Origin of the sequence: Streptosporangium sp. NPDC005286 (assembly GCF_040607515.1) — a bacterium.
GTDB lineage: Bacteria > Actinomycetota > Actinomycetes > Streptosporangiales > Streptosporangiaceae > Streptosporangium.
Genome location: NZ_JBEXGU010000074.1, coordinates 1 through 42,283, shown reverse-complemented (window position 1 = coordinate 42,283; position 42,283 = coordinate 1). Strand labels below are relative to the sequence as shown.

Annotated in this window: 40 protein-coding genes and 2 pseudogenes; 10 read left to right on the top strand and 32 right to left on the bottom strand. The window is 69.7% G+C overall.

What is annotated here, in order from left to right; all coding sequences use genetic code 11:
* Window positions 1-453 precede the first annotated feature (453 nt).
* The 14 genes from ABZU75_RS25315 to ABZU75_RS25250 form a co-directional block, all read right to left on the bottom strand.
* A complete protein-coding gene (locus ABZU75_RS25315) occupies window positions 454-1,233 on the bottom strand; it encodes a Cof-type HAD-IIB family hydrolase (RefSeq protein ID WP_355558856.1) in 780 nt (259 codons plus the stop codon).
* Window positions 1,230-2,033, bottom strand: coding sequence for an inositol monophosphatase (locus ABZU75_RS25310; protein ID WP_355558853.1), 804 nt, complete (start codon window positions 2,031-2,033; stop codon window positions 1,230-1,232). Before ABZU75_RS25310 ends, ABZU75_RS25315 begins: the two co-directional genes overlap by 4 nt.
* Window positions 2,024-2,788, bottom strand: a complete 765-nt coding sequence (locus ABZU75_RS25305; protein ID WP_355558850.1) for an HAD family hydrolase — start codon at window positions 2,786-2,788, stop codon at window positions 2,024-2,026. The genes ABZU75_RS25310 and ABZU75_RS25305 overlap by 10 nt, the downstream gene beginning before the upstream one ends.
* Complete coding sequence (locus ABZU75_RS25300; protein ID WP_355558847.1) at window positions 2,785-3,885, bottom strand: ABC transporter ATP-binding protein; 1,101 nt, start codon at window positions 3,883-3,885, stop codon at window positions 2,785-2,787. Before ABZU75_RS25300 ends, ABZU75_RS25305 begins: the two co-directional genes overlap by 4 nt.
* The gene (locus ABZU75_RS25295; RefSeq protein WP_355558844.1) at window positions 3,886-5,712 is read right to left on the bottom strand and encodes an iron ABC transporter permease; all 1,827 of its coding nucleotides are present in this window, start codon (window positions 5,710-5,712) and stop codon (window positions 3,886-3,888) included.
* 59 nt (window positions 5,713-5,771) lie between these two features.
* A complete protein-coding gene (locus ABZU75_RS25290) occupies window positions 5,772-6,422 on the bottom strand; it encodes a DUF47 family protein (RefSeq protein WP_355558841.1) in 651 nt (216 codons plus the stop codon).
* Between the two features lie 5 nt (window positions 6,423-6,427).
* Window positions 6,428-7,408 (bottom strand): inorganic phosphate transporter, encoded by a 981-nt coding sequence (locus ABZU75_RS25285; protein ID WP_355558838.1) that lies wholly within the window; start codon window positions 7,406-7,408, stop codon window positions 6,428-6,430.
* Window positions 7,408-9,246 (bottom strand): 3D-(3,5/4)-trihydroxycyclohexane-1,2-dione acylhydrolase (decyclizing), encoded by a 1,839-nt coding sequence (gene iolD / locus ABZU75_RS25280; RefSeq protein ID WP_355558835.1) that lies wholly within the window; start codon window positions 9,244-9,246, stop codon window positions 7,408-7,410. The genes ABZU75_RS25285 and iolD overlap by 1 nt, the downstream gene beginning before the upstream one ends.
* Window positions 9,243-10,091, bottom strand: a complete 849-nt coding sequence (iolB, locus tag ABZU75_RS25275; RefSeq protein WP_355558833.1) for a 5-deoxy-glucuronate isomerase — start codon at window positions 10,089-10,091, stop codon at window positions 9,243-9,245. The genes iolD and iolB overlap by 4 nt, the downstream gene beginning before the upstream one ends.
* Entirely contained in the window at window positions 10,088-10,969 is an 882-nt protein-coding gene (locus ABZU75_RS25270; RefSeq protein WP_355558830.1) for a deoxyribose-phosphate aldolase, read from the bottom strand. Before ABZU75_RS25270 ends, iolB begins: the two co-directional genes overlap by 4 nt.
* Entirely contained in the window at window positions 10,962-11,933 is a 972-nt protein-coding gene (iolC, locus tag ABZU75_RS25265) for a 5-dehydro-2-deoxygluconokinase (RefSeq protein WP_355558827.1), read from the bottom strand. The genes ABZU75_RS25270 and iolC overlap by 8 nt, the downstream gene beginning before the upstream one ends.
* Complete coding sequence (locus ABZU75_RS25260; RefSeq protein WP_355558824.1) at window positions 11,930-12,766, bottom strand: TIM barrel protein; 837 nt, start codon at window positions 12,764-12,766, stop codon at window positions 11,930-11,932. The genes iolC and ABZU75_RS25260 overlap by 4 nt, the downstream gene beginning before the upstream one ends.
* The gene (locus tag ABZU75_RS25255; protein ID WP_355558822.1) at window positions 12,763-13,734 is read right to left on the bottom strand and encodes a Gfo/Idh/MocA family oxidoreductase; all 972 of its coding nucleotides are present in this window, start codon (window positions 13,732-13,734) and stop codon (window positions 12,763-12,765) included. The genes ABZU75_RS25260 and ABZU75_RS25255 overlap by 4 nt, the downstream gene beginning before the upstream one ends.
* Window positions 13,735-13,855: 121 nt before the next feature.
* Complete coding sequence (locus ABZU75_RS25250; protein ID WP_355558819.1) at window positions 13,856-14,599, bottom strand: GntR family transcriptional regulator; 744 nt, start codon at window positions 14,597-14,599, stop codon at window positions 13,856-13,858.
* A gap of 221 nt (window positions 14,600-14,820) precedes the next feature.
* On the opposite strand from ABZU75_RS25250, the gene ABZU75_RS25245 reads away from it, so the two are divergent.
* Window positions 14,821-15,990, top strand: a complete 1,170-nt coding sequence (locus ABZU75_RS25245; protein WP_355558816.1) for an ABC transporter substrate-binding protein — start codon at window positions 14,821-14,823, stop codon at window positions 15,988-15,990.
* 621 nt (window positions 15,991-16,611) lie between these two features.
* Here ABZU75_RS25245 and ABZU75_RS25240 read toward each other — a convergent pair.
* Both ABZU75_RS25240 and ABZU75_RS25235 read right to left on the bottom strand, forming a co-directional pair.
* Entirely contained in the window at window positions 16,612-17,247 is a 636-nt protein-coding gene (locus ABZU75_RS25240; protein WP_355558813.1) for a response regulator transcription factor, read from the bottom strand.
* Entirely contained in the window at window positions 17,244-18,425 is a 1,182-nt protein-coding gene (locus ABZU75_RS25235) for a histidine kinase (protein WP_355558810.1), read from the bottom strand. Before ABZU75_RS25235 ends, ABZU75_RS25240 begins: the two co-directional genes overlap by 4 nt.
* A 110-nt stretch (window positions 18,426-18,535) precedes the next feature.
* Here ABZU75_RS25235 and ABZU75_RS25230 point away from each other — a divergent pair.
* Both ABZU75_RS25230 and ABZU75_RS25225 read left to right on the top strand, forming a co-directional pair.
* Window positions 18,536-19,195, top strand: a pseudogene (locus ABZU75_RS25230) (ATP-binding cassette domain-containing protein); the annotation flags it as partial.
* A 35-nt stretch (window positions 19,196-19,230) separates the two neighbouring features.
* Entirely contained in the window at window positions 19,231-20,019 is a 789-nt protein-coding gene (locus ABZU75_RS25225) for a hypothetical protein (RefSeq protein WP_355558807.1), read from the top strand.
* Between the two features lie 863 nt (window positions 20,020-20,882).
* Here ABZU75_RS25225 and ABZU75_RS25220 read toward each other — a convergent pair.
* The 5 genes from ABZU75_RS25220 to ABZU75_RS25200 form a co-directional block, all read right to left on the bottom strand.
* Entirely contained in the window at window positions 20,883-21,416 is a 534-nt protein-coding gene (locus ABZU75_RS25220; RefSeq protein ID WP_355558804.1) for an SET domain-containing protein-lysine N-methyltransferase, read from the bottom strand.
* Between the two features lie 60 nt (window positions 21,417-21,476).
* Window positions 21,477-22,004 (bottom strand): YetF domain-containing protein, encoded by a 528-nt coding sequence (locus tag ABZU75_RS25215; RefSeq protein ID WP_355558801.1) that lies wholly within the window; start codon window positions 22,002-22,004, stop codon window positions 21,477-21,479.
* A gap of 9 nt (window positions 22,005-22,013) precedes the next feature.
* A complete protein-coding gene (locus ABZU75_RS25210; protein WP_355558798.1) occupies window positions 22,014-22,268 on the bottom strand; it encodes a hypothetical protein in 255 nt (84 codons plus the stop codon).
* 418 nt (window positions 22,269-22,686) lie between these two features.
* Complete coding sequence (locus ABZU75_RS25205) at window positions 22,687-23,304, bottom strand: hypothetical protein (RefSeq protein ID WP_355558796.1); 618 nt, start codon at window positions 23,302-23,304, stop codon at window positions 22,687-22,689.
* Complete coding sequence (locus ABZU75_RS25200) at window positions 23,301-24,575, bottom strand: molybdopterin-dependent oxidoreductase (RefSeq protein ID WP_355558793.1); 1,275 nt, start codon at window positions 24,573-24,575, stop codon at window positions 23,301-23,303. The genes ABZU75_RS25205 and ABZU75_RS25200 overlap by 4 nt, the downstream gene beginning before the upstream one ends.
* Before the next feature lie 468 nt (window positions 24,576-25,043).
* Between ABZU75_RS25200 and ABZU75_RS25195 the strand changes: the two genes are divergently transcribed.
* The gene (locus ABZU75_RS25195; RefSeq protein WP_355558791.1) at window positions 25,044-26,048 is read left to right on the top strand and encodes an NAD-dependent epimerase/dehydratase family protein; all 1,005 of its coding nucleotides are present in this window, start codon (window positions 25,044-25,046) and stop codon (window positions 26,046-26,048) included.
* Window positions 26,049-26,163: 115 nt separating this feature from the next.
* Here the strand turns inward: ABZU75_RS25195 and ABZU75_RS25190 are convergent, their stop codons facing one another.
* Complete coding sequence (locus tag ABZU75_RS25190) at window positions 26,164-27,519, bottom strand: hypothetical protein (RefSeq protein ID WP_355558788.1); 1,356 nt, start codon at window positions 27,517-27,519, stop codon at window positions 26,164-26,166.
* Between the two features lie 91 nt (window positions 27,520-27,610).
* On the opposite strand from ABZU75_RS25190, the gene ABZU75_RS25185 reads away from it, so the two are divergent.
* Window positions 27,611-28,276, top strand: coding sequence for a glycosyltransferase family 2 protein (locus ABZU75_RS25185; RefSeq protein ID WP_355558785.1), 666 nt, complete (start codon window positions 27,611-27,613; stop codon window positions 28,274-28,276).
* Window positions 28,273-29,043: a TIGR04282 family arsenosugar biosynthesis glycosyltransferase gene (locus ABZU75_RS25180; protein ID WP_355558783.1), complete on the top strand. Its 771-nt coding sequence runs from the start codon at window positions 28,273-28,275 to the stop codon at window positions 29,041-29,043. The genes ABZU75_RS25185 and ABZU75_RS25180 overlap by 4 nt, the downstream gene beginning before the upstream one ends.
* 382 nt (window positions 29,044-29,425) lie before the next feature.
* Here the strand turns inward: ABZU75_RS25180 and ABZU75_RS25175 are convergent, their stop codons facing one another.
* A complete protein-coding gene (locus tag ABZU75_RS25175; RefSeq protein ID WP_355558780.1) occupies window positions 29,426-30,934 on the bottom strand; it encodes a mercuric reductase in 1,509 nt (502 codons plus the stop codon).
* 67 nt (window positions 30,935-31,001) lie between these two features.
* Between ABZU75_RS25175 and ABZU75_RS25170 the strand changes: the two are divergent.
* Window positions 31,002-31,322 (top strand): annotated as a pseudogene (locus ABZU75_RS25170) (hypothetical protein); the annotation flags it as partial.
* On the opposite strand, the gene ABZU75_RS25165 reads toward ABZU75_RS25170, so the two are convergent.
* From ABZU75_RS25165 to ABZU75_RS25155, 3 genes are read right to left on the bottom strand one after another with little or no spacing between them, the layout of a single operon-like run.
* Entirely contained in the window at window positions 31,259-31,873 is a 615-nt protein-coding gene (locus ABZU75_RS25165) for a DUF4865 family protein (protein WP_355558778.1), read from the bottom strand. The pseudogene ABZU75_RS25170 and the gene ABZU75_RS25165 sit on opposite strands and share 64 nt — an antisense overlap.
* 28 nt (window positions 31,874-31,901) lie before the next feature.
* The gene (locus ABZU75_RS25160) at window positions 31,902-32,312 is read right to left on the bottom strand and encodes a cupin domain-containing protein (RefSeq protein WP_355558777.1); all 411 of its coding nucleotides are present in this window, start codon (window positions 32,310-32,312) and stop codon (window positions 31,902-31,904) included.
* A gap of 16 nt (window positions 32,313-32,328) precedes the next feature.
* Complete coding sequence (locus tag ABZU75_RS25155) at window positions 32,329-32,904, bottom strand: TetR/AcrR family transcriptional regulator (protein WP_355558775.1); 576 nt, start codon at window positions 32,902-32,904, stop codon at window positions 32,329-32,331.
* A 146-nt stretch (window positions 32,905-33,050) separates the two neighbouring features.
* Here ABZU75_RS25155 and ABZU75_RS25150 point away from each other — a divergent pair, with 146 nt between their 5' ends.
* Complete coding sequence (locus tag ABZU75_RS25150; RefSeq protein ID WP_355558772.1) at window positions 33,051-33,188, top strand: hypothetical protein; 138 nt, start codon at window positions 33,051-33,053, stop codon at window positions 33,186-33,188.
* Between the two features lie 6 nt (window positions 33,189-33,194).
* Here ABZU75_RS25150 and ABZU75_RS25145 read toward each other — a convergent pair whose 3' ends face one another.
* Window positions 33,195-33,764, bottom strand: coding sequence for a hypothetical protein (locus ABZU75_RS25145; RefSeq protein ID WP_355558769.1), 570 nt, complete (start codon window positions 33,762-33,764; stop codon window positions 33,195-33,197).
* 85 nt (window positions 33,765-33,849) lie between these two features.
* On the opposite strand from ABZU75_RS25145, the gene ABZU75_RS25140 reads away from it, so the two are divergent.
* Window positions 33,850-35,139, top strand: a complete 1,290-nt coding sequence (locus ABZU75_RS25140; protein ID WP_355558766.1) for a leucine-rich repeat domain-containing protein — start codon at window positions 33,850-33,852, stop codon at window positions 35,137-35,139.
* A gap of 519 nt (window positions 35,140-35,658) precedes the next feature.
* On the opposite strand, the gene ABZU75_RS25135 is transcribed toward ABZU75_RS25140, so the two are convergent.
* Window positions 35,659-35,838: a hypothetical protein gene (locus tag ABZU75_RS25135; RefSeq protein ID WP_355394884.1), complete on the bottom strand. Its 180-nt coding sequence runs from the start codon at window positions 35,836-35,838 to the stop codon at window positions 35,659-35,661.
* Between the two features lie 388 nt (window positions 35,839-36,226).
* Here ABZU75_RS25135 and ABZU75_RS25130 point away from each other — a divergent pair, with 388 nt between their 5' ends.
* Window positions 36,227-36,796 (top strand): dihydrofolate reductase family protein, encoded by a 570-nt coding sequence (locus ABZU75_RS25130; protein ID WP_355558762.1) that lies wholly within the window; start codon window positions 36,227-36,229, stop codon window positions 36,794-36,796.
* A gap of 193 nt (window positions 36,797-36,989) precedes the next feature.
* Here ABZU75_RS25130 and ABZU75_RS25125 read toward each other — a convergent pair whose 3' ends face one another.
* From ABZU75_RS25125 to ABZU75_RS25110, 4 genes are all read right to left on the bottom strand, one after another.
* On the bottom strand, window positions 36,990-37,892 hold the full coding sequence (locus ABZU75_RS25125; RefSeq protein ID WP_355558759.1) for a recombinase family protein: 903 nt from the start codon (window positions 37,890-37,892) through the stop codon (window positions 36,990-36,992).
* A complete protein-coding gene (locus ABZU75_RS25120) occupies window positions 37,885-38,238 on the bottom strand; it encodes a hypothetical protein (RefSeq protein ID WP_355558756.1) in 354 nt (117 codons plus the stop codon). Before ABZU75_RS25120 ends, ABZU75_RS25125 begins: the two co-directional genes overlap by 8 nt.
* Before the next feature lie 202 nt (window positions 38,239-38,440).
* Window positions 38,441-41,491, bottom strand: a complete 3,051-nt coding sequence (locus ABZU75_RS25115; protein WP_355558753.1) for a Tn3 family transposase — start codon at window positions 41,489-41,491, stop codon at window positions 38,441-38,443.
* Between the two features lie 588 nt (window positions 41,492-42,079).
* The coding region (locus ABZU75_RS25110; protein ID WP_355558750.1) for a cytochrome P450 at window positions 42,080-42,283 on the bottom strand (204 nt) is incomplete at its 5' end.

The window sequence follows — 42,283 nt, the reverse complement described above, 5'->3', positions numbered from 1 at the left end:
CCCGGTGACCTCTCCGGTCGCCGGGTTGAAGATCTCGGAGGTACGGCCGGAGCCCTCGACGAGGGCTCCGTTGATCCAGTGAGTGACGTTCTTCATGTTCTGGTGCTCCTTCCGCGCCCACGGCGCGACGACTTCGGCATTGACGCTTCGGGCGCTGGTTCCAGACCTGCCGGGGTGAGTTGCCGGGCCGCGCCTTGATCTGGAACCGACGTCACCTCTCGCATGCTCCGCACGGGTTCGACACCTTCTACGGCGAACACCGGCCATATCGGGTCTTCGGCAGGTCGCCCCGCTCGATCCACCACCGGCGCCGAGCACCGAGCAGGCCCGGGTCACCTGGCTCGGCATCGACGGCATGATCGGCTGGGCGGCATCCTGGAGGGGGATCGGCATGGGGCTCGGCCAGGACGGGTGACCAATCGGCACCCGCGGTTCGAGACTCGATTTCACAACCTACGCATAAGAGCTGAGGGCCAGTTTCACCACGTCGGCGACGGCTCCGTCCGCGCAGGCTCCGACCACGATGTCAGCCACCGCCCGGACCTGCGGGTGGCCGTCGCCGACCGCGGCCCCGAGTCCGGCTGTCGTGATCATGTCGATGTCGTTGGGGTTGTCGCCGACGGCCGCGATCTGCTCCAGCGGTACGCCCCGGGAGGCGGCCAGCTCGCGGAGCGCGGCGCCCTTGGTGGCGCCCTCGGGCAGCACTTCCAGATAGGTGGCCTCGGAGCGGACGGTGATCGTCCCCGGGATGTCCAGATCAGGCAGCGGGTCACCGATCAGCATGCACTTGATGACCTCGCCGGGGGGCAGCGCGGACCAGTCACCCGGGTCGCGCAGCGTGATCCCGTCCCGGCGGGCGTAGTCCCGCAGTTCGGGCACGTCGTGGACCGCCAGCGCCTCGCCGCCGGAGAACGCCACCGGATAGACGCCCTCCGGCAGCCTGCCGAACAGGTCGAGCAGCGCCTTCCACGCGTCCGGCGGCAGGTGGCGGGAGCGCAGCACGGTTCCCGTGCCGAGGTCCACGGTCCGGGCGCCGTTGTAGAGGATCGCCGCCCCGGTGAGGCCCAGTTCCTCGTAGTAGCGGAGGGCCGACTGTTCCATCCGCCCGGTCGCGATGACCACCTCTCCGCCTGCGGCGAGGAAACGGCGCAGCGCGTCCCGGCCGGCGGGCACCATGGCCAGGTCCCGTCCGACGAGGGTCCCGTCCAGATCGGTGACGATCCAGCGGATCACAGGGCCTCCCTCACCGTGGAGACCTCGGCCATGACCGAGCCCGCGAGGTCGAAGCCGCCCACGCAGGCGAGGTAGCCGCCAGGTGTGAAGATACTGCCGGACAGCGGGATGTAGACGCCCCCGGCCTGCTCCACCAGGAGCGAGCCGGCCGCCACGTCCCAGGCGTTGACGTACGTGCCGTACGCGACGTCGGACCACCCGGCGGCGATGTGCGCCAGCTTCAGCGCCGCGCTTCCCGGGCGGCGCGTGGTGGCGAAGGCGTTGACCATCCGGGCGAAGCGGTGCAGCGCCACCTCTCCCTCCGCGGCCAGGTCGCGTGGGGAGGGGTAGCTCGACAGCAGCACCGCCTCCCGGTCCGTACCGGCTCCGGCGCTGCGGATCGGCGCGCCGTTGTAGAAGGCCCCGCCGAGTGAGGCGGTGAACTCGTCGTCGCGGACGGGGTCGTAGATGACGCCCGCCACCACCTCGCCGTCCACGACCGCCCCGATGGAGGTGCAGAAGAACGGCAGGCCGGCGGCGAAGTTCGCGGTGCCGTCGATGGGGTCGACGTACCAGCTGATGTCGCCTTCACCTCGGACGCCGTCCTCCTCTCCCACCACGACGCTGCCCGGGCACAGCCGGTCCAGGACCTCGCGGATACGCTCCTCGGCCGCCTTGTCGTGCTCGGTCACCGGGTCGTGGAAGTCGCGCTTGGTCTTCACCTCGGGCCGGGAGCGGAATGCCTCCCTGAGCCGGTCGCCGACCGCTCTGGCCGCCTCGACCGCGATGGCGGCCAAATCACGCGAGGTGTTCAGGTCCATGTCTCCTCCAGGAGGTTCAGAAGGCCGTTCGGGTCCTCGACAGTCGCCTGAGGGCTCTGGCGCACCTTGTAGGGGATCTCGTCGGTGCTCCGGGAGACCATCAGGACGGTGGCCCCCACCCCGGCGCGGGCCCCGCAGACCACGTCGCGGTCGTAGTTGTCGCCGACGTACCAGGCCTCCGCGGGGTCAACGCCCAGTGCCCGGCAGGCGATCCAGATCATCTCCGGATTGGGTTTGCGGACGCCGACCTCGTCGCTGTAGACCTGCACCGCCACCTGGCGGTCGAGGCCGCTGAGGGCCATGTAGTCGCGATGGACGGCTCCGCACAGCGCGTTGCTGACGACCGCGGGCGTGACACCGTGCGCCCAGCAGGCGGCCAGGAGCTCCCGCAGCGCGGGCCGGGTCTTGCGGTCGCTGCGCAGCTCGCCCATCCGCCTGCAGAGCGGTGTCGCCTCGGCGATCACCAGCGAGCGGGCCTGCTCCGGCCAGTCGCCCGCGACGAAGTCGGCCCAGAACCCGCGGTGCGTCATCTCCGCCGGGGCGAACTGACGGGAGGTGGAGTCCTTCCAGTACTTGTCGGCGCGCGCGCCGGCCCGGATGTCGCTCTCCACATCGTCGAGGCTGAGACTGTCGAAGCCCGCCCTGGTGAGGAGGCCGTGCACCTCCGCGGCGAGTTCGGCCGCCCATGACGGGCGCCGGGAGGTCTCCACGATCACCCCGCCGAAGTCCAGCAGCAACGCCTTGGGCCGGATCACGCGCCGACCTCCACCCTGTCCCAGGAGGAGATCCGGACACCGTCCGCACCGAACAGGTGCATCTGGTCGGTCCAGCAGGTCAGCACCTCGCCGGCGGCGGCCTCGACCGGCGTGTAGGAGAGCGCGTACAGCTCGGTGTCCAGGACGCGCAGCCGTACGGTCCAGGAGGAACCGGCCGGCAGCACGGCTTCGACCGTGGCCTCCTCGCACCAGGCGGAGTCGGGTGGCGAGCCGAGGCGCAGTGCCTCGGGGCGGATGCCGACGGCGGCGGGGGCGGTGCCCTGCCCGGCGCGGGACTCGACGAAGCGCGTCAGCGATCCGGCCAGGCCGGTGGGAGAGGGGCCGACCTCGACGATCGCCATCGGCGGGCTGCCGACGAACTCGGCGACGAACCGGTTGGCGGGCCTGGCGTACATCTCCATCGGGGCGGCCAGCTGCTGCAGCTCGCCGTCGTTCATGACCGCGACGTCGGTGGCCATCGTGAGTGCCTCCAGCTGGTCGTGGGTGACGAAGACGATCGTCGCGCCGGACTCCTCGTGGATGCGTTTGAGCTCGGCGCGCATCTCCAGGCGGAGCCGGGCGTCGAGGTTGGACAGCGGCTCGTCGAGCAGCAACACCGTGGGGTTGATCGCCAGCATCCTGGCCAGCGCGACGCGCTGCTGCTGGCCGCCGGACAGCTGGGAGGGGTAGCGGTCCATGGCGGCGTCGACGTGGACCATCTTCAGCGCCGCCTCCGCCTTTGCCCGCCGCTCGGGACCGGGCACCTTCCGCATGCGCAGGCCGAACTCGACGTTCTCGCGCACCGACAGATGGGGCCAGAGCGCGTAGTTCTGGAAGACCAGCCCCATGCCGCGCTTCTCCGGCGGGACGTAGAGTCCCTGCTCGACGGAGTCGAGGACCCTGTCACCGACGGCGATGGTGCCCGCGCTCGGCTGCTCAAGTCCGGCGATCATCCGCAGCGTGGTCGTCTTGCCGCAGCCGGAGGGGCCCAGCAGGCACATGAACGCGCCATCGGGGACGGTCAGGTCGAGGTTCTTCACGGCGTAGTCGCCACCGCCGTAGCTCTTGGCGATTCCGCTCAGGGTGATGTTCGGCATCTATCCTCCTAGGCCGGACGCCAGGCTGCTCTTGGTCAGGCGCTGGGTCAGGTAGGTCATGGTGAAGGAGACCAAGGCGATCACGAGCACGACCGCGTTGGCGAGCTGGGTGTATCCGTAGTCCACGAGGCCGATCGACAGGGTCGTGAGGAGCTGCGTCCCGGTGGTGGTCAGCATGATGACGATGCTCAGCTCCTTGAGCCCGGAGATGAACGGCAGCACGATTCCGGTGACGAGGGCGCCCTTCTGGATCGGGAAGATGATCCGCCGCATCCGCTGCCACCAGGAGGCGCCGGCGATCTGCGCGGCCTCCTCCGGTTCGCGGCCGAGTTGCATCATCGCCGCGATGCCCGAGCGTGAGCTGTACGGCAGGTGCGTCACGGCCATCACCAGGATCAGCAGGAACGTCGTCCCGTACAGCGCGGGAATCGGCCCCCTGGCGACGGCGAACAGCGACAGCGAGGCGGCCGCGAACGCGATGCCGGGGATGAGGTAGGGCAGGAAGGAGACCTGGCGGAGGAACGCGGCGACGCGTGGAGCCGTCCCGCGCACCACCACGTACCCGATCAGCAGGCCGGCGACCGCGCAGATCAGCGAGGCCAGGCCGACGATGCGCAGCGAGTTCCACGCCGCCTCCCACAGCTCGGAACCGCGGAAGACGCCGTGTGGGAAGCCGACCGCTCCGGGCAGCCGTTCGGCGAACCAGTAGTCAAGGGTGAAGGTCGACAGGTCCAGGGGCGTCCGGGTGACCGTGGAGACCAGAAGCGTCAGGACCGGGACGAGAACGCTCACCGCGAAGACCACCAAGCCGAGCGCGAAGGCGGGCCAGCGCCAGCGGCGCAGATCGCCCAGCCGGTCCATCGCCCCCTTGCCGCCCACGGTGACGAACCGGCGGTGCTCGCGCATCATCCGGGTGTCGACGAGAACGATCAGCACCCCGATGATCACGATGACGGTGGCGAGTACGGAGGCCACGCCGGTGCTGCGGTCGCGGATCGACTGGAACAGCCCGGTGGACAGCACCCGGTAGTCGGCCGGCAGGCCGAGCACGTAGGGCGTGCCGAACGTGCCGAGCACCCGGCCGACCACCAGCAGCACGGCCGAGGACAGCGCCGGGAGCATCAGCGGCACCACGATCCGCCGGATGACGGTCCGCTGCGGGGCGCCGAGGATCCGCGCGGAGTCCTCCAGCTGCGCGTCGATGCGGCGCAGCGCGTTCCCGACCAGGAGCAGCACGAACGGGTAGTAGTGCAGCCCCAGAGTGATGATGATCGGTACCGCGCCGTAGGCGAGCCAGTCGGGTGTCCGGATGCCCTGGGCCTGCAGGAACCCGACCTGCCCGGCGGCGCGCTCGTTCTTGAACAGCGACAGCCAGGCCAGGGAGAAGGTCCACGACGGCAGCATGTAGGGGACCACCAGGGCGCCGGCGAGCCACCTGCGCCCCGGCACGTTGGTCCTGGTCACCAACCACGCCATGCCGCCCCCGAGGACCAGCGCGAACAGCGTGGTGCCCACCGCGATCACCAGCGTGTTGAGCAGCGGCTCCCAGAACAGCAGGCCGCTGATCTGGGAGCGGAACACCCGCCACAGGTAGTAGCCGGTCCATTCGCCCGGCTGCTGCCCGGCGTGCACGTCGTCGCCGTACTGCAGGCGGAAGGCGTCCGACAGCACCGCGATCAGCGGCGCCACGACGAGGTAGGCGAGCAGGATGACGAGGATCAGCCCGAGCGCGGCGGTCGGATCGTGGCGCAGCACGCGGAGCCGGTACACCAGCCTGCGCCGCCTCGGGGGAGGTGGCGGCGTTTCCGCCTTGGTGAGAAGAGCCATGGGTACTTCCTTCAGGGGGGTTCACAAGGACCGGCGCGGTGCGTGGTCCGTCAGCTTCCTCAGTGGCTTCGCTTGAGCATCGCGTCGGCGAGGGCGTCGGCGGCCTCGCCCAGCCGCCGACCCACAGCGTCCAGGCGCGACAGCAGCTCGCGTCCGCGCAGGGTGTCCATCTCCAGCGGCCCGGCGAACAGCTCGGTGAGCCGGGTCTGGTAGAGCTGGCGGACCCGGCTGCAGGCCTTGCGCGTGGCCAGCACGGCCACGGTGACCGAGCCCGGGTCGTCGATCATCTTCAGCACGGCGTCCTCCAGCTCGTCGAGACCATCGATCACCGCCTGCAGTGGCTCGACCGCGAACACCAGGTCCTCCGGTCCGAACAGGTCGGCCTCGCGCACGTAGTCACGCAGATGGTCCAGCACGTCGTCGACCGAGCGGGAGAGCCGGAACAGGTCCTCCCGGTCGATGGGAGTCGCGAGCATCCGCCGTAGAACCCGCACGAGTTCGGCCCGTGCCGCGTCGCCCTCGTGTTCCACCTGGGCCATCTGGGTGCGCGCGGCCGATCGCTCGATCGTGCCGGAGGCGGTCGAGCGGGCCAGTACGGCTCCCGCACGGGCGACGGCGACCTGGCCGCGGACCAGGTCGACGACCCGCCGTCCGGACCGGCCGCGAAGGTCGTCCCAGGCCCGCGCGAACCGCCGGGCGCGACCGCCCATGCCGCTCACAGCAGCCTCAGCGCGAGTCCGGCCAGGCAGCCCAGGGCCATCGAGGACGGCAGCGTGACCAGCCACGCTGTACCCATGTTCACGACGCTCTGCCATCGCACCCTCCTGGCTCCTTCGCTCGCCGCCACGCCGACGACCCCGGCCGTGATCGACTGGGTCATGCTCACCGGGCTTCCCAGGATCGAGCTGCCCAGGACGGCCCCGGTGGCCGCCGTCTCGGCCGAGACGATGTACAACGGCCGGGTGATGACCAGGCCGCGCCCCAGCCGCTCTCCCACGCGGGTGAGACTGGTCAGGGATCCGGCGAGGAACAGCGCCACCAGGACGGCCATCCACACCGGCGGGACCTCGACGGGGCCGACCCCGCCCAGCCCGTCGCGGCCCACGTCCACCGCGACGCTGACCACCGCGATCATCTTCTGGCCGTCGTTCACCGCATAGGCCACGCACTGGGCCGCGTAGGCCAGCAGATGGGCGGTGAGCACGAGGCGGGGCATCCGGCGGTAGGACGGCACCCGGTGTGACAGGGTTCCCAGCAGGTGGCCCAGGATCAGGCCGACCAGGGGGGCGCCGGCCCCGACGGCCAGGACCGCGCCCAGGCCCTGCCACGACACCGGCAGCCCCGTACCGAGCCCCGCACCGGCGATGCCGCCGATCACCGCGAGAGTCAGGCTGGTCGGCAGTCCCTTGCCGGTCAGCACCGCGACCACGATCACCGCGGTCACCACCCCCGCCAGGAACGCCGTCGCTCCGCCGCTCGTGCCGAGCCCCGCCAGCCCCTCGGTGAAGGTCCGCGCGACCGAGACCCCCAGCACGTACGGCCCGGCGAAGAGCGCCACCATGAGAAGCGCGGCGATCGCCCATCCCGGCGAGCGGGGGAATCTGAGCCCCAGCCCGATCAGGGTGGATCCGTCGTTGGCTCCGCTGATCAGCACAAAGAGGATCGCCACCACGGCGAATGCCAGCGTCCACCCCATCACAGGTAGGGCCGCTGATCGCGTTTGGCCTCGTCGTAGTGTTCACGCGCGGCCTGGGTCTGGGCCAGTTCCGACACCTCGGCGATCGGGACGTCCCACCAGGCCTGGGCGCCGGGTCCGCCGCCGGGGGCGGTCTCGACGTAGACGACCGTGGTGTGCGCGGACGCCACCGCCTTGACCAGCGCGGCCCGCAGCGCCTCCGGATCACCGGCGCGCAGCACGTCGGCGCCGAGGCTGGCCGCGTTGGCCGCCAGGTCCACAGGGAGCCGGTCGCCGTCCAGCCTCCCTCCCGAGCCGCGCATCCGGTAGGCGGTGCCCAGGCGAAGGGCCCCCACCGACTCGCTGAGGTCGCCGATCGAGGCGAAGCCGTGGTTGTCCACCAGGACGATCACGAGCTTGACGCCCTCCTGCACGGCGGTGGTGATCTCCTGGGCCATCATCAGGTAGGAGCCGTCGCCGACCAGCACGAACACCTCGCGCTCCGGGGCCGCGAGCTTCACCCCGAGCCCTCCGGCGATCTCATAACCCATGCAGGAGTAGCCGTACTCCACGTGGTAGCCCTTGGGGTCGCGGGCCCGCCACAGCCGGTGCAGGTCGCCCGGCATGGACCCGGCCGCGTTGACGACCACGCCGTCCTCGGCGATCTCGTTGAGAATGCCGAGCACGACCGGCTGGGTCAGCTCCGTCCCGGCGTAGGTCTGGCTGATCTCGGCCTGCCAGCCGACGGCCAGGGCGGCCGCCTGACGGGTCCACTCGGGGTCGGCCCGCCAGTCCGCCTGGTCAAGGGCGCTCAGGGCCTCGCGGGCATCGGCGACGAGCATCGCGCCGGAGTTCTTGGCCGCGTCGAAGGCGGTGACGTTGACGTTGAGGAACCGGGCCCGGCCGAAGAGGGTCCGGGAGGCGGTGGTGAAGTCGCTGTAGCGGGTCCCGACGCCGATGACCAGGTCCGCCTCCCTGGCCAGGGCGTTGGCGGCGGCGGTGCCGGTGTGGCCGACCGCGCCGACCGCGCACGGGTGGTCGTACGGCAGTGCGCCCTTACCCGCCTGGGTCTCGGCCACCGGCACGCCGTGGTTCTCGGCGAAGCGAGCCAGTTCCGTGCAGGCCCGGCTGTAGACGACCCCGCCTCCGGCGACGATCAGCGGTCTGCGCGAGCTGCGGATCAGTTCGAGCGCCCTGGCCAGCGCGGCGGGCTCAGGCACCGGCCGGGCCACGTGCCAGACCCGCCGGGCGAACAGCTCCTCGGGCCAGTCGCAGGCCTCGGCCTGCACGTCCTGGGGGAGTGCCAGGGTGACCGCGCCGGTCTCGGCCGGGTCGGTCAATACCCGCATCGCGGCCAGGAGGGCGGACGGCAGCTGCTCGGGCCGGTTGATCCGATCGAAGAAGCGGCAGACCGGACGCAACGCGTCGTTGACCGTCACGTCGTAGGAGCGCGGGTCCTCCAGCTCCTGCAGTACCGGGTTGGCGACCCGGGTGGCGAAGACGTCACCGGGCAACAGCAGCACCGGGAGGCGGTTGATCGTGGCCAGCGCCGCGCCGGTGACCAGGTTGGTGGCGCCGGGGCCGACGGAGGTGGTGCAGGCGAAGGTGGACAACCGGTCGCGCGTGCGGGCGTAACCGACGGCGGTGTGCACCATGGCCTGCTCGTTGCGGGCCAGGTAGTACGGCAGCGCGTCGCCGGTGCCCGCGCCCTGCTCGGCCAGGGCCTGGCCGACGCCCGCCACGTTACCGTGGCCGAAGATGCCGAAGACGCCCGCGATCAGCCGCTGCTCGACGCCGTCACGCTCCGCCCACTGGTTCGCCAGGAACCGCACCAGTGCCTGAGCCACCGTGAGCCTCATGAAGTACCTCCAGGTAATCCGCTCCCGGCGTCCGCGACGCGACACGACACGCGGGGGTCGACCGGCTGGTCCGCCCAGGAGGAGCGGATCCACGCGTGCCGGGGGTCGTCGCAGAAGGCCATGGACCGCTGCTCGGCGGGTCCGGCCAGCACGTTCAGGTAGTACAGGTCGTAGCCGGGGGCGGCCATCGAGGGGCCGTGGTAACCGTGCGGGACGAGCACCACGTCGCCGCCGCTCACCTCGGCCAGTGTGTCGTGCGTGCCGTATACCCGCTGGTAGCCGGGGCCGCCCTCGAAGTAGTAGATCTCCTCCAGTACGGCCTCGTGCGCGGAGGCCGTGTCGTGCTTGTGCGGCGGGTAGGACGACCAGTTCCCGCCGGGGGTGAGCACCTCGACCGCGACGAGCTTGTCGCAGTCGAAGGCGTCGGGGGCGCAGAAGTTGTTGACCTGGCGGCTGGCCTGCCCGGCGCCGCGCGCCTCCACCGGGACTCGGTCCGCCGGGCCGTAGCGGACGGGAAACCGGCGGGTCGCCCGGGCTGCGGGGAGCGCGATGCGGCCGTGGCCAGTGATCACCGCGGACGTCTTGATCGGCAGGTAGGCGAAGTCGGTGACCGCGGCGAAGACCGAGGTGCGCCCGGACAGCGACAGCCGCAGACCGTCCGCGGCGACCTCGCATGAGCCCGACAACGGCAGGACCAGCATCTCCTCCTGACCTGTGGAGAAGGACACCGGGTGGTCCGGTAGATCCACGATCCGCAGGCCGGCATACGTCCAGCCTGCCGACTCGGGAGTGATCTCCACCGCCCACGGGGGCGAGGCGGCGGTGCCGTAGGGAATGTGCGTCATGACGACTCCAGCAGTCTCGCCGCGGTGTCCACGGCCGCCACCACGTCGTCGCCGGGCGGGTAGAGCAGTGCCCGGCCGACGACCAGGCCACGCACGCCGGGCAGCCGCAGCGCCTTGCTCCAGGAGTTGAAGACCTGGTCGGGCGCCTTGTCGGGATCACCTCCGAGGAGCAGGGTCGGCAGCGTCGTGGCCTCCATGACCCGCTCCATCCCTTCGATCACCGGGACCTTCAGCCAGGTACGGGCGGAGGTCGCGCCGAGCCCCTGGCTGACGCTGATGGCATGGATCATCGCCTCCGGTGACAGGTCGTGCCTCACCACGCCGTCGATCCGCCTGGACCAGAACGGCTCGATCATCGCCATCAGCCCGTGCCTGGCCAGCCGGGTGACGGCGTGCCCGCAGCTCGCCAGTGTGGCGGCGGTCGCAGCGTCCTCCAGCGCGATTCTGCACAGCATCTTGCCGCCGTCGAAACCCATCGCCGCGATCGACTCGGCGTCGTAGGCGGTGAAGCGGTCGTCGAACTCGAACACCGAGCCCTGCACGCCGCCCCGGTTCATCGAACCGATCACGATCTTGTCGTCGAGCGCGCCGAGCAGCAACAGGTCCTCGACGATGTCGGGCGTGGCCAGCAGCCCGTCCACGCCTGGCCTGGCCAGGGCGGTCATGAGCCGATCCAGCAGACCGGCGCGGCTCTCCATGGCCATCGGCCGGCCGGCGACGCCGAGTGCGCCCCGCGCCGGGTGATCGGCCGCGATGATCAGCAACTGGTCGCGACCGGCCGGCAACGGCCTGCGCCTGCGCTTGGTGGCCGCCTCGGTCACCCGCTCCGGGTGCCAGGCCCGGTCGTCGAGCAACCGCCGGTAGTCCTCTTCACGCATGCGCGACGTCCCCCTTCGGAAATCCACCTGACAGGACGTTCTCGATCTCGTCCACGGTGGGCATGGCGGGGGCGCAGGCCAGTCGGCCGGCCACGATCGCCCCGGCCACGTTGGCGAACCTCAGTACCCGTTCCAGCGGCCAGCCCTCCAGCAGGCCGTGGCAGAGCGCCCCGCCGAAGGCGTCGCCCGCGCCGAGCCCGTTGACCACCTCGACCTTCACCGGCGGCACCTCCACTGTCTCTGTGGAGGTCATGCCGAGCACCCCGTCTGGGCCCTGCTTGATGATTGCCAGCTCGACCCCGGCCTCCAGCAGCGCCCGGCCCGCCTCATGCGGCTTGCGCGTGCCGGTGGCCACCTCGGCCTCCTCCAGGTTGCCGACCGCGACGGTGACCTGTCCGAGCGCCGCGCGCACCCGGTCGCGGGCCGTCTGCGCATCCGGCCAGAACATCGGCCGGTAGTCCAGGTCCAGCACCGTGTACGGCGCCCGTCCCCGGGCCCGCCAGGCGGCCAGGTGCGCGCCGCAGGACGGCTCCGCCGACAGCCCGGTCACGGTCGTCCAGAACACCCCCGCTGAGGCGATCGCCGCCAGGTCCAGCTCCTCGGGGAGGATCTCCAGGTCGGGGGCCTTGGGGTAGCGGTAGAAATACAGCGGGAAATCGTCCGGGGGCCGGATCTCGCAGAACGTCACCGGGGTCGGCAGGCCGGGCACCGCGGTGACGTGACGGTCGTCGACGCCGTATCCGCGCAGCGCGTCATGGACGAACGCGCCGAACGGGTCCGCGCCCGTCCGGGTGATCACCGCGCTGGAGCGGCCCAGCCGGGCGGCGGCCACGGCCACGTTGGTCGGGCTGCCGCCCAGGTACTTGCCGAAGGTCTCCACCTCCCGCAGCGACACCCCGACCTGCAGCGGGTAGACGTCCACCCCGACCCGACCCATCGTCAGCACCTCGGTGGACACGCTCACGTGAGGCCTCCGAGACAGGCCAGGCTCGCGCGGACGTTCTCCATCGGGTTCGCGTCCTCGGAGCCGAGGATGACGTCCTGCTCCAGCACGTACCAGCCGGGGTACCCGGCCACCGTCAGACCGGCGACGATGCCCGCGACGTCCACGTCACCTTGGCCGAGCGGACGGTAGATCCCCGCCTTCACGGCCTGGGTGTAGGTGAGAGCGCCCGCCCGGACCCGCTCGGCGAGGGCCGCCTCGACGTCCTTGAGGTGGACGTGGGCGATCCGTCCGGGAGCCCTGCGGACGACGTCCAGTGGGTCGGTGCCGCCGATGAGCAGGTGACCGGTGTCCAGGCAGAGCGCGACGCCGCAGCCGTCGAGGATCCGGTCCACCTCCTCCCTGGTCTCGATCATGGTTCCGACGTGCGGGTGCAGGGTGACCGGGCGGGCCGTCTCGCGGCGGATCCGCTCCAGGTTGGTAAGGAGCGTGCGCCAGCCCCCGGCGTCCAGCGTGGGGCGCGTGTCGTAGCCGTCCACGCCGGTGGCGGCGGCCAGGACGGCTACCGTCTCGTCCTCGAAGGAGGCCAGCGTGGCCCGCAGGCCCGGCAGCGGGTCGTGGGCGGGGTCGTGCAGGACCACGGGAGCGAAGCCGCCCACGGCGCGCAGGCCGTAGCGGTCGAGGAGGTGGGCGCGGCGCCCGGGGTCGGTGGGCAGGAAGCCGTCGGGGCCCAGTTCGGTGGCCGTCAGGCTCAGCTCGGCCATCTCGGCCAGCACCCGCTCGGCGGACAGCTGGTGTCCCCAGCCGGGTACCTCGCAGACCCCCCAGGAGATCGGTGCGGCGGCGATCCTCACTTCACCACCTCCAGGAGGTGGATCGGCCGTCCCTCGCGAAGTGACAGATCGGCCGCCTCGGCGAGGTAGAGCGCCGCCAGGGCGTCCTGGACCGTGCAGGGGCTCTCGCGCTCGCCTCGCGCCATCGCCAGGAACGCGTGCATCTCCGCGACGTACGCGGTGTCAAACCTGGCCTGGAAGTCCGGCCACGGTTGCCCGCTCGGATCGAAGCCCTCGGCCGAACGCAGCGGGGTCCGGTCACCGAGTCCCACCGCCCAGGTGGCCCGGGTTCCGGCCAGCTCCATCCGCACGTCGTACCCGGCGCCGTTGTAGCGGGAGCCCTGCAGGGTGACCAGCGTGCCGTCGTCCATGGTCATCAGGGCGGCACTGGTGTCGACGTCCCCGGCCTCGGTGAAGAACGTCTCGCCCCGGTTGGAGCCGGTCGCGTAGACGGTGTCCACCTCGCGGCCGGTGACCCAGCGCAGGACGTCGAAGTCGTGGATGTGACAGTCCCGGAAGATGCCGCCGGACAGCGCGACGTACTCGGCGGCCGGAGGCTTCGGATCGGCGGTCAGCAGGTGAACCCGGTGCAGTTCGCCGAGCTCGTCGCCGCGCAGCGCATCGCGTGCGGCGGTGTAACCGGCGTCGAAGCGCCGCTGGAAGCCAATGTGCACGGCGGTGCCGCTACGCTCGACCGCTTCGGCGACCCGCAGGGTCTCCGCCACGCTCGGGGCCGCGGGTTTCTCGCAAAACGCCGGAACCTCAAGATCACATGCCCGCAGCAGCGCCTCCGCATGGGTGGAGGTCGGGGTCGCGATCACCACCGCGTCCGCATCGAAGGGATCTCCGACCCGGGCCTTGAGGCGTCCCGCCACCTCCTCGGCTCTGGCGTGATCCATGTCGGAGACGACAAGGTCGTCGACGAGAGTCGAGAGGGTGGCGGCATGGAACACGCCTATACGGCCAAGACCTAACAAACCCACACGCATGGTGGCTCCTTGTCCAGGGGCCTCCAGTTCTAGATGAACGACAGGTAAACCGTCAATGGTTTGTCCTGACATTCTGACTATCTATCATCATCACCATGAGTAGCCGGAAGGGGTGACGCGCTCAGCGCTCCACAAGGGTGACCTCGAGGGAGTAGTGGGAGGCGCGGTAGACGTGTGAGCCGTGCTCCACGGCCCTGCCCTGGTCGTCGTAGGTCGTGCGGACCATGGTGAGCAGCGGGCAGGCGCGACGCTCGTTCAGCAGCCGCGCCTCGGCCGGGGTGGCGGCACGGGCGCTGATCCGCTGGTTCGCGACCCGCATCCGGACGCCGGCCGAGCGCAGCAGCTCATAAAGTCCGCGCTCCTCGAGCGCCTCGGCCGACAGGGGCGTCAATCCCAGCGGCAGCCAGTTGTGCAGCAGGGCGAGGGGCTCCCCGGATGCGTATCTGAGCCGCTCCAGCCGGAGCACCGCGGCGCCCGGCGCGACCCCGAGGGCGTCGGCAACGCTCTCCTCGGCGGCGACCGTGTCGATGGACAGCACCCGGGTCATCGGCTTCTGCCCTGCCCTGCGCAGGTCGTCGTAGAGACTGGTGAGCTCGACCGCCCGCTTGACCTGGCCGTGTACGACCTGGGTGCCGACGCCGCGCTTGCGGACCAGCAGCCCCTTGTCGACGAGGTACTGGATGGCCTGGCGGATGGTCGGGCGCGAAAGCCCCAGCTGGTCGGCGAGCTGAATCTCATTGTCGAGCCGGGATCCCGGTAGCAGTTCGCCTGTCTGGATCGCCTCCGCGATCCGCTCGGCCACCTGGAAGTACAGGGGGACAGGGCTCGACCGGTCGAGGTCGATGTCCAATCTCGTCGCAGTCACGGTCAAATGGTATCTGACGTCAGAATGTCCTGACCAATGGTCGGCTCAGGCCGGCTCGCCGGGCCGCCCGTCCGGTAACGAGAATGTGTCGGACATTCCATCAAGGTAAGAATGTCTTGACAAGCTATTCACGTGATGTTCATTGTTGAGCCCATCGCGGCGCCGAGTCGGGGCTCTGGGCGGCGCCTACGACCCCGATGGGCAAGAGGAGTGACGCTACCGTGAGGCGTACCAGGAAGATCATCTCTATGGCGCTGCTGGCGCTTGCCGCCGCGGCCTGCGCGCCTTCCACGGCCACCGGCGACGGGGCGCCGGTGACGACCGCCAAGCCGCTGCCCGGCCCCTCGCTCGACGCGAACCTCGACCTGGACGCGCTGGTCACCGCCGCCAAGAAGGAGGGCAGCGTGCTGGTCTACGACTCCAGCGGCGACATCGAGGAGGTGGCCAAGGCGTTCACCAAGAAGTACGGCATCACGATGGAAGGGGTGAAATCGGACACCCCGCAGACCGCCGAGAAGATGATCAGGGAGCACGCCGCCGACAACGTCACGATCGACGCGGCGATGTACGAGGACGGCGGGGTGCTGGTGGGCCAGCTGATCCCGCAGGGCGTGGCGCAGACGTGGGTGCCCGCCGACCTCACGGGCCAGATCCCGGCCGAGAACCAGAACCCGCTGCTCGCGCTGTCGAAGGCCACGGTCTTCGCCTACAACACCAAGCTGTCGCCGGAAGGGTGCCCGGTGAAGAACGTGTGGGACCTGACCGAGCCGGAGTGGGCCGGCAAGCTGGTGATGCAGGACCCACTGGGCAAGCCGACCGTGCTGTCCTTCTTCACCCAGTTGGACGCGCACGGCAACCAGGCGCTGGAGCAGGCGTACCAGACCAAGTACGGCAAGGCTCTGCAGACCGGGGAGAAGAGCGCCGCCTATGAGTGGATCAAGCGGATGGCGGGCAACAAGCCGGTGCTGACCGGCTCCGACGAGGACATCTCCGGCGCGGTGGGCGCGCCGAGCGCCACCGACAAGAAGATCGGGTTCATGTCGATCTCGAAGTTCCGCAACAACGAGGACAAGGGGTACACCCAGGCGACGTGCGAGGGGATGGCACCGTTCGTCGGCTTCAGCTACCCCAAGTACGTCGCGATCGCCGCCAAGAGCAAGCACCCCAACGCGGCCAAGCTGTACGTCCACTTCATCATGACCGAGGAGGGCGTCAAGCACGAGATCGGCGAGGGCGGCATCTCCGGCAACGACACGGTCAAGCCGCTGGTCACCCCACCCGGGCTGCCCGACTGGAAGGCGCAGCTCTTCCACACCGACCCCAAGGGACTCCTCGGGGACATGCAGAATCGCCAGACGGTCTCCGACTTCTGGCGGGTCAACCACGGCTGACCTGGTGAGTGGGGAAACCCCCGGCGTGAACTTGAGGTCCAGTGCCGCGTTTGTCGGAGACATGTAGACGAACCGGCGGTGCGGGCATCGGCCTGTCGTGTTGGGCCGGACCGGCTCGCCGGGCGGTTGCGCGCCCCCGCGTCACCGCCCCTGCGACAGCTCGCCCTCCCCGCGGCGCCTCGACGGCCGCCCCCATGCCCCGCGACTCGGCGACGGCAGCCGCCGCGCGCACCAGGGGTCCCAGTAATCCTGACGAAACTTTCGTCGGATATGCCCTTGACCTGCGGTGATGCAGGACCAATGTCGGGGCCTGAGATCGTTTACGGGTTGGCCATGAGTGACGACACATCTGACCGACCGGCGGAGGGGTGGCGTGTGGTGTCCACACGCGGGGGTCGGCTTGTTTCATGGGTGACGACTCATGAAACAAGGCTCACCGCCGGCCTCACCCAGCCCGGCCCGCCCTGCCACGCCGCAGACGATGTCGGCGATCCCCTGGTCCGACAGGCGGCCGCCGATGTGACCGGAGCGAAAGACCCGCCGAAACACCGCGCCGCAGGATCCCTGGGTCGAGCCCTGTACCCGTCCACAACCTCCCGAGACAGAACACCTGGGGCAGGGTCAGGGCACCAATCCCGCTTCGTAGGCGGCGATCACCAGGTGCACCCGGCTGCGCGCGCCGAGCTTGGCCAGCAGGTGGCCGACGTGTGTTTTCACCGTACCGTGGCTGAGGTAGAGCTCGGCGCCGATCTCCTGGTTGGACAGGCCTTTGGCGATCAGGACGAGCACCTCTCGCTCGCGGTCGGTGATCTGTAGATGCCGGGGTGGGGGCACGTGGGCCACGTAGCGTTCGATGAGCCGCCGGGTGACGGTGGGCGCGAGCAGCGACTCGCCTCCGGCGATCACGTGGATGGCCTGGAGCAGGTCAGGCGGCAGGGTGTCTTTGAGCAGAAAGCCCGCGGCGCCGGAGCGCAGCGCGCCGTAGACGTACTCGTCCAGGTCGAATGTGGTCACGATGAGAACCCGAACCTCCGGCTGCGCAGAGCAGATCTGGCGGGTCGCCTCGATACCGTCCATGACAGGCATGCGCACGTCCATGAGCACCACGTCGGGCCGCTCGCGGCGGGTGATCTCCACCGCCTCCTTGCCGGTGGCCGCTTCCCCGACCGCGGACAGACCTGGCGCGCTGTCGACGAGCAGCCGGAAGCCCCCTCGGACCAGCGCCTCGTCGTCGGCTACCACCACCCGCGTGGTCATTGCTCCTCCGCCGACGCCGTGCGTCCCGGCGTCACCTGGCTCTGCGTCCGGTTCGGACGCTCAGTCGCGTCCTGTGGTGGAAGCAAGGCGTACACGCGGAAGCCGTGGAGCGGCCGGGGCCCCGCCTCGAAGGCGCCGCCGAACATGCGTACCCGCTCCCGCAACCCGGCCAGCCCGTGGCCAGACGCCCCCGGCCCACCTCCCCGCCCATCGTCGACCACCTCCACCCGTGTGCCATCCACCTCCTGCGCCACTGTCACGCGGGAGTGACCGGCCCCGGCATGCTTGATCACGTTGGTCAGTGCTTCCTGGACGATTCGGTACACGGTCAATCCCAGCTCATGTGGTACGTCACCGGTGAAGGACAGGCTCACGTGGATCCCCGCCGCCCGCGTCCGCTCGACCAGCTCGGGGAGGTCGGACAGGGTGGGGGCGGGCGCGAGCGAGGCCTCGCCGTCCTCGCGCAGGACGCCCAGTACACGCCGGGTTTCCTGCAGCGCCGACCTGGTCATCTCGCCGATGGAGTACAGCGCCCGGGACATCACCTCCGGCCTGCCCACGTGTTCGGCGACCCCCGCCTGCACGGCGATCGTGCTGAGGCTGTGCCCCACGATGTCGTGTAGTTCCCTGGCAATGCGCAGACGTTCCTCGGCCGCCCCCGTCCTGACACGCTCTTCGGCGTGCGCGGCCAGCCGCTCGATGTAGAGTCCGCGCTCGCGCATCATCAGCCCAGCTGCCCAGAACGCCACCAGCACCCCGCCCGCCAGCAAGGCTTGCATGACCATCGTGCGGTCGATCGGAGGCTGGAGCAGCGCGATCCCCGCCACCGCAAGCGCCATCGCCAGCGCGCCGCCCGCCCACCGGCCGCCGACCAACCGCCCGACCATGTAGAGGGCCATGGGCTGAGCCAGGAGCTCCGCTCCGGTTGGAATCAGTGCTTGCATCCATAGTGCACAAGCGGCGACCAGGCAGAACACGCTGCGCGGCCAGATTCTCCGTACGGCCAGCGGCAACGTCGTGGCCAGCGCCGAGACGACCCCCACCCATCCCGTGCCGTGGTACGTCACCAACGCCACGTAGGAAAGCCCCACCCCCACCGCCCACAGGCCGTCGAGCAGCACCCAGGCCCGGCAGGGCACCCGGCTGAGCAGCGGCGGGCGGATCTCGGTCGCAGGCACATCTTGACGGTAGACCGGTGGCCCGGGTCCGTGCATCGGACCAGAGTCCGATACCGCATCGGACCTGTGGCAGACGCGGAAACCGCGCCGAACGGAGGATCGTCGAAGGCATGATCGAAATTGCCGGTCTCACCAAACACTTCGGACGCGACCAGGCCGTGGATGACCTCTCCTTCGAGGTACACCCCGGCCGGGTCACCGGCTTCCTCGGGCCCAACGGGGCGGGGAAGACGACCACGATGCGGCTGATCGTCGGGCTCGAACGCCCCACGGCGGGGCGTGCCTTGGTCGACGGCCTGCCGTATCAGAAGATCGATAAGCCCCTCACCAGGGTCGGTGCGTTGCTCGACGCGACCGCGGTGCACGGCGGGCGCCGCGCCGACCAGCACCTGCGGTGGCTGGCCGCCTCCAACAGCCTGCCGCGCGACCGGATCGCACCCCTGCTCGAGCGGGTGGGGCTGGGCGGAGTGCGCAAGCGGATCGGGGTCTACTCCCTCGGCATGAAGCAGCGGCTCGGGATCGCGGCGGCGCTGCTGGGCGACCCCCCTGTGCTGATCTTGGACGAGCCTATCAACGGGCTCGACCCCGAGGGTGTCAAGTGGACGCGGGACCTGCTCAGGTCGCTGGCCGCCGAGGGACGCACGGTCCTGGTGTCGAGTCACCTGATGTCCGAGATGGCGATCACCGCCGACCATCTGATCGTTATCGCCCGCGGGCGGCTGGTGGCCGACGTGCCCACGGCCGAGTTCATCCGGCCTGGTACGTCGCTGGAGGACGTCTATCTCGAGGCTGTGGGAGGCATGTCATGAACGTGCTGGCTGCGGAGTGGCTGAAATTCCGGACGCTGCGCTCGACCCTGTGGGCCCTCGCGGCGAGCGTTGGCTGCGCGCTGGTCCTCACCGTGTCCACAGGGGTAACGAGCCTTTCAAGTCTCGACGCCGGCCACTCCGCCGACCAGGCCGGGCTGCGGGTGTGGGCGGTGGTCTTCGTCGGGGTGATGCTCTCGGCGCTGCTGATCGGCATGCTCGGCGTGATCACGATGACGGGCGAGCACGCGTCGGGGATGATCAGCCTGACCTACACCGCCATGCCGTCACGCAGGGGCGTCCTCCTAGCCAAGGTGGTGGTGCTGGCCGGTGCGGCCCTGACTGCATTCGTGCTCATCGGGGCCATCGGCTACGTGTACGGCAGGCTGGTGGCCGCCCCGTTCCATCCGTCGTTCCTGCCCACGGACGCTTGGCAGCGAATCGGTGCGGCGGCGCTCATGCTGCTGATGACCGCTCTCGTCGGCCTGGCGCTCGGCGCCCTGCTGCGCAGCGGAGCAGTTGCGGCCGTGGTGCTGATCGCAATCGTGTTCGTGCTACCGGTGATCCTCATGGGTATTCCCGGCGGATCGGATGTCGGTAGGTTCCTGCCGCTGGTCGCCGGGATGCAGCTTCTCGATCAGTCCCCACAGGACTACATGCCGACGGGGGCGGCGTTCGCGGTGTTGGCGGCCTGGGCGACGGTGCCGATCGGCACTGTGCTGGCAATTACTCCCGGACCGTGGAGACATCGTGCCACCGGGCCGGAGGCACTTGAAAGTGGACGGTGATCTCTACCACGGCATGATGCCTGCTGCGGCAATCCAGGACGGCCGGTGCTCGGGTCATGACGCCCACCATCTGGTCGCCCCCGCGCGACGATCAGGCCCACGCCGACTTCGCCATGCTCCAGGCGAGCACCTGATCGGCACGGCCAACCGGCCGCATCATCGCCGGCCAGCGATATCCGCCCGATTTTCGGCGGCGACTACGGCTACCCCCAGAGTTCCCGCGATCCCAAGGGCCGAGCCCAGGCTGTTGGGGTGGTCTGGGAGGTTGTGCACCCTTGGATTCGCCGGAACCCAAGGCCGTTCTACGGTCAGCCGTTCCCGGAGCGGCACCGGGCGACACACAGGACCCGGCGACACGAGGCCACCCCGGCCCAGCGAGCAGTGGAGGCGCCTGAGCTGGTGTACGGCGCCAACCCCCGCGTGAGCAGGCGTCCTCTGCCAGGGCGGCACCCAGCACCGGACCGAGTCATCCTCGACCGGGGCCGGCACACGACTCCTCGGCTTCACCACCACTACAAAAACCCCAACGAAGAGGAAGAAGCCTCACCGATCCCGAGATCCCTTCAACCGCCAGAGCGACGTGCTCTGTACGATGTCGGTCTCTTTTAGCGATCACTCGGCCATGATCTGAAGGCGAGTTGTGGTACCAGTCCGAGACTGTCGTCCGGCAGGTTGACGATCCTGGGCGTTCACGCCCCGGGATCAGTTGATTACTGATATCCGGGTCCAGCCGAGATACCGGTAAAACCGGCCATGAGTCGATCTTGACGCCCGTTCCCGCAGGCAGGCGTACGGTCAGCGGTCAACCGTGATCAGCTTGAGGGCGTCTTCCTTGTCCTTGTCGGAGGACAGCTCTGGCGACGTCAGGTATTCCAACTGTCTGAATGCCTGTGTCTGGTGGCGGCTTTGATGCGTTCGAGTAGTGGCGGGCTCCAGTGAGTGCCGTAGGCGGACTGGAGCTGGGGCAGTTGCCAGTCGTTGCCGGTCACGGTGCGGCGGCAGCGGACCTTGCCGCAGCGGCAGGCCATCGACCATGTTGCAACGCCGGTGTGGGTGGCGTAGTCGATGGTCAGTTCATCGCCGGGGTTGATGTCGTGTCGTGCGATCACGGTGGTTGCGTCGCGGTGCCAGAGGTTCGGCTCGCAGGAGTGATTGCCATAGCGAACTGGATGGGCGGGGTCGAGAAGCAGGTGAACGCTCTCCTCGACGGTCAGGCTGCTGTAGGGCGGTGTGAGGGTGGTCAGGGCCTCATCGTTGATCAGCTGTCCGCCGAGCCGCATGATCACCTCGTCTTGGCGGATCTGTTCGATGGCGAACAGGCCATTGCCGTGGATCGGCGAGGGGTTGGCCTTGGCGCTTGGGGTGAGCCAGCATTCGGTTGCGTAGGCCGTGCTCATCGTGGATGTTCTCTCCTTCCGGTCGTGTGCGGTCAATCCAAGGTTCGGCGGCGGCTGGTGCTACCCGTCGGCACCCGGTGGGGGCGTCGTGGCTACCGGGGCGGCCGGGGGATGCGGAAGGATGGAGACGGCGCCCTTGGCCTCGAAGATCGCGAGGTGGATGCCCGTCGGGTCGTGGTGCCCGTGCCGGCGCAGCACGGCCTCGAGGTCGGCCTCGGTGAGCCCGCAGCGGCGTAGGTCGCGCCGGTTGACATGTCCGTCACGGATCAGGATCCGCAGCGGCGGGTCGATCAGGCGGCTGGCGACCGGCAGGAACCGCAGCCTGGTGACGGCCGAGTGGGCGACGAGCAGGGCCAGCAGCGCCGCGGCTCCCGTCAGCCACGAGGCGTCGGACGCGGTGGCCGTACGCCCGACGATGGCACCGACCGCGACGGCGGCGACCCAGTCGAACGGGGCGAACTCCGCCATCGTCCGGCGCTCGGTGAGCCGGAACGCCACCACGGCGGTCAGGAACAACGCCAGCGCCTTGACCGCGGCATAGGCGGCACGGTGCCAGTCACCGATCAGGGCGTCGCCGAAGCCGTCCAAGGCGCCTCTTCAGCCGCCGACGGCGACGGCGTACGCCCCGGCGACCGTGTGCGAGCCCAGGATGACGAGCGGGCCGATGCCCCTCCGGGCGATACGCCGCCGCAGGTGAAACGACGGCCTGGCCGCGTGGACGCGAATGAGTGGCATGGCCCGCGCGGCCAGGTAGGTACCGGCCCTTCGCGCCCGCGACGGCACGCCCTTGCCTCGCACCGGCGGGAAGAGCGAGAACAGCGTCGGCACGAAGGCGCTGTCGCTGAGGAACATGCCCGGCTTCGCCGTGACAGCGCGTTTCTCGGTGGGCTGGCGATCGGTCTGTCGCCGACCGTTTCCACGCGGGTGTTCCTCCACCGCCACCTCCGGTGCCCGGGGCCCGGAGCGCCGATCCCCACTGCCGTCGGTGGCACGGAGCCTTACCCTGACCCTCTGACCTGCTGTTCTGCCGCATCCACCGGGTGTGGTAACCAGATGGATGCGACAACGATGTTCTGGTCGCCCAACCGTACCTGCTTCGTCTGCGCCGTTTCCCGGGATCCGGGCCGTGTCTCGCAGCGGGTCGACGCCGAGCGGCGCGGGTTCGCCCGCCAAGGTGCCCCGAAGTCCTTCGCGCGCTTGTCCGCCCGGGGTGAGTGTGTCGCCGCATCGGGACGGCCGGCGCGAACCGATCACGATCGAGTCGTACCGTTCACCGGACAGCCCCCGGCCCGGGAGGCTCAGGAGGAGCACGTGGTTCGGATGGTCCAGGCGGGCCGGGGGTGCCTGACGGCCCGGGAGGGCCTGGCGGTCCGGAGGAGATCTTGCCTCGTGATACGGAGGGGGCTCTGTCTCGTCGCAGCCGGACGGCGTAGGCGATCGCCGATCCGGCGAAGAGCACGCCGGTCACCAGCAGCCATCGTCCCAGGTACGGGCTCGTGTCCAATGCCACCGCCGCCCGGTAGGTGCGCGAGGATCCCCCGAGGATGAGGGGGAACCAGACGATCAGCAGCAGTCCGGACAGACCGCCCGGTACGCGCAGGTAGTTGGTCATCGGCGGCCACCGGACGCCGGGCCGTGGCCGGGGACGCCACCGGCGCGACCGCGCGGCGACGTCGGCGAGGGAGTAGAGGGGGAACAGCACGAGGTCGTGGACGATCGCGGCGCCGACGAACCACACCAGAAATCCCACCCAGATGCCCGCGACGACGACGCGGCTGGCGGCGTAACCGGCCAGCGCGAAGCAGGCGAGCAGCGCGAGCAGATGCAACGGGTCGGCGCCGTAGCGGGTGGTCGCCCGCCGGCGCAGGTCACGGACCCGGGACCTCATGAATCCGCCGGCAGGAAGTCGAGCTGACGCACCCACTTGGTGTTGTGCACACCGGGGGCGTTCGGGACCATGATCCGAGCCGGGAACCCGTGGTTGAGGGAGAGGTCGGCGCCGTTGACCCGCAGCGCCAGCAGGGAACGGGGATCGGCCACCTGCCGGGCACTCAGCGACGCGTGGCTGAACACGCCCCCCATCTGCAGGGACCGGACGAAGACGTCGACCCCGCCCACCGCCGCTCCGGCCAGCCGCGCCAGATCGGCCAGGCGAACGCCGGTCCACGTCTGCTCGGTCGACCATCCCTCCACGCAGGCGATCGGCAGCCGGTAGGTGTACAGCGGCATCGCCAGCAGGTCGGCGCGGGACAGTCGCACCGGGTGCGGCCCGATCAGCGTGAGCTGCCACTGCGGGCCCATCCCCGCCATGTCGACGCCCACGTCGGCCGCTGTTTTGTTCACCTGGAAGTCATTCGGTCCCGGGCCGTAGACGCGCCCGTGGGGGGCCAGCAGTGCGGTGCGCCGCAGCGGCCCGTCGATGGTCTGGCCGACGGACAGGCCGAACATCAGCATCGAGCCGCCGCCGACGAAGGCGAGCAGGCCGCGCCGGGACATGGTGGGTGCCGCTGGGTCGGGGGCGACCAGACCGTCGGGATCGGGCGGTTCGGGGTGGGTGTCGGCCAGGCCGGTGCGCAGCTCGCGGCGGAAGCCGCGTGATCGCAGCGCGCTGATCATCCGCGGCAGTTTGAAGGCGACATGGACCACGAACGCCGCCAGGAAGATCCAGGCACCGTACAGGTGCGCCGGGTAGAAGGAGAACGGGAACACGTAGAAGAGCTGGATGTTGAGGATGCCGGTGACGAACTCGAACACCGCCCCGCCGACCAGGAGCAACAGGCTGGCCCGTTCCACCGCCTCGGCCGGGGAGCGGGCGGGCGGCCAGGCGAACAGTTTGTGGATGACCGACCACAGCTTGGCCAGCAGCACCGGCACCAGCGTCAGCCCGAGGATGACGTGCACTCCTTGGGTGAGCCGGTACAGCCACACCGGATGCGTGGGCCAGTCGAAGAGATAGAAACCCAGCAGTCCCTTGCCGGGGGTTATGTCGTTGCCCGGCAGCCGGGGATTGTAAGCGGCGTACGACAGCAGCCCTGTGATCGCGAGGATGGGGATGCCGACCAGCAGCACGATGCCGAACACCGAGGTCAGCCACGGGCCGCGTAGCGGGCTGCGCCAGAACTCCGGCCGGAACGGGCCGGGCGGCGGATGTTCGCGCAACCACTCGGTGAGGCCTCGGCCTGGGCGCGTGGCTTTCCGGCCAGGGTTCGGAACGGGCTCACCGTCGTGCTGAGCGGGTCCTGGCGACGGTCGATCTGACACGGATCACCCCCGGAGTCAGTGCCTGACGCGAAACGGAGGAACGCTCACACAAGCAGCCCGACATGAGGCTCTGAGTCCTGTTTCCGATAGAAAAGGCCCTTTTGAGTATTATAACTTACCGTTATAAATCTTGATCTGACAGTGATCGAAGCGTGTTCGCCAAGGGGTGCCCGGTCACCGAAGACGACCGGGGCGGCTGGGGGAGTGACGGTGGGGGGAGGGGTGCAGGCGGCCAGCCGGACCGGCGTATGGGGCGCGTAACCGGTCGACACGCGTCCGCCGCGGAGCCGAGGCGAAGTTCTTACGGGCCGCGAACTTTCGCGCCGTTCTCCGGCCGCCACCGGATCAGGCAATAGCGTCGGCGAGATGAGGGTATTGGTAACCGGCGCGGCCGGGTTCATCGGAAGTCATGTGGCCGATCTGCTGGAGGCAGCCGGCCACGAGGTCGCCGGTCTCGACCTCCGGCCCCAGGCCGGGCACCTGGTCGGCGACGTGCGCGACACCGAGCTGCTCACCCGGTCGTTGCGCGGAATGGACGCGGTGGTCCACCAAGCGGCGAAGGTTGGCCTCGGAGCCGACGTCTCCGATCTGCCGGACTACGCGTCGGTCAACGTGTACGGCACCGCCGTACTGCTCGCGGCCATGGCGGAACACGATGTGGGACGGCTGGTCCTGGCCTCGTCGATGGTGGTTTACGGCGAGGGCGCCTACGACTGCCCGGGACACGGCCGGGTCCGGCCCGGCCCGCGTTCGCGGGAGGATCTCGCCCGCGGCGGGTTCGAGCCCCGCTGCCCGCGGTGCGGAGCGGAGCTGACCCCGGCCGTGATCGACGAGGACGCGCCCCTGGACCCCCGCAACGCCTACGCCACGACCAAGCTCGCCCAGGAGCATCTGGCCGCCAACTGGGCGCGGGAGGTCGGCGGCACGGTGGTCGCGCTGCGCTACCACAACGTCTACGGGCCGAGGATGCCCAGGGACACCCCCTACTCCGGGGTGGCGGCGATCTTCCGATCCGCGCTGGAGGCGGGCAGGGCCCCCCGGGTGTTCGAAGACGGCCGCCAGCGGCGTGACTTCGTGCATGTCGGGGACGTGGCCCGCGCCAATCTCGCGGCCCTCGAAGCGGTCACCCCCCGAGGGGCGCTGACGGCCTGCAACGTGGCCAGCGGCGAACCGCGCACGATCGGGGAGATGGCCTCCGCTCTCGCGGCCGAGCACGGAGGTCCCGAACCGGTCACCACCGGCGAGTATCGCCTCGGCGACGTGCGGCACATCGTCGCCGCCCCCGACCGCGCCGCACGTGATCTCGGGTTCCGCGCGGAGATCGGATTCGCCGAGGGGATACGGGAGTTCGCCGCGGCGCCCCTGGGCTGACCTTTACCACGGCGACATCGCGTACGCCGGGTTCATGCTCCGGCCCTCGGCGGCCATGACCCGTCCCGGGTGCACCGGGCTGTCGCGGCGGGTACCGGCACACGAGTCCGGTGGATCACCACGGGGAGATGACGAGGCCCTGCAGCAGGAGTCCGGTCAGGGCCTGGACGGCGAGCCACCGGCGGCCCCGCGCCCCCTGCGACCTCGGCGACCTCGGCGACCAGGCGGCGGCCAGGACGATCCAGGTGGCGTAGGGAACCCAGATGCGCTCGACCTCTCCCCTGGTCACCCCGCTGACGTCGAGGGCGAGCACGGCCACGATCGCCGCCGCGACCAGGGCGCGCATGCCGCCGGGCGTCATCCGTACCAGGCCCGCGGCGGTCGCCGGGCCGGTCAGCAGGGCCAGCACAGCCAGGTTGGCGACCAGGAAGTAGAGGTAGGGCCGGGCCGCGCCGGGGTCGGCGGCCCACTCCGCGTGGGTGGCGAGCACCCCCGACGGCCACAGGAAGCCGCCCGCGGCGAAGGCGGCCGTGACCGCCGCCGCCCCCGCCAGGCAGGCGAGCGCCGTCGCGCGGGAGATCCGCGCGGCGAGGGCGGCGACCACCGGGATCAGCAGGTAGGGCACCAGGCCGTAGCTGAGATACGGCAGGGCCCCCAGCAACACTCCGGCCGCCACCCCCGGGAGAACGCGAGCCCTGCCCCCGGCGCCCCCGCACACCAGCAGGGCCACCCCCAAGGCGCCAACCCCCGCGAAGAAAGCGTCCATGCTCGTGGCGATCCACACCGCGACCGGACTCAGCGCGAGGTAGGGCAACGCGAGCCGAGCGATCTCCTCTCCCGCGAGCCGCCGGACGGTGAGCGCGACGGCCACGACCGCCGAGCAGCCGACCACCACGACCAGCACCGCCGCCCAGAACGGACCAGGCAGCCCCACCCTCGCCAGGACCCACAACACCAGCACGGGCAACGGCGGGTGCCCCCGCACATGGGTGGGATAGCCGGGAAGCCGCTCGGTGAAGGAGGCCAGCCAGCCCAGCGGATCGTCCCCCACCGCGGGCAGCACGGCCAGGTACTCGTACCGGCTGGTGAACGGGTGGGCCAACCCCTCGCCGGAGACGGCCAGCAGCACCGTCCACGCCAGAGCCGTGCCGTACGCGACGAGCAGTGCCACCCCGAAGCGCAGCCGCGTGGTCAGGGCAGGCAGCGCGGCGACCGCGAGGACGGCCAGGAGCAGGGGCGCCGCGAGCGAGGGCGGCGGTGTGCGGAAGTGCCCGTGCAGGGGCGGCAGGTGGTCGATGGGCAGCATGCCCAGCGCGTGCAGGACGGCCCCGGCGGCGAACGCCGCGACGACGAGCGAGGCCCAGACGACGAGCGCCGGCCCGCTCCGGCGGCCCTCGGGACCGGCACCCGCCTGTGACGGGCCGTACTCCGCACGCAGGCTCCTGACCCGCCGCCGGAAGTGTGTGATCACCCTCCTACATTAGGTATGAGCTGGGATTTTTCCGCGACACGTCACCACCCGATAAGGGTTGACAGGCCCTGTCGACCTTAGCGTCTCAAGCATGAAGATCGATGTGGTGCTCCCGTGCCTGGACGAGGAGACGGCCCTGCCGTGGGTGCTGGGGCGGATGCCTGACGGTTACCGGCCGATCGTGGTGGACAACGGTTCCACGGACGGATCGGCGCGTGTCGCGGCCGAACTGGGAGCGCTGGTGGTGAGCGAGCCCAGACGCGGGTTCGGCGCCGCCTGTCATGCGGGACTGCTGGCCTCGACCGGCGAGGTGGTGTGCTTCATGGACGCCGACGCGTCGCTGGACCCGGGCCAGCTTCCACGGGTGACCGGGCCGGTCGTCTCAGGTCACGCCGACCTGATGCTCGGCAGGCGGGTCCCCGTGCCGGGAGCGGCCTGGCCGCTGCACGCGCGGCTGGGCAACGCCTTCCTCGGCCGGCGGCTGGCCGGCCGTACCGGCACGAGGCTCCGCGACATCGGCCCGATGCGGGCCTGCCGCCGCGCGGACCTCCTGGCCCTGAACCTGGCCGACCGGCGCTTCGGCTACCCGCTGGAGATGGTGCTGCGGGCGGCCGACCGGGGCTGGCGGATCGCCGAGACCGGGGTGGACTACCTGCCTCGCGCCGGGCGTTCCAAGGTCACCGGCACCGTACGCGGCACGCTGCGCGCGGTCGGCGACATGCGCAAGGTCCTGAGCGAGCGGGGCGGCACGAGATGACCGGCGATCGGAGCAGGATGTGGCAGGCCGCGCATGCCCGGGACCGCGGGCGGCCCGGCGCGCCCCGCGCGGCGGGAGACCGACGGCGTGACCCGCTCCCATGCCGGGTCGTCGACGACATCGACGGTGGGGGTCAGATCGTCGTCATCGCCAAGGAACCAGTGGCCGGACAGGTCAAGACCAGGCTCACCCCGCCGTTCACCCCCGCCGAGGCCGCGCTCCTGGCCACCGCCGCGCTGGCCGACACCCTGGGCGCGGTGGCCGACGCCCCGGCGCGCCACCGGGTGCTGGCACTGCGCGGCGGCACCGGCCCCTGGCTGCCGCCGGGCTTCGCCGTCCTGCCACAGCGGGGCACCGGGCTGGACGAGCGGCTCGCCGCCGCCTTCGAGGACGCCTACCGGGCCCACCCGCTGCCCGTGGTCCTGATCGGCATGGACACTCCGCAAGTCACCCCCGCGCTCCTGGCCGGCGCGCTGGCCGCGCTGGCCACCCGCGACGCCGTGTTCGGCCCCGCCGCCGACGGCGGGTTCTGGCTGCTCGGCCTGCGCCGGCCCGACCCCGCGCTCCTGCTCGGCGTGCCGATGTCGCAGCCCACGACCGGCGCCGCCCAGCTGTCACGGCTGCGTACGACGGGCCTGTCGGTGGGTATGCTGCCCCTCCTGCGGGACGTCGACACCGCCGGCGACGCCGCGGCGGTGGCTGCCCAGGCGCCCTCGTCCCGCTTCGCCGCCGCCCTCGCCGCGCTCGGGACGGGAGCGACCCGATGAACCGTCCCCGGCGGCTCGGCGATGAGCCCGGCCGGCCAGATCCACCGCCGGACCCGGGCCGCACCCGGCCGTACGGCAGAGGAGCGGTCGGCGCCGCGGGTCAGACGGCAAAGCCATCAACCCCAGCCCCGTCGTACTCTTCGAACCCGTCAAGGCCATGATGGTGAAGGACCCGCGAACCGGCACCGTCCACGAGGCTCGCACCGAAGGAATCGGCCCACCTTGACCTTCGGGCCCTGCGCGAGCGGCAGCAGGTGCACCCCCGTTATGACGGGGAGGCGGTCCTGGGGGTGACCGGAGCCGACGGCGTGGTGCGACGGCGCGTGAAGAAGGGGCATCACCGCCTGCGCCAATAGCCGTTCCGCTGTTCCTCAACCCCGAACTAGGCATCGAGCGTCATGAAGAGGCTGTTAAGGCCCTCCGCCAGCAACGGGTGCGTGAAGATGGCGTTCGCCATGGCGGTGTACGGGAGCTTGCCCAGCATGGCGACCTGGATGATCGTCATGATCTCGCCGCCTTCTGCGCCGAGCACGGCGGCGCCGAGGATCTGCTGGGTGTGCGCGTCGATGACGGCCTTCATGAAGCCGCGCGTCTCCCCGGTCTCAAGGGCCCGGATGACGGCGCTCATCGGCAGCTTCACGATGCGGACCGCGCGGTTTTGCTCCCTGGCCTGCCGCTCGGTCATGCCGACGCGGCCGAGTTGCGGGTCGATGAACACGGTATAGGGGACGATCCTGTCCCGCGTGCTCGCCTTCTCGCGGCCGAGCAAGTTGGCGTGCAGGATCCGGTAATCGTCGTAGGAAAGGTGGGTGAAGGCCGGGCCGCCCTTGACGTCCCCCATGGCGTAGACGCCGGGGACGGAGGTTTCCAGGTACTCATCGACCTCGATGAAGCCGTTGTCGCGCAGCCGGATGCCGGCCGCCGCCAGCGTGAGCCCCTCCGTGTTGGGAACGCGGCCGATGGCCGACAGCAGGTGGGAGCCCTCGACCTGCCGCTCGCCGTCCGGCGTGCGAACGGTAAGCCGCACCCGCCCGCCGCCTGCCTCCTCGACCCGGTCCGTCGTCGCCGAAGTCAGGACCGTGATCCCGTCATCGCGCAAGATGGCGGCGACCTCGTCGGAGACGTCATCGTCCTCGATCATCATCAGGCGCGGGCCGGTCTGGACGATCGTGACCTCGCTGCCGAACCTGCGGAACATCTGCCCGAACTCCAGCCCGATGTAGCCCCCGCCGAGGATGATCAGGTGCTCAGGGAGCGCGCCCAGCTCCATGATCGACGTTGAGTCGAGGACAGGGACGTTCTGCGCGCCGCTGATCGTCAGCGGCTTGGGCCTACTGCCCGTGTCGATGACGATCACCGGTGCGCTGATCCCCCGCGTCCCGCCGTCCCTCAGGGCGATCTCGACCGTCTTGGGCCCCGTGAAATGGGCCTCGCCTTCGATCAGGTCGGCCCCGTCCTGCGCCAGGCGGCTCGCGTAATTCTCCCGCGCGCCCGCGACCATCCCCCGCTTGCGCTCCCGCACGGCGGCGAGGTCGACCGACACCGGACCGGTCCGCACGCCGTACTCCGCCCCGCGCCGCGCCTGATAGGCGACGCGCGCGCTGGCGACCATCGTCTTGGTCGGGGTGCACCCGGTGTTCACGCAGACGCCGCCTAGGTGGTCGCGCTCGACGAGCGCCACCTTCTTGCCTGCCTTCGCCAGATCGAGGGGGAGGAACCGGCCGCCCTGGCTGGTCCCGATCACAATCACGTCATAGCTCTCGTCTGCCACAGAGAGATCGTAACCCTGCGCTTTCCTGTATGTACTGAGGGTGGCCGATGAGTGTGGGGATAGCGCAGCCTGCTCGACATCCTGACCCGCAGGGCGTACCTGACCGGGTGGCCGCGCCATCTCGGGCCGGCGTCGGGGTTGGACCCGAAGATCCGCGGTGACGCGCCGACCCGAGTGGAGGGCCCTGAACGCCGCCGTGCTGTGGACGACCCGCTACCTGGACGCCGCCGTCGCCTGGTTGCGGGCCCTGCCCGCCGGTCAGTGCGAGTACGACGTCCTGGACGAGGACGTGGCCCGCCTGTCCCCACTCCGTCGTCACGCGAACCTCAACTGCCTGGGCCGCTACAGCTTCCGCGCTTCTGCCCCTGCGGGCCCCGGCCGCCGCCGACCTAGACGAGGAGGAGACGGCGTAGCGGGCAACGGCGATCGTGGGCGCCCGGGGTGCTACCAGGCTTGTCCCTCCGGCAGGTCGCCCAGGCCCGGGGCGGACAGGTGCAGTACCTCGTAGCGCTCGGTCGCGTCCTCGTCCGGCGCGGATGTGTCCGCCCACAACACGAACCGCAGCAACTGCCAGTGGTGGGGGTCGACAGCCAGTGCGGCGGTGTGCACGTCGTCATGACGGGAGAGCCGTTGCAGCTGTTCGGCCTCCCGCGCGAGCAGCGCGGACAGGCCCACTCCGGTGCCGTCCGGGTCCGCGTCGGAAGGTACGGGGGTGAGGTGGCGCGAGGCTGCCCTGGGAGGAGCCGTACGGGCGGGGCCGGCGTGGCAGGCGATGCCTGTCCAGTGACGGACGGCGGGGCGGCCGAAGTCCCGGATGATGTTTTGGAATCCGCCACCTCCGACGAGAAAGTGGGCCATCGGGCCGGTGCCGTTCCACAGGTAGAAGGGGGCGTACTGGTTGACCGGCGAGCCGTCGATGCCGCGTTCGCGGATGACATACGCCTTCAGGCCCAGTCCGGCGCGGTCGTCGAGGACGTGGCCGCCATCGGCCACCCGCTTGCGGATGATCTTCATGTCGTAGCCGGCGGGCAGGGTGATCTCGTATTGCTTGGCGTACACGAAGGGGGCTGCCTTTCCCGGTGAATGGTCAGTGGGACAGAGAGCCGGTGGAGTATTCGGCCTCGGTGACATGGGTGCCGCGTTCGGCTTCGGTGTCGTCCTCGGCCACCTCCTGGATAGCCAGGTGGGTCGTGAAGGTGGTGGGAGAAGCTCCGTGCCAGTGCCATTCGCTCGGTGCGATAAGCACACTGTCGCCGGCCCGGATGGTGTGCACCTCTCCACCGCGGCACTGAACGAGTCTGGTCCCTTCGGTGACGTGCAGGACCTGTCCGAGAGGGTGGCGATGCCACGCGGTGCGGGCGCCGGGCGCGCAGTGAACGCTGTCGACGCGGAAGCGCGACGATCCCTCGGGGGCGGCGATCTCGTCGACCCATGTCGCACCGGCAATCCGCTCAGGGGGAGCGACAGCGGTGGGTTGTGGTGTACGGGAAGTACGCATGAAGAACAGGCCCCTTCTACTTGCGGGTGGTGGAGATATGCGTGGTCAGCAGGCCCAGCACCCCGGTGATCGCCTGGTCGAACGGCTGCACGGAGTCGGCGGCACGGGCCAGGACGTAGCCACCCTGTAGGACCGCGACGACGGTTGCGGCGGCAGTCTGCGGGTCCAGCGCGGTATCCAGTTCGCCGCGCTCGCGTCCCTCGGCCAGGACTTCAGCGAGGCGCTCACGTAGCCAGGCCAGGGTTTCGTCTACCGGGGCCCGCAGTGTCGGGTCGGCCATGATGTCCGGGTCCTGGGTGAGACGTCCGATGGGACAGCCCTTGAGGACGTCCCGCTCCCGGCGCAGGTACGCGGTGATGCGGTCCACGCTGGTCCCCGGTGCGGAGAACTGCTCCTCGGCCTTGGCGCGCATCTCCTCGGCGGTGCGGCGAATCGCGGCGAGTGCCAGGTCCGGCTTGCCGGCGAAGTGGTGGTACATGCTGCCTTGTCCGGCCCCGGCCCGCTGCTGGATCGCCTTCGGGCTGGTGCCGGTGTAGCCGCGTTCCCACAGCAGTTCGCGAGTGCTTGCGATGAGACGTTCCGCAGTGCTCATGAAACGAGTGTACATACTAGTAGGTACAGCCATGCCTTGAGGCTTCGGGGGTTGACAAGCATCGGAACGAAAATCCGCGCTAGGCGGTGGCTCGGTCCGACGGTGGCGTGACTTTTCGTTCCGATGCGGTTCGGGATGATGAGGCCATGTCTGCGGAGAGCATGGTCTGGAGTGCGCTGAAGGCGGTCGGGGTGGTGCATCGGGAGAGTTTCACGCTGGCCACGTTCGATCCCGAGACCGGTGAGCGGAGCGGGGCCTCGGGACGTGAAGCGGCGGCGGTCTGAGGGCTTTCAGTCCAACAGGGCGCGCAGCGCCAAGTCACCGATCTGCCGCAGCTCGTCGTGGCTGCGGCCGGCTGCCGCCTGGACGGCGATGCCGTCGGAGATCGTGTGGACGAGGGCGGCCAGGGCGGCCGGTTCGTAGTGGGAGGGCAGGTCGGCGGCCTGCTCCAGCCGCCTGCGCAGCGCCGCCTCACCGGCTTTGCGCACCGCGATGGCGTCCTGTTTTCGCCGGAGGCCGCTGTTCGTCGACCCCCGCAGCCCGCTACGGCAGCTATGCCGAGCCGCCGTCGCGCGCTCACCTGGACTGCTTCTTCCACCTCGATGACGCCGACTGGGAGCTGATCGGGCCCAACCGGCGCGACGCCAACCGCCTCGCCAACCCCAGCCGATCCGTCGGCACCCGGCCCGAGGCCGTGCCGGCGTGGTGCGCAGCCGCTCCAGCGCCTGCTGTATGCCGTTCGACAGCCGGCCCGACAGCGGCTCGTGCAGCCGCTCGTTCTCCGCCCGCCGTACCTCACCGACCAGGCGCACCAGCACGCTGACGCCCGGCAGCAGGATGTGCTCCTTCAGCAGGTGCACACCCTACCCTTGCCATCGCCCCTCGCGCCTGAAACGGCGCGACAGGGCCGGAGCCGGACACCCGACGACGAGGAGAAAGATCTCAATGGAGTCCGAGAACGGCCGCAGGACCGCCCAGGAGCGTATCGACAGGTGCCTGCGGGACGGATCGACCACGCTCGACCTGTCCTCCCTCGGCCTGCGCGAGATACCCGAACCACTCGGCGACCTCACCCACCTGGCCAGGCTCGACCTGAGCGAGAACAACCTAAGCGACGTACCCGGCTCACTGCGGGACCTCACCGCTCTCGCCGAGCTCAACCTGCGTGCGAACTTCCTAAAGACCGTGTCCGACACGCTGGGAGACCTCGTCACCCTCAAGGTGCTCGACCTGAGTGAAAACGGCCTGAGCCAGGTACCCGACTCGTTGGGAAACCTCATCGCCCTCACCGAGCTCAACCTGAGCGAGAACTACCTGAGCGCCGTGCCCGACCCGCTGAGAAACCTCACCGCCCTCACCAGACTCAACCTGTCCATGCTCGGGGTGCAGGCGCCGGAGTTCTTTCCCACGCTCGAACTGACGACGTTGCCCGAATGGCTGGGCGATCTCACCAACCTCGCCGAACTTCATCTGGGTCACAATCAGCTCACTACCTTGCCCGAGACGCTGGGTAATCTCACCAACCTCGCCGAACTTCATCTGGGCCACAATCAGCTCACTACCTTGCCCGAGACATTGGGTAATCTCACTGGCCTTACTGAACTTCATCTGGGCCACAATCAGCTCACTACCTTGCCCGAGACGCTGGGTAATCTCACTGGCCTCACCGAACTCGAACTGTGGAACAACCAGCTCACCGCCCTGCCCGAATGGCTGGGTAATCTCACCAGCCTCACTGAACTTCACCTGGGCCACAACCGGCTCACCGCCCTGCCCGAGACACTGGGCAATCTCACCGGCCTCACCACTTTCACCGCATACGACAACCTGCTCACCACGGTGCCGAAGTGGTTGGGGGACATCACCGATCTCACCCTGTTGAATCTGAGTGGTAACCGGATCACCACCCTGCCCGAGACGCTGGGGAATCTCACCGACCTCACGATGCTTAGCCTGTACGGCAACCGGCTCACCGCCCTGCCCGAGACGCTGGGCAACCTCACCAACCTCACCGAACTCGAACTGTGGGACAACCGGCTGACCACCCTGCCCGAAACGCTGGGAGGCCTTGTCCGGCTCGTCGATCTCGGCCTGGCGAACAACCGGCTGACCACCGTGCCCGAGTCGCTCGGCGACCTTCCCGCCCTCACCTGGGTCGACCTGTACGGTAACCCGTTGGTCGCCCTGCCCGAATGGCGGAGGGAAATCCACCTCCGCACCGGAATCGGGGCATGACGAGCATCCGAACGAAAAGTCCCGTTAGTGGAATGGATCAGACCGTCCTACCGTGACTTTCCGTTCGGATGCGTTCGATGGGCCTGTTTCCGCACGTCGCGGCTTTGGCGGCGAGAGGAAGCGCACTCCGTGCGGTTCGAAAGACAGGTGCATCTGCTCAGGCCCTGGACTGCTGCCCCTGGTCATCTACGTTGAGATCATGAGTGGCGACGAGCCGAAGTTTGGATACGGCCGGGAGCATAGGCCGTTGTGGAGTGAGCGCGACCGCGATGCCGAGCAGGTCTTTCGGAGTTCGGCGAGGACCGGGACGGGTTCGTGGTGAAGGGCGGAGAGGTCGGTCAGCCTTTCGCTGTGGCTTTCACCGGCCCCCAGCCGATAGCGGCGGGCAGCTCGGCGCGTACGCGGCAGTGCTGAGGTCGGCGGGGATGCGCGTCAAGCAGGATCCTGAGAGGGTGTTGCTGAACCTCGCCGTCGCTGTTGATCATGCGAGCGATGTGCCACCTGGTGACTCCGACGCGGCTATTCGGCTGAGGACGGCCGGTCCGAGTGCGGTCCCAAGTCGTGCCTGGTGAAGATGGCGATCAGCAGACCGACGGGCAGCCCAGCCTCGTGAAAGTGCTGGTCGAGATGAAGTTCATAGCGGTTGCGCCGACCAACGCGCTCACGTGTGAGAAAGCCCGCCTGCTGCAGGTCGGTCACGATGGCCTGAACCCTGCCTTCGGTGATGCTGGCTGTGTTGGGTTCTTCGGGAGGCGTTTGTCGCTGACTTCGGGAGGCGGTTGGGGGCCGATTCCTTGATCAATGTCGGTGAGTTTTGACATCACTCCGGGCTGTCTGGGTGGCCGGGCGGTGGCTGTTTGGCGAGGATGTCGTGGAGGGGCAGTAGGTCTCGCAGGGCGCTTCGAGACCCGTTGCGAACCTGAACGCCCCGAGCGCCCGAATCGGTCGCGCGCTCGGTCTGCGGTCTGGTTCGCATCACGACGGTGTTGAGCAGGTGGGATCGGGCGCCGATGAGAAATGGCGCCGACAGTCGTCTAAGTAGACGTCCGGTGAAAACGCGCTGCGCGCATCAAGGGAGAGCAACGAGATGAGACCACTTCGATACTCGATCAACGTCACGCTCGACGGCTGCTGCCATCACGAGGCAGGGCTCCCCCCGGACGAGGAGTCGATGCGTTACTGGACCGCTGAGATGGAGCGAGCCGATGCCCTGCTATTCGGCCGGGTGACCTACGAGATGATGGAGTCGGCGTGGCGGAAGCCGGCCACGGACACGTGGCCTGACTGGATGGATGAGTGGCAGATCCCGTTCGCCGAGACCATCGACCAGGCGAAGAAGTACGTCGTGTCGAGCACGCTGAGCGCGGTCGATTGGAATGCCGAGCTGGTGCGAGGCGACTTCGGGCAAACGGTTCAGCGGCTCAAGCAGGAGTCAGGCGAGGGCCTGTGGGTGGGTGGCGTGACGCTCCCCCTGGCGTTGGCAGATCTGGGACTGATCGACGAGTACGAGTTCCTTGTGCAGCCGGTCCTTGCCGGACACGGGCCGACGTTGCTCGCCGGTCTGCGCGAGCGCATCCAGCTCGAGCCCGTGGACCGCCGTGAGTTCCGGTCGGGGGCGGTCGCCCTGCGATACCGGCCCACGCGAGTTACGGCTTGACGTGATTTATCCTGGCACGTTGGCCGCTCCCTCGCGACGGAACGACGGCTCGGAGTCGCGTTGGCCGCGCTGGCCGTGCCCCCGAACGCGCGGACATATCGACGGGGGACATCGCCCCGAGGTGCCGGTAGCGGACAGGGCAAACGTTGCGAATGACGACGATCAGGCCCTACGGGTGTGGCTGGCGCTGTGATCATTGCCGATCGGCTGGCGCGCTGGTGCCGGTGACGCGGGCGGTGAAGACACGGTGCGCTTTGCGCTCGGACGGCCCGGCGCCCTCGGCGAACGCGGCGCTCTGCGCCAGCGCGGTCTGGTGGAGGGTGAGCGGGGCGGTGAGACGAACGGAGTAGCCGCTACCGCGGCGGACGATCTGCCCGGCGGAGAGGGCCTGGCGGATGGACTGGTCGCCGGCGACGCGCAGATGGTCGACCAGCAAGCCGGGAAGGTCGAGGGTCACGTTCGTGTCCGGGTTGTCGGCGCCTGGTTCAGCGAGCTGGCTGGGGAGGTCGCGAGCGCCCGCGGTGTCCAAGATGCGGCGGATGGTCTTGGGGGCGACCCGGTGCTGGCGGGCCAGGGCCTTGACGGCGGCGCCCTGACGGTAGGCGTTGACGACGTCAGCCGCCTTGTCCGGGGCGAGCGCCGCGGGTCGGCCGAGGGTCTTGCCGCCGGCCTCGGCGGCGGCGACGCCTTCGCGGGTGTTCTCGCTGATCATGTCGCGCTGGAACTCCAGCACGGCGGCCAGGACGGAGACCATCATCTTGGTGCCGGGGTCGTCGCTGGCCAGGTCGATGCCGGACAGCAGCCCGGACTCCACACGCAGGCGCAAGCCGCGGCGGATGAGCACGGGGCGCAGGACCAAGATGTCGGCGACGGAGCGGAACAGGCGGGCGGCGTCGGCGATGCGGATGGTGTCGCCGACGGCGGCCTCGTGCAGCAGCTTGGTGAACCCGGCCCGGTCGAGGGAGAGCTGGCGGCTGGAGGTGGCGGGGTCTTCGTAGACGGGGGCACCGGTAGCCAGCAGGACGGCCAGGGCGTGCCGCTGGCGGGCGTCGGTCTGCTTGTCGGTGGAGTGCCGCAAGTAGATGCGGTCAGCCACGTCCGGCGTCCCCAAGGCGCTCGCTGGTGAAGGCACGAGCGATGAGCAGGGCCCGGCGCGCGCCGGTGGGGGCGTAGTCGCTCTGATCGCGGGTGTCGTCGCGCGCGTCCAGCTCGACCGGCCCGTCGGCCTCGTTGGCCCGGTCGAGCTGCAGGGCTTCGCGGTCCAGGAAGTCGGCGACCTCATCCAGGAACGCCCCGCCCCGCGCGCGCATGGTCGCTACGGCGGCGCGGATCTCGCCGAGCTCCGCGCGGACCCGGGCGACGCGCTGCCCGTGGCGGGTGACGTCCGCCGTGGTATAGGGGATCTCCTGATCGTTCCAGTCGGTCTGCTTCAACAGGGCCATCGTGTTCCTCTTCGAGGTGAGCCAGGGGCGTCCGGTGAGTCGCTCCACTCCACCTTAGGGGGCGAAAAGGGGAGGCGTAAGCCTGGATCGGCTCCCATTGGATCGGCGCGCTGTTTCCGCAGGTGACGATCGCGTCCTGATCGGATCCTGGCACGGGGGCGGAATCGCTCGATTCCGCCCCCGCGATGTTGATCGCCGCCACCTACACGATGTCGTCCTCCCAATCCGGCTCATCGGGGTTACGCAGCAGCCGGACGCCGGCAGGACCGAGGTCGGGCTGGGCGAAGGAGTAGGTGCCAATCACGTTGATGTGCCGGCGGACGAAGGGCGACAGGCGTGCGACGTCTTCTTCGGCCAGAGGGTAGCCCTCGGCCTTGAGCTGATCGAGCGCCCGGTCCATGTAGAAGGTGTTCCACAGCGTGACGCAGTTGAGCACCAGGCCAAGCGCGCCGAGTTGGTCTTCCATGCCCTTGTGGTAGCGCTGGTACAGCTCGCCCTTCTTGCCGTGGAAGATCTTCCCCGCCAGGGCGTGCCGGGATTCCTGCAGGTTGCGCACGCCCTTGATGTCGCGCCGATAGGGCTCCTCGACCGCGTAGGTGAGGATATGGAGGGTCTTGAAAATGCGCCCATAGTGGGCGATCGCCTCCCCGAGCGGGGTGGGGTTGCCATCCTGTTGGATCATGCGCATCAGATCGTAGGCACGGACCTCGCCGGTGTAGATCGACACCACGACGCGCAGGATGTCGCCCCAGTGCCGCCTGATCTTGTCCAGGTCGATCTTCCCGTGCGCAAACCGGGACAGGCTGCCGTAGTCGGCGTCCTGGATGCGCCAGCCCTTTTGGTCGGGGATGTCGGCCAGCGCGGGCCGGTACTGCATGCCCAGCAGGTGGACCAGGCCGAAGACGACGTCGCTGTAGGAGCCGGTGTCGGTCACCAGGACCTCCGGGCGCGGCCCGCCGTCGCGCCGGAACGCCACGTCGATCATGTGGAGGGAGTCGCGCACCGTGCCGGTGACGACCTTCGCCCCGAGCCCCACTCCACGGTCATTGATCATGTTGAGCCAGGTGACCCCGCGCGAGCGGCCGAAGAACTTCCTGTTCGGACGGGTGTAGATGGAGGGCACCGGGACCACGAACCGCATCCCGTCGATCGCCGCGACCAGCCCTCCGCCCAGTGCGTGGGCGAACCCGATCTGGCCTTGCTCGTCGATGAGCGGGCCGTTGGCCAAGGTGTAGGTCTCGGCCGACAGATAGTTCTGCGCCACGTGCGACAGCCGGCCGCGCTCCAGCGCGGGCGTCCCCGCTTTCACCACCGGCGCGTACCCGATGTTCAGCGCCTGGGCGGTCAGGCAGGCCGCGACCGAGATGGGGAAGTCGACCAGCTTGCTCACCCCACCGGCGACCGAGGTGAACGCGGCCTCGAACGCCGGAACCCGGCCCATCACCTCCAGCAGCAGTTCCGGCAGGTCGACTCGCGGCAGCATCGCCAGGACACGCTTGCGCAGGTCGATCAAAGACGGCGGTTCGGGCAAAGCGCCCAGCTTGGCCACGTGCAGCCGTCCCTCCGCATCCACGCTCACGTCCACCCCGTCGCGCCCGGCCCGCCCGGCGACGTTGTTGAGCGCCAGGTGCAGCACCAGCGCGTGCTCGGCGAGCAGTTGCCCAGGATCCTCAGGCAGCTGCAGGTCCACCAGCGCCGGCCCCTTGGCCGCCTCCCACCGCGCACCGTCCAGCAACTGCCCGCGCGGATCCCGCCAGCGAGCCGAGGCCTCGGCATAGACATCACGGCGCCTGAGGTGGCGGTGGAACTGGGTGAGCACGCACATGGTGTAGGCGTTCTTATCCACGGTGCTGCCGTTCGGCAGGTTCTTGAACACCAACCGCATCCAGAACCCGGTCACCAAGGCGGGGTCGATGTCGGCCTCGGTGACCTTCTTCTTGCGGCCGTCCAGCAGCCGGGGCAGCTGTTTCATCGCCGCCAGTGCCCGCGCGCCCTCGGCGTTGGACCCGAACTCGATCACCGTGGTCAGCCTCTTGAGGAACCCCGACACGGTGGCGATGCGGGAGGCCAGCAGCGCCCGCATTTCGCCGTCGGCATCGGCGTCGGGCGGCGGCACCATCTCGGTCACCGCCGCGACCGCCTCGCGCAGCGCCCGCCGCGGCACGATGGCGTCGATGGCCTCCCACACCTGATCCAGCCGGAGCTCCTCGCCGTACTCGGTGACCTCCAGCAGCATCTCCACCGCCGCGGCGAGCGTGGCCGAGTGCTTGGCCAGCTTGGGATGCTGGCGGGCCCGTTCCTTACCCGCCGCGGTCTCGGCCTTGCCGAGCAGCTCGGTGGTGACCAGCAGATCCAGCATCTCCAGGCAGTCGTCGACCGACTTGCCCTCCAGGTAGATGCCTGTGGCCAGCAGCGTGGCGAGCTGGCGTGAGGGGCCGTGGCGGCGCAGGGTGGTCGCGGTGGCCTGCATGCCGTAGCGGGCCAGGTCCACCATCCGCCGGTGCGGCACCTGCGGTGGCAACGGCATGGTCCCCAGCCCCACCCCGAGGATCTCCGCCGCGCGCTCCAGCGCTTTCTCGAGGTTCTTGCCCGAGGTCGCCGCCGGGCTCTTGCGCCAGCGTTCCAGGTCTGAGGCACGCCTGCCGTCGGGCACCTCCAGTAGCATCTCCAAGATCACCCGCTGGCGCGGCGACAGCACCTCGTACAAGGTGTCGTAGAGCCGGTCGGTGGCCTCATCACGGACCCGGGCGACCAGCCGGGCCAGCGTGGTCACCCCGGGCAGCAGGACCTTGTTGGTGCGCAGCCACGTCACCCCGTCGTAGAAGATCGTCTTCTTGCCGTCGCCGGTGTTCCATGCCCGCGCATCAGCCCAGGCGACGAAGTCCGCCTCTGCTCGGGAGAACTCCTTCAATGCGTAAGCGTCCCGGATCACCTCCTGGTGCTCGAACGACGTGCTACGCCGCTCGGTATAGCGGTTGATCTGCGCGACGTCCTCGATCCCGAGCTGGTCGGCGAGATACTGCGGCACCTCCTCGGGCACGTCCAGCGGATCGGTCAGGAAACGACCGATGAACCGAGCGGTGGTCAGCTGCAGGGCGAAGCCCAGACGGTGGTGGGCCCCGCGCCGTTCGGTGACCAGCGCTCGGTCCGCGTCGTCCAGGAAGAAAAATCGCTCCAGCTCCGCCTGGGACGGAGCGCCGGAGAACCGGCCGTACGCGGCCGCCTCGTCATCACTTAGGAACTCAACTGGCATAGCCGCCGAAAGTAGGGCAGCCCCAGCAGCCAGGGCGAGCAGAAGATCAAATAGTTAGTTGGGGCGGCTGCTAACGGGACTTTTCGTTCGGATGCTCGTCATGCCCCGCTTCCAGTGCGGCTATGGACTCTCACAAACGGGGGGCCAAGTGCGAGAGTTTCGGGGTCGAGGAACAGCGGAACAGTTGTTGGCGGCAAGCCACTGCGTCGCAGGTCACGGAAGGTTGTGCAAGGCGTCGGAGCGGTGTCCTCGGGACCCCGGCCCTCACGTCAGCGGCCCCTGACCACCTGCCCCTTTCGCATTCGACCAGCTCACCGCCACAACGAGAAACAAGATCTTTCTCACCGCCAACAACTGTTCCGCTGTTCCCCAACCCCGAGGTAGTCCAGGCCGCCCGGGTAGGCCGCCCCGAGGTCGACCAAGGCATCGAGCATCGCGTTGTAGAGCTTGGCGTGGTGCCAGTGCTGGCGGCCCAGTTCGCCCTCGCGCAGCTGCCCGGCGAGCTCCTCCAGGTGCGCCAGCCACTGCTGCGCCGTTTGGTGGTCGGGTGCCGGGTGGGTGAGATGTCGGCTCTCGGCGGCTGTCCGCTCACCAGGTCACCCGCAGCGAGTGCAAGCCGTACACGATGCTGAAGGCCCGGAAGTCGGCCTGCTTGTACGGGTCGGCCAGGGCGAGGCCGGGGAAGCGGTGCAGCAGGGCCGGGAAGGCGATGCGCATCTCCATCCGCGCCAGCGGCGCCCCGAGGCAGTGGTGCACACCGTGGCCGAAGGCGGCGTGGCCGGCGGCTCCCCG

What these genes read in the sequence shown, in the direction of transcription:
- ABZU75_RS25310 (WP_355558853.1), bottom strand. Translation starts at nt 2,033, where the DNA reads ATGGACCTGAACACCTCGCGTGATTTGGCCGCCATCGCGGTCGAGGCG.
- ABZU75_RS25300 (WP_355558847.1), bottom strand. Translation starts at nt 3,885, where the DNA reads ATGCCGAACATCACCCTGAGCGGAATCGCCAAGAGCTACGGCGGTGGC.
- ABZU75_RS25295 (WP_355558844.1), bottom strand. Translation starts at nt 5,712, where the DNA reads ATGGCTCTTCTCACCAAGGCGGAAACGCCGCCACCTCCCCCGAGGCGG.
- ABZU75_RS25290 (WP_355558841.1), bottom strand. Translation starts at nt 6,422, where the DNA reads ATGGGCGGTCGCGCCCGGCGGTTCGCGCGGGCCTGGGACGACCTTCGC.
- ABZU75_RS25285 (WP_355558838.1), bottom strand. Translation starts at nt 7,408, where the DNA reads ATGGGGTGGACGCTGGCATTCGCCGTGGTGGCGATCCTCTTTGTGCTG.
- iolD (WP_355558835.1), bottom strand. Translation starts at nt 9,246, where the DNA reads ATGAGGCTCACGGTGGCTCAGGCACTGGTGCGGTTCCTGGCGAACCAG.
- iolB (WP_355558833.1), bottom strand. Translation starts at nt 10,091, where the DNA reads ATGACGCACATTCCCTACGGCACCGCCGCCTCGCCCCCGTGGGCGGTG.
- ABZU75_RS25270 (WP_355558830.1), bottom strand. Translation starts at nt 10,969, where the DNA reads ATGCGTGAAGAGGACTACCGGCGGTTGCTCGACGACCGGGCCTGGCAC.
- ABZU75_RS25255 (WP_355558822.1), bottom strand. Translation starts at nt 13,734, where the DNA reads ATGCGTGTGGGTTTGTTAGGTCTTGGCCGTATAGGCGTGTTCCATGCC.
- ABZU75_RS25240 (WP_355558813.1), bottom strand. Translation starts at nt 17,247, where the DNA reads ATGACCACGCGGGTGGTGGTAGCCGACGACGAGGCGCTGGTCCGAGGG.
- ABZU75_RS25225 (WP_355558807.1), top strand. Translation starts at nt 19,231, where the DNA reads ATGAACGTGCTGGCTGCGGAGTGGCTGAAATTCCGGACGCTGCGCTCG.
- ABZU75_RS25220 (WP_355558804.1), bottom strand. Translation starts at nt 21,416, where the DNA reads ATGAGCACGGCCTACGCAACCGAATGCTGGCTCACCCCAAGCGCCAAG.
- ABZU75_RS25210 (WP_355558798.1), bottom strand. Translation starts at nt 22,268, where the DNA reads ATGTTCCTCAGCGACAGCGCCTTCGTGCCGACGCTGTTCTCGCTCTTC.
- ABZU75_RS25205 (WP_355558796.1), bottom strand. Translation starts at nt 23,304, where the DNA reads ATGAGGTCCCGGGTCCGTGACCTGCGCCGGCGGGCGACCACCCGCTAC.
- ABZU75_RS25195 (WP_355558791.1), top strand. Translation starts at nt 25,044, where the DNA reads ATGAGGGTATTGGTAACCGGCGCGGCCGGGTTCATCGGAAGTCATGTG.
- ABZU75_RS25185 (WP_355558785.1), top strand. Translation starts at nt 27,611, where the DNA reads ATGAAGATCGATGTGGTGCTCCCGTGCCTGGACGAGGAGACGGCCCTG.
- ABZU75_RS25180 (WP_355558783.1), top strand. Translation starts at nt 28,273, where the DNA reads ATGACCGGCGATCGGAGCAGGATGTGGCAGGCCGCGCATGCCCGGGAC.
- ABZU75_RS25175 (WP_355558780.1), bottom strand. Translation starts at nt 30,934, where the DNA reads ATGGCGCGGCCACCCGGTCAGGTACGCCCTGCGGGTCAGGATGTCGAG.
- ABZU75_RS25160 (WP_355558777.1), bottom strand. Translation starts at nt 32,312, where the DNA reads ATGCGTACTTCCCGTACACCACAACCCACCGCTGTCGCTCCCCCTGAG.
- ABZU75_RS25155 (WP_355558775.1), bottom strand. Translation starts at nt 32,904, where the DNA reads ATGAGCACTGCGGAACGTCTCATCGCAAGCACTCGCGAACTGCTGTGG.
- ABZU75_RS25150 (WP_355558772.1), top strand. Translation starts at nt 33,051, where the DNA reads ATGTCTGCGGAGAGCATGGTCTGGAGTGCGCTGAAGGCGGTCGGGGTG.
- ABZU75_RS25140 (WP_355558766.1), top strand. Translation starts at nt 33,850, where the DNA reads ATGGAGTCCGAGAACGGCCGCAGGACCGCCCAGGAGCGTATCGACAGG.
- ABZU75_RS25130 (WP_355558762.1), top strand. Translation starts at nt 36,227, where the DNA reads ATGAGACCACTTCGATACTCGATCAACGTCACGCTCGACGGCTGCTGC.
- ABZU75_RS25120 (WP_355558756.1), bottom strand. Translation starts at nt 38,238, where the DNA reads ATGGCCCTGTTGAAGCAGACCGACTGGAACGATCAGGAGATCCCCTAT.
- ABZU75_RS25115 (WP_355558753.1), bottom strand. Translation starts at nt 41,491, where the DNA reads ATGCCAGTTGAGTTCCTAAGTGATGACGAGGCGGCCGCGTACGGCCGG.